The sequence below is a fragment of the Stenotrophomonas sp. genome, from assembly GCF_032061965.1.
Taxonomy (GTDB): Bacteria; Pseudomonadota; Gammaproteobacteria; order Xanthomonadales; family Xanthomonadaceae; genus Stenotrophomonas.
The window spans coordinates 13734-68081 of sequence record NZ_DAMBEF010000015.1 but is presented as its reverse complement, the minus strand read 5'-3'; the positions used below and the strand labels follow the sequence as shown (position 1 = coordinate 68081).

Here is a 54348-nt window from a genome sequence, read left to right as displayed (position 1 = left end):
TCATCAACCCGGCCATGTCCAGCAAGTACGGCATCGAGATCACCAGCTTCATCCTGGAGAACGTGTCGGTGCCGCCGGAAGTGGAGCAGGCCATCGACAAGCGTTCCAGCATGGGCGTGATCGGCAACCTCAACGACTACGTGAAATACCAGATGGGCCACGGCATGGGCGAGGGTGGCGAAGGCGCTGCTGCGGCCGCGGTGCCGGCACAGATGGCGGTGGGTTTCGGCATGGCGCAGGAAATGATGCGCAGCATGCAGACCGGTGGCGCAGCCAGCGGCGCGCCCGTGCCGCCGCCGTTGCCGGCCGCTGGTACAGAGGTCGCTGCGCTGGATGTGCTGACTCCAGAACAGGCCGCGCAGGCGCTGTCGGTTTCGGTGGAAGACGTGATGGCATCCATTGCCGCCGGTGACCTGAAGGCGCGCAAGATCGGCAACGCTACCCGCATTGCCCGCTCGGCACTGGAAGAGTTCCTGCGCGGCTGATGAACAACGCGACAGTTGGCAAACATCCCTGCCCGGAATGCGGCGGGGATCTGCAATGGAGTGCCGCCAAGCAGGCCCTGGCCTGTCCGTACTGCGGCACCATCGTGCCGCTGTCGCAGGCGGGCGAAGGTGTTGGCGATGGCAGTGCCGGCGTGATCGAGCTGGACCTGGTGCAGGCGCTGGCAAGCCTGCAGGCCACGCCGCCGCCCCTTCCCGCTGCCCAGCAGGACGGCCCGCTGGGGCTGCTGCAGAGCATGGCCAGCACGCCGGCGGCGCAACGCGGCTACGGCGCGCAACCACGCGAGGTGCAATGCCAGAGCTGCCATGCGATCTCGGTATTCGTCGATGGCAAGGTGGCCGACCGCTGCGAGTTCTGCGGCTCGCCGTCGATCATCGACCATCAATCGCTGGGCGATGCGATCACGCCGCAGAGCGTGCTGCCGTTCAAGATCAGCGATGGCCAGGTACGCGACAGCATCCGCAAGTGGTACGGCACGCGCTGGTTCGCGCCGAACAAGCTCAAGCGTGCGGCGCTGACCGACACGCTCAAGGGCATGTACCTGCCGTACTGGACCTTCGACGCGCAGGTTGCAGCGCGCTGGACCGCCGAGGCTGGCTACCACTACTACGTGACGGTGAGTTACCGCGACTCCAACGGCAATACCCAGACCCGGCAGGAGCAGCGCACGCGCTGGGAACCGGCGGCGGGGTCGCTGCAACACTTCTTCGATGACGAGCTGGTCCCCGGCACGGTAGGCGTTCACCCGGAACTGCTGGCCAAGATCGGTCAGTTCCCCACCACCAGCGATCTGAAGGTGTACACGCCCGAGTTCGTACGTGGCTGGACGGTGGAGCGCTACCAGGTCGACCTGCGCCAGGCCGCGCAGCGGGGCGAGGCACAGATGCAGGCGCAGACCCGCGCGCTGTGCGCTGATCAGGTGCCCGGCGATACCCATCGCAACCTGCAGGTACAGGCCAACTACAGCGCCCGTACCTTCAAGCACATCCTGGTGCCGGTGTGGCTGGTCAGCTACACCTATGGCGCACGCAGCTACCAGGTATTGGCCAATGGCTATACCGGCGCGCTGGCCGGCGAGCGCCCTTACAGCGCGTGGAAGATTTTCTTCGCGGTGCTGGCCGGGGTGATCGCCTTGCTGGTGTTGCTGTACGTGCTGGGTGCGGCGCAGTAAGCGTCGCATCGGCACGGACGTTCAGTTCAGTACTTGAATTCCAGGGTTTCGTCTCCATATCGGGAAGCTTGAGACGAAACAAGAGGACGGCTTATGGAAGCCAACACGACTGGAAGGGTCCAGTGCACCAAATGCAAGGCGGTCTACACACCGGTCATCAAGGTTCTGGAGCGGGTCTGCCCCGAGTGCCTGTCGATGAAAACGGTGCGACTGCAGGCAGCCCCCGCGCTGCGCGGCGACAACTGACGCCGCACCCGCAGCACATCACGCAAGGCCAGGCATCGACCTGGCCTTTTTGTTGTCCGCGATTGCGGCTTGCGCTTGCCTAGTCGCCCAGGTGCAGCACCGGCATGAAGCCGCCATAGACCAGGCGCTTGCCATCGAACGGCATCGGATGGACTGCCGGATCCATGCGCGGGTCTTCCATCATCCTGCGCATGCCGGCATCACGCGTTGCCTTGTCCGGCCACTCAATCCAGGAGAACACCACTGCCTCGTCGTCGCGGGCCTGCACGGCGCGGTGGAAGTCGGTCAGCTGGCCGCGCGGCACGTCATCGGCCCAGCACTCGGTCACCCGCAACGCGCCGTATTCGATGAACAAGGCATCGGTGAGGTGGGCATGGGCGATGAAGCTGTCCTTGTTGGCCAGCGGTACCGCGGCCAGGAATCCGTCGATGTAGCTCATGGAGGGCCTCGCAGGGGTGGGCGGTGCCAGCATTGTGCGCCGGGGGATGTTGCCGATTCGGTAAGCGGGTAGGGTCCGAGTACCCCGCGACTGGCGAGCGGGCAGCCTGCACGGCAGGTGGATATTGCTTGTCTGCTTGATCTGGATCAGGGTTGCGCGCTCGCCAAATGACGAAAATGAGCACGTCGAATCGGAGCGGGGCAAGCCAGAACCAGGACATCCTGCCGACCGGCCTGGCTGCCGGTCGGGCTGGAATATTCAATTGCGCGCCGGCCGCGCCGCTATAGCACTCGGCCTGCGCTGTCACATGCCGCATTGAATTTCGCTGTTGCCGTTGGCTGGGTCGGTTAGGGCGCCTTGAGCGCGCCTTGCCACCAGGCCGTCGCCGCAGCGCACCGTTGAACAACTTGCCGGCTTCGGCCGGCACCAGGAGAGATGTAATGCAAGGCGTAAGCTCCACTTTCTTTGCGGCGGGCCTGCTCGGGCTTTGCCTGCCGCTGGCGGCAGCAGCACAAGACGCCACCCCGGCCACCAAGGTGTCGGCGCAGATCTTCGTCAATGCCAGTCAGCTTGATCGTGATGGCGTGGTCAGCGATGACGAAGGTTTGGCCTTGGACCTCAAGCGCACCTTCATCACCGTCGACCACCGCTTCAACGAAAACTGGTCGGCGCAGGTCACCACCGATTTCCAGTGGTCGCGCAACAGCGGTCCCAGTGACCTGTGGCTGCGTCACGCCTACCTGCAGCGCAGTTTCGGCAAGGGCAACTGGTTGCGGTTCGGCAATGCCCCCTTGCCGTGGATCCAGCAGGAGTCGGTGCGTGAAGGCTACCGCTACGTTGATGGCGCGCTGATCACCCGGGCCAAGATGGGCAATGCGGCGGACTATGGCGTGCATGGTCAGTACACGTATGGCGACCTGACCTACGCGGCATCGGTGGTCACCGGTGGCGGCTACCAGAAGCCGCGCCTGGGCCGGCGTGCAGACGTGGAAGCGCGCGTGGGCTGGGTTCCGCTCAAGGGCGTGGAACTGGCCGTGGGGGGCTACCGCGGCACCCGCGCGCAGGATGCCGGCGACCGTCCGCGCGAACACACCGCACAGCGTTGGAATGCCATGGCCAGTTGGGTGGGGGAGCGTGCTCGGGTTGGCGCGCAGTACTTCCGTGCCGAAGACTGGAGCCGGGTGGTCAAACCGGGCAGCGATGACCAGCGTGGCTGGTCGGGCTGGGCGAGTTACCAGCTGAGCCCGCAGTACGCGGTGTTCACCCGCCACGAAGAGACCCGCATGAGCCTGGACATCGACCCGCGGACGCGTGAGCGATACAGCATGGTGGGCGTGGAATGGAAGCCGAACAAGCACCTGCGGCTGGCGGCGGTGGGCAAGCAGGTACGGGCCGAGACGGCGAAGTCGCGGCTGGAGAGCCACGAGGCCGGCCTGTGGGCGCAGATCGCGTTCTAAGCAGGCGGGTGGGCCGTTGCTCCTCCCCCGTTGGCGCAGCGCCAGGGGGGAGGCTGGACGCTGATGGCGTTCGCCAAGCGAACGCCAGGGCAGTGGCTTATTCCCCTTGGTACTGCTTTTCTTCCACCAATGCCGAGCCGGCAACGCGGTTGATCTCGTTCTTCACCACGATGCGCTCGCCATTGGTGCCGTAGACGCCGCGCGCCAAGGTGATGAATTCCGCGCCGAAATCCTGCGCTGCTTCCTTCTCGCGCAGGCGGTCCTGGATGTCCCACATGCGTTCGTTGATGGCCTTGAGCTGGTCCTTGAGCGCGGTCAAGGACGGGCGCGCGCGCTGTTGTTCCAGCCACAGCGGCCACAGGCCATCGAGCTCGGTGCGGACATTGGCCAGCTTGGTGGCATCACCGATGCGCTCGGCCTTGATTTCGAGGATGGTGATCTTGTCGATCAGCTCGCCAATCGATACCGGGGTGAGAAGGGTCTGCACGTTGCGGGCCATCGTTCGTTTCTGGATTGGCGGCAATGATACCGCCCCGCCGTCGGCGGCAATGGTTGCCGATGAGCCGTTGCTGGCGACAGCAACGCGCAGATGCCCACAATGGACGCCCTTCCGGACAAGGATCTGTCGATGCTGCTGCGTTCATTGACCACCGCCACGCTGTTGCTGGGCGCGCTCACGGCCCACGCCACCGATGCGCTGCAGGGCGCCTGGCAGCTGCAATCGGGTGAATCCGTCGATCCGCATGGCGCCGTGGTGGATTACACCAGCCAGAAGCTGGCCGGCAGCAAGGTGCTGGCGGATGGCCGTTTCGCCTTCACCACCACCCGTGACGGCGCGTTCTGGGCCGGCGGTTCAGGCACGTACCGCAGCGAGGCCGGGCAGTACGTGGAAACGCCGCTGATGGCGTCCTACCCGCTGGAGAAGGGCGGCAGCTACACCTTCCGCTATACGCTGGAAGGCGACCTGTGGACGCTGGAGCGCTGGCAGGGCGAGCGCCGGGTCGAGCGCGAGGTGTGGCAGCGCGTGCGCTGAGCGCGCGCTGCAGGGCAGGCTTACGCTGCCGGCTGTGGCGGGAAGCCGGCTTCATCCAGGGCCTTGGTGAAGGCCTCCGGGGCTTGGCTGGATTGGATCTGCACGGTCTTGGTCGGCAGGTCGATCTCGACCGTGGCTGCGGGGTCCACATCCTTGACCGTGGCCGTCACGCTGCGGGCGCAGCCGCCGCAGGTCATGCTCTCGATATGCAGTTTCATGGTGTTTCTCCGGTGGGATAGGGCAAGCATGCACCTTGCCACGATGGCAAGGTCAAGCGATAACGGGGCCTTGACCCTCCCATCGTTGGAAGCTTTAAGGTGCCTCGCAAGCATCGGATTGGACACCCGCCATGAGCAATAGCAGCAGTACTGAAGACCTGATGATCGAAGGCATGACCTGCGCCTCCTGCGTGGGCCGGGTGGAGCGCGCGCTGAAGGCGGTACCCGGCGTCAACCTGGCCAGCGTCAACCTGGCGACCGAACGGGCAAGCGTGCATACCGATGGCAGCGTGACGCGCGAGGCGCTGGTGCAGGCGGTGCACAAGGCCGGTTACGAGGTCACTGCGCCGGCTACGCAGGAGCTGCTGATTGAAGGCATGACCTGTGCCTCCTGTGTGGGTCGGGTAGAGCGCGCGCTGAAGGCAGTGCCCGGCGTGCAGTCGGCCAGCGTCAATCTGGCCACCGAACGCGCCAGCGTGCAGGGCAGTGCCGATACGGCGGCCTTGCTGGCGGCAATCAGCAAGGCGGGCTATTCGGCCAACGTGGTTGCAAGCGGCAGCAGCGATGACCAGCAGGCGCTGCGCCAGGCCGAGGAGCTACGCGTGCTCAAGCGCGACCTGTGGCTGGCGGCGGCGCTCAGCCTGCCGGTGTTCCTGCTGGAGATGGGCGGGCACCTGGTGCCGGCCTTCCATCACTTCATCGCGGGCAGCCTCGGCACCGGCAACAGCTGGTTGCTGCAGTTCGTGTTGACCACGCTGGTGCTGGTTTTCCCCGGCCGGCGCTTCTACCAGAAGGGCATACCGGCCTTGCTGCGTGGCGCACCGGATATGAATTCGCTGGTCGCAGTGGGCACGCTGGCGGCCTATGGCTTCTCGCTGGTCGCCACCTTCCTGCCGCGCCTGCTGCCGGCGGGCACGGTCAATGTGTATTACGAAGCCGCGGCGGTGATCGTCACCCTGATCCTGTTGGGGCGCATGCTCGAGGCCAAGGCGAAGGGACGCACCTCCGAAGCGATCAAGCGATTGCTCAAGCTGCAGGCCAAGACCGCGCGCGTACGCCGCGATGGCAACGTGGTGGAGCTTCCGTTGGCGCAGATCGCCAGCGGTGATGTGATCGAGGTGCGGCCGGGCGAACGCATCGCGGTGGATGGCGATGTGGTGGATGGGGACAGCTACGTCGACGAATCCATGATCAGCGGTGAACCGGTACCGGTGCAGAAGGCAGTCGGCAGTACCGTCATCGGCGGCACGGTCAACCAGACCGGCGCACTCGGCGTGCGCGCAACTGCCGTAGGCGGGGCAACGGTGCTGGCGCAGATCATCCGTCTGGTAGAGCAGGCGCAGAGCGCCAAACTGCCAATCCAGACCCTGGTGGACCGCATCACCCTGTGGTTCGTGCCGGCGGTGATGGGCCTGGCGCTGCTGACCTTCCTGGTGTGGTTGCTGTTCGGGCCGGAGCCGGCGCTTACCTTTGGCCTGGTCAACGCGGTGGCCGTGCTGATCATTGCCTGCCCGTGCGCGATGGGCCTGGCTACGCCGACGTCCATCATGGTCGGTACCGGGCGCGGCGCGGAACTGGGCGTGCTGTTCCGCAAGGGCGAGGCGTTGCAGCTGCTGAAGGACGCGCAGGTGGTGGCGGTGGACAAGACCGGTACCCTGACCGAGGGCCGGCCGGTGCTGACCGACCTGCAATTGGCCGACGGCTTCCAGCGCAACGAGGTGCTGGCACGGGTGGCAGCGGTGGAGGATCGCTCCGAGCACCCGATCGCACGTGCCATCGTCAGCGCCGCCCAGCACGAGGGTCTGCAGCTGCCCGCGGTGGGCAGCTTCGAATCTGTCACCGGCTATGGCGTGCGCGCGGATGTCGACGGCGTGCGGGTTGAGGTGGGTGCGGACCGCTTCATGCAGAAGCTGGGACTGGATGTGGCGGTGTTTGCCAGCCAGGCGCAGCGTTTGGGGGAAGAGGGCAAGAGCCCGCTCTACGCAGCGCTGGACGGTCGCCTGGCGGCGATCATCGCGGTGTCCGATCCGATCAAGTCCGATACCCGTGCGGCGATAGCGCGCCTGCATGCGCAGGGGTTGAAGGTGGCGATGATCACCGGCGACAACCGCCGTACCGCCGAAGCCATCGCACGCCAGCTCGGCATCGACGACGTGGTTGCCGAAGTGCTGCCTGAAGGCAAGGTGGATGCGGTGCGCCGGCTCAAGGCCGCACACGGGCGCTTGGCCTATGTAGGCGATGGCATCAATGACGCACCCGCGTTGGCCGAGGCGGACGTGGGCCTGGCGATCGGCACCGGCACCGATGTGGCGATCGAGGCGGCCGACGTCGTGCTGATGTCGGGCAGCCTGCAGGGCGTGCCCAATGCAATTGCCTTGAGCAAGGCGACCATGGGCAACATCGGCCAGAATCTGTTCTGGGCATTTGCCTACAACACGGCGTTGATCCCGGTGGCGGCCGGCGTGTTGTACCCGGTCTGGGGAATTTTGTTGTCGCCGGTGTTTGCTGCCGGGGCGATGGCGCTGTCGTCGGTGTTCGTATTGGGCAACGCGTTGCGCCTGAAACGCTTCAGCCCTGTGCAGGCCTGATCGGAGAATGAAGATGGAAGCGAGCATGAACATCGGCCAGGCGGCGAAGGCCAGTGGCATCTCCGCCAAGATGATCCGCTACTACGAGGACGTGGGCCTGATCGGGCCGGTGGCGCGTACCGATGCCGGCTACCGCGTGTACGGTCCGCGCGAAATCCACACGTTGGGTTTCATCAAGCGCTCGCGCGACATGGGTTTCAGCATCGAGCGGATCGGTGAGCTGCTGGCATTGTGGCGCGACCGCTCGCGCCACAGTGCCGATGTCAAACGCATGGCGCTTGCCCATGTGCAGGTGCTACAGCAGCGTATCGCCGAGTTGCAGGACATGGTGCAGACGGTGGAGGCGCTGGCCAATTGTTGCGCCGGCGATGATCGACCGGATTGCCCGATCCTGCGTGACCTGGAAACAGGCGTGCCGCTGCATGACGGCGCGTTGCCAACAACCTTCGACGGTCGTGGCAAGACGGAAGCCTAGCGTTGAGCATTCAGGACAACTCCTATCAATGAATAGGTACACGGTGCGCGCGCGTGCCAGAAATAGCCTGAATACAAGCCAAAAATTGCGTAATTACTGACCTGCTGGTTTCAGTTTGTGTTGTGGCGACTAACGGAAAAATTACATCCGGACGCAGACAACCATTTGTTGTCGTGCCATCAAGTCAGTAACGCAGAGGTAGTACCCATGAAGACTTCGTTGATTGCCCTGGCGCTGGTTGCCGCCCTTCCGTTCGCCGCTTCCGCTGCTGACGGTCTGTCCTACAACTACGTCGAAGGCGACTACGCCAAGACCGACGCTGCCGGTGGCGACGCCGACGGTTGGGGCCTGAAGGGTTCCTACGCTTTCCACCCGAACTTCCATGCTTTCGGCGAATACACCCGCCAGGAAACCGACCTGAACAAGGTTGACGTGGACCAGTGGCGCGTGGGTGCCGGTTTCAACAAGGAAATCGCGCCGACCACCGACTTCGTTGCCCGCGTGGCCTACGAAAAGTTCGACCCGAAGCACAATGCAGGTCTGGACTTCAACGGCTACAGCGCTGAAGCCGGCATCCGCACCGCGTTCGGCCAGCACGCCGAAGTGTATGCAATGGCTGGCTATGAAGATTTCACCAAGAAGCACGGCATCAACCCGGAAGGCGAGTTCTATGGTCGCCTGGGTGGCCAGGTGAAGTTGAACCAGAACTGGGGCATCAACGGCGACATCAAGATGAACCGTGATGGCGACAAGCAGTGGACCGTGGGTCCGCGCTTCAGCTGGTAAGACGCGCAGGGCGTTTGCGCGCCATGCAGCGAAGAAAGGCCCGGCTTATGCCGGGCCTTTTCTTTTTCTGGTTGTTCGGGCTCTGCGGCTCGGAGCCTGTCCTCACCCCAAGCACTCCCAGTGCAAGCGATTCGAGCCCCTCTCCCGCGTGCGGGAGAGGGGTTGGGGTGAGGGCAAGCCCCCGCCTTGGCGCTTGTAACCAAGTCGTAACCAAACTGCAGCAAAGTGCGCTTCAACCGGCATCGGCCGGAAGGACCTTGAGCATGAAAACCCGTCTGCTGCTTGCTGCAACCCTGCTGTCGCTTACCCCGTTGGCCTGGAGCCAGCAGCGCGACTACGTGCCGCTGGAGCAGCGCCTGAGCGCCGAGCAACTTCAGCAGGTCGGCCTGAGCGCGCAGCAGCTGCAGCTGCTCAATCGCATGCTCAGCCAAGCTGCGCCGATTGCAGCGGTTGCCGCCAGCCCCGCGCCTGCGCCGATGCATATCGGTCTGGAAGAAGGCCCGGTGCACAGTCGCGTGCAGGGCGAGGTGGCAGGCTGGGAGCCGGGTACCGTGTTCGTGCTGGAAAACGGCCAGCAGTGGAAGGTACTCAAGGGCCAGATGCGCCTGCGCAGCACCTTGCAATCACCTGAAATAGAAGTGGTGCCGGGCATTGCCGGGCGCTGGTTCCTGCAGGTGGACGAAGACCTGCCCAAGGCCCGCGTGTACCGGATCCTGTAAACCGCCCGGATTCGCCCGCTCGGACCGTTCGTCCGGGCCATGCCTTACCGGTGGCTCAGCCTGCCGGACGCACCCGCTGGGTCAGGCCCTTGAGGAAGGCACGCAGCAGCTGGTCGCCGCACTCGCGGTAGTTCTTGTGGTCGGGCTGGCGGAACAGTGCCGACAGCTCCGGCTTGGACACCGGAAAACCCGCGCTTTCGAAGATCGCATGCATGTCCACGTCCTTCAGTTCGAAGGCAACGCGCAGCTTCTTCAGCACGATGTTGTTGGTAATGCGCTTTTCCGGCGGGCGCTGCGGCTGCGATTCGTCACGGCCACGGAAGTGGTAGATCAGCCCATCGAGGAAGCGCGCAAGCACGGCATCCGGGCAGGCCTCGAACAGCGGCTCGTCGTCCTTGCGCAGGAAATCATGCACCTGTGCCTGGTCCACGTTGAACGCGGGGTCGGCCAGAAGGATGGTATCCACCACCATGCCGTCGCTGAGATCGAGCATGTAGCGGATGCTGCGCAGTACGTCGTTGTTGATCATTGCCACTCCAGGGCCACCACGGCGGAACTGCCGGATGGCCGCATAGTGTAACGCCGGGGCGGCACCAGGCCCCTACAATTGGCCGCTGATCCACCCGGAAGCCCCCCATGCGCACCCTTGCCTATGCCGCGCTGTCGGCCAGCACGCCGCTGCAACCGCTGGCCATTGACCGCCGCGCGCTGCGTGCCGACGACGTCGCCATCGAGATCCTGTATTGCGGGGTCTGCCATTCGGACCTGCACCAGGCCCGCAACGATTGGGGGTCGGCCCGCTACCCGATGGTGCCCGGTCACGAGATCATCGGCCGCGTGCAGGCGGTGGGAAGCGCCGTGACCAGCGTCAACGTCGGTGACGCGGTGGGGGTGGGATGCATGGCCGACAGCTGCCGCGATTGCGACCAATGCAACCAGGGCGAGGAGCAGTTCTGCCGGCATGGCGTGACCATGACCTACAACGGCCGTGACCGGATCAGCGGCGATATCACCCAGGGCGGCTATTCCCGCGCCATCGTGGTGCGGGACGCCTTCGTCATCGCGCTGTCGCCGCAGCTGGACCTGGCCCGCGCCGCGCCGCTGCTGTGCGCCGGCATCACCAGCTGGTCGCCGCTGCGCCAGTACGGTGCCGGCCCCGGCACCCGCCTGGGCGTGATCGGGCTGGGCGGTTTGGGCCATATGGCCGTCAAGCTGGGCGCTGCGCTCGGCTGCGAGGTCACCCTGATCACCGGCAGCGCCGGCAAGGCGGCCGACGCACGGGCGCTGGGTGCCCAGCATGTGCTGGTATCAGGTGACGCCGAGGCAATGCGCGCGGCCGCGTCCTCGCTGGACCTGATCATCGACACGGTGCCGGTCGCGCATGCGTTGGCCCCCTACGTCAAACTGCTGGATGTTGGCGGCCGAATCGTGTTGGTGGGGGCGCTTGAGGAAATGCCGCCACTGGATGCCAGCCTGCTGGTGCGGGGTCGCAAGCAGGTGTCCGGTTCATTGATCGGCGGTATCGCGCAGACCCGCGAATTGCTGGAATTCTGTGCGCAGAAGGGCATCTACCCCGAATGCGAGCAGATCCCGATGCAGGACATCAACGAGGCATTTGCGCGCATGGAACGTTCTGACGTGAAGTACCGCTTTGTGATCGACATGGCATCGCTGGATGCCCAGGGCGCATGAGCCTGCGTGCGATCCTGCACCTGTGCCTGCACATCGCCGTTCCGGCGCTGTTGGCCTGGTTGTTCTGGCGGCCGCAGTTCGCCAAGGCGTGGATGTTGCTGCTGCTGGGCTGGGTGATCGATCTGGATCACCTGCTGGCTGACCCCATTTACGCCCCCAACCGCTGCAGCGTGGGGTTCCACCCGCTGCATACCGCGCCGGCCGTGCTGGTCTATGCGGGACTCACCGTGCCCAAGCGCACGCGCGTGTTCGGCATCGGCTTGTTGCTGCACATCGTGCTGGATGCGATCGACTGCGTGTGGATGCGCGTCACTGCCTGAGTTGGCCTGGCGGCGCTTACCAGCCGCCCCACGGACCGGGGCCGTATCCATAAGGGCCGTACGGACCGACACCATCGCCCTTGCTGACATGGATGTTCACGTCGAAGCGGCGGGTAGTGCCTTCGTCGGTGGTGTAATTCTTGCCCAGGTTCAGCTCCACCGCGTTGTAGTGGCTGTTGCCGAAGGCCTTGGAATAGCCGATGCCGGTCGTGACCGCGCCGTGCACCTGCAGCTTGTCGTCGACCACGCTGTCGGTGTCCGCGGCCACGCCCTTGCGCGGCAGGCCGCGCCCGCTGTGGTCGCCGTAATAGGTTCCGGGGGCGTCCTGCTGCACGCTCGGGTCGCCCAGGTAGCGGACCGGTGCCTGCGGCACGCTCAGGTCCAGCGCAGCTGCGCTGGGGCTGCCTTCATCGGCCAGCGCCACGCAAGGTGCCAGCAACAAGGCGGTAAGCAGCAGGTGTCGAATCATCACGGGACCGCTCCAGGGTGCCAGCGCCTTATGGCGGGCAACCTGAACGCTATCAGAAATGGCTTGAATGTGGCCTGTCGCGTGCGACGTCTCAGCCCAGGCGCTGGAACGAGAACAGCGGTGCCAGTGGATGGCGGCGGCCTTCGATGGCGGCCCGCAGCAGGCCGGCGCCGATCATCGAATAGGTGATGCCGTTGCCGCCGTAAGCCATGGCGAACTGGACGCGTGGCCCCCACTGCCGGTGGGCGCCGAAAAAGGGCAGGCCATCGGCGGTCTCGGCAAAGGTGCCGGCCCAGGCAAAGGCGGGCTCCACCGGAATCCCGCCGAGCAGCTTGCTGGCCTTGCCGGCGAGCTTGCGGGCCTTGCGATCAACCTGGGCATCGCGGCGTGCCGCGATATCCACGGCGTCATCTTCGCCGCCCACCAGCAGTCGTTGGTCGGCGGTGCTGCGCAGGTAAAGATAGGGGCGGGCGGTTTCCCACAGCAGCGTGTTGCGGGCCGCACCCAGCGCCTCGGCGGACAGCGGATCGGTGACGAAGGCGTAACTGCTGCGGTTGCGGGCTACGCGCTGCCGTAGCCAATGCTGGCTGGCGTAACCGGCGGCGATGATCAGCTGCCGGCACTGGATGCGGATGCCATCGCTGGTCAAGGCAGTGACCCGGCGTGGCCCGGCATCGATGGCGGCGATGGTGGTGCGGTCGTAGACCTGGCCCCCTTGTTTGCTCAACCGGGCCAGCAGCCGATACGCCATCCGGTACGGGTCCATGCGTGCGGCATGGTGGCTGAGGATGGCGCCGGGCGCGCTGAAGCCGTATTCGGCCTGAACACCCGCGGCGTCGTACCAGTCCACCGCAAAACCATGCGCTTGGCGTAGCTCGAACTCTTCCATCAGCTCGGCCAGGTCGCCGCGCTTGCTGGCGTAATACAGGCTGCGTGCGGTCTGGAAATCCACCCCGCGCACTTGTCCAGCCAGTTCGCCCAGGTCATCGATTGCCTGCGCACAGGCGCGATAGGCCAACACCGCAGCGTCCAGCCCATATTGCCGGGCCAGGTCACGCAGCGGCGTATCGATCTCGTACTGCAGCAAGGCCGTGCTGGCGGCCGTCGAGCCCCAGCCGATATCGCGCTGCTCGACGACGGCAACTTCATGGCCATGTGCGGCCAGGTGGTCGGCGATGAGTGCGCCGGTGATGCCGCCGCCCAGCACCAGCACCTCGCACTGCAGGTCCTGCGCCAATGCAGGGTAGGCCTGCATCAGTCCATTGCGAACAGCCCAGAACGGATAGCCGCTTTTCAGGTCCATGGATGTTCAGCCTGCGGTCGGGTGGCCGGTATGGGTGGTGTGGATCAGCTGGTCCACATCAAAACCCTGCTGGCGTGCATAGGCGATGTAGTGCCGGCGGGTGGTCGCATCCATCTGTGGCAGGCGCGCCAGCAGCCACAGGTGGCGTCGGTCGGGGCTGCCGATCAGGGTGCAGCTGTAGCCGGCGTCCAACTGGATCACCCAGTAATCGCCCCGGGTGAATGGCATGAAGCGCAGGCCTTCCGCCGCGAAGGTGACTTCCAGCTTGCTGTTGCTGCCGTCTATGGGGCGCGCCTGGCCGACTGACTCCTCCAGCTTGCCGCGGAACAGGCAGCGGTTGTGCACGCGTACGCTGCCGTCGCCATTGAGCGAGTAATGGGCACTGACATCGGTGGCCGCTTCCGGTTCCCTTTCCATTGGCAATCGCTCGATCTCGTACCAGCTGCCGAGGTAGCGCTGCAGGTCCACCGATGACACGGTGGAAAGGGGCGGATGCGGACGCATTGCAGGCCTCGATCAGCGGCGACGGGTCGCGGAAAGGCAAGCTATAGGGCAAGCCGGGTGAAGGCCTCGTGGCCGCCGGCGGGTGTTCTCCGGGCAGGCTGAACCGGCACCGCAGCGCGGCCGCGGATCTTCGCGCCGGTTTCAGCCCGCTGCGCTAGGCTGTTGCCATCCGTAGACGGGAGAAATCCATGTTTGTCGTGATCCTGCTCAAGGGGCAGAACCGCTACGCGCGCGAGCGCTGGGAACAATTGCCGGAAGTGGTCGACTACGAAGGCCACGGGTTTTCACTGCGGGCCGGGCCCCGCCAGCCGTTGCCAACTACCCAGCAATGGGATCCGGTTGCGGTATACGCCCCGGACGAACTCACCGAAGAAGAGTTCCAGGAAATCTACGAGCTCAACCGCCACCACATCACCGAGCTGGGCCTCAAATACTGAGCTTTGCCCAGTGGTTCGCATGCTGCCAACGCGCGCTGCCTTATAGTTCCCGGCAGGCGCGGTGGTCCGCGCAAGCCGGTGTGTTGCCTTGTTTGCCCAACGCTTGAGATTGCCGCTGCGTGCGGCCTTGCTGGTGTTCCTGTTGTCTGCCGGCAGCGCGTTTGCCGCTGCTGAAACCACGACGGGTGCCGAGCTGAGCCCACAGGCCCGCATTGAACAGGCCTCGAAGTCGTTCGAGGCCGTGCAACGTGCGGTCACCGATGCCGATGCGCTGGAGACGCTCAAGACATTGGCCGAGCGCGCTTCGCAGGCGCAGCGCGATGCCGAGGGCGCGGTGCAGGCACTGCAGCCGGAACTGAGCCAGCTCGATGCCCGCATCGAGCAGTTGGGGCCGGCACCGGAAGGTGGCGAGGATGCCGGCATCGCCCGCCAGCGCAAGCTGCTGGGCCAGCAGCGCAGCCAGGTGGATGCGGACATCAAGCGCGGCAAGCTGCTGGCCGAGGATGCCAAGCAGGCCAGCGAGTCGATCGAGAAGATGCGCGCCCAGCAGTTCGGCGAGCAGCTCGGGCGCAAGGTGGCCTCGCCGTTGTCACCGGCCTTATGGCGCGAGTTCGCCGAGCATCTGCCGGATGACCTGGGACGTTTCCATGCGTTGTATCGGCAGGCCAGCAATGCGCTGCTGAAGGCGGCTGACAAGAAGGGCTGGGGCACGCCGTTGCTGGGGGCTGGGCTGGCGCTGCTGCTGTTGTTCCCCCTGCGCCTGTGGTTGCGCCACCTGGGCCGGCGATACGCCGCATCCGAACGTGCGCCGGCAGGGCGTCTGCGCCGTACCGGGCTGGCGGTGTGGCTGCTGCTGGTGGGTACCTTGCTGCCTGGCGTTGCTGCCATCGTGCTGGTGAGTAGCCTGCGCGAGATCGGTGCGATTGCGCCGCGGCTGGAGTCGGTGGCCGATATCTTCGTGGTTGCCACCTTTGTCGCCGCATTCATCGGTGCCCTGGCAGCCGCCCTGCTGGTGCCCAAGCGGCCATCGTGGCGCCTGCTGGACATCGATGATCTGGCCGCCGGCCGCCTGCGTCGCTTTGCCTGGGGCGCGGCTGGCCTGACCTGGCTGACCATGCTGTTGCGCGAGGTCAACCGCTCGGCACGTACCTCGCAGGTGGGCACGATCACCCTGGACGGATTGATCGCGCTGACCTACGTGGTGCTGATCATGTCCATGCTGGCTACCCTGGCCGGTCTCCATCGCCGCCGTGCAGCGGCGGCAGCGCAGGCCGAGCAGGACGCCAGCAAGGGCCATGCGCCGAAGGCCCCGCGCAGCGGCTGGCTGGTGATCGCGCGGTTGGGGGGCTACCTCACCATCTGTGCGGCGTTGGTGGCGACCTTGATGGGCTACCTCAACTTCGCCATGTTCACCGCCCAGCAGATGGTGTGGGTGACGGTGGTGGTGCTGGCGACCACCTTGCTGATGCGTTTCGCCGACGACTTCGCGTTGTGGCTGCTGGCACCGAGCAGCGCCATGGGGCGCATGCTGCGCTTGTCCACCGGCTTGCCCGACAATCGCCTGGAGCAGGGCGGGGTGCTGCTGTCAGCCGCTCTGCGCATTGGGCTGGTGCTGTTGGGCATCACCGCCGTGGTTGCGCCTTTCGGCAATGTCAGTGCGTTGTATGGCTGGCTGGAGCGCCTGGCCGCCGGCATCAAGATCGGCGACAGCCTGCTGACGCCGACCTCCATCTTCAGCGCGATACTGGTGCTGGTGCTTGGGCTGGCGTTGATGCGGGTGGTGCAGCAATGGCTGGTGGAAACCTACCTGCCCAAGACCGAGCTGGACACCGGTGCGCGCAACTCGATCAGCACCGTCGCGCACTACCTGGGCATCGTGCTGGCCGCCCTGTGGGCACTGGCGGCGTTGGGCATTGGCTTCGAGAAGGTGGCGCTGCTGGCCAGTGCACTCTCGGTGGGTATCGGTTTCGGCCTGCAGGCCATTACCCAGAACTTTGTCTCTGGCCTGATCCTGTTGGCCGAGCGCCCGGTGAAAATCGGCGATTGGGTCAAGATCGGTGACCAGGAAGGCGATATCCGGCGCATCTCGGTGCGCTCGACCGAAATCCAGGTGGGCGACCGCTCCACCTTGATCGTGCCGAACTCGGAGCTGATCACCAAGACCATCCGCAACATGACCATGTCCAATGCACTGGGGCGTATCCAGGTGCAGTTCTCGGTGCCGCTGGGTACCGACGTGGGCAAGCTGCGGACGCTGTTGCTGGATATCTACGCCGCCAACGAAACCGTGCTGGACGAGCCGGCGCCTTCGTTCTTCATCGATTCGATCAGCGGTGGCCAGATCGCGGTGAACAGCTTTGCCTACGTGTCCTCGGCGCGCAGTGTCTACGGTACGCGCAGCGACGTGCTGTTCGAGCTGCTGCAGCAGAGCGCGGCCGGCGGCATTGCCCTGGTCACCCCGACCGACATCCACTTGGTCCGTGACCCCGACGAAGGTCCGGTGGGAGCGGCGTAGGCCGCGAAGCAGGCATGCGGGCCGACAGCGGCAACCCCCTCATGACACACGAGGGGGAATGCCTTGGCGGTTACGAACGCGGATGTTCCACCGTCGTTGGTACCAGCGCGTAATCATCCACTGCCAGTTGTTCGGCATGGCTCAGCCAGGCACGGATCTCCAGGTCGTCGATTTCCCGGTCCAGACCGACCGGCATGCGGATACGGCCATCGGCGTCAGCCTGCACCCATTGCTGGGCGACCACCACCTTGCGCTTGGACGACACGGCCTCCACCCAGAACGCGCGCTGCGGGCGCTGTGCCGCGTACAACTCCAGGATGTACTGGCCCGGGCCGGTATGGCGCGGCTGCCGGCTGATCATGCGCGATTGGCGCACGTTGGGGCGTTGCCCACTGAAGGCCTGCAACGGGGCATCCACCGCGATGCCACGGCGTAGCTGCGCGTCGCGGTACATGCGCATGCCCTGTTTGTTGTCCACCAGCAGTGCACACCATTGGCCATCGGCGGATCCGTCCTCGAAGGCGGTGCAGCGGTCGACGTAGGCCAGGCGGTGATGGGGATCGGCCTCCTCGAACTTGCGCGAGGTGTTCTCCAGATACATCGATTTCAGCGCCCACTGCTCGTCGTACTCCAGCAGCACCGGTGGTTGTACCTTCTGCACGCCGACCAGCACCTGGTCGTCGTCCAGGCGCAACATGCGGGTCTGCTCGCCCAGCCACAGCGAGCGGGCGAAGGCGCGGTAGCGCGCATAGTCGCGCTGGTCACTCTGCAATGCCGCGTAGCTGGCGCTGTTGGCTGCAGGAGGGGTCAGCAATGAGCGGCCGAAGCCCATGGCATGGATCGCCGGATCGATCAGGTTCAGGGCGGTTGCGCCGGAGTCGAGCGTGGTGCCCGCGCGGGCGACGATCTGTCGCGGCTGCACGTCCTTGCCCAGGAACAGCAGCAGGTTCTCGCGGTGCTGTTTCTCCAGCACATCGCTCAGGTCGTTGGGCATGGCCAGATGATCGGAAGCGACCACGATCAATGTGTTGTCGGCGAATGCGCTGTCGCGGATGCGGTCCACCAGCCGCGAGATCAGGCGGTCGCTGCACTTGAGCGCGTTGAGCAGGCCGATGTTGCCGTACTCGCTGCGATAGCGCGTGTTCTTGCAGGACACCGGCAGGTGCCCGGCGGGATGGTGGGTGTCCATGGTCAATGCAGTGAGCATGAACGGCTGGCCTGCCTCGGACAGCTCCACGAAGCGGTCATAGGCGCGGTCCAGCAGCACATCGTCATGTACCCCCCAGACGGAGAAGTGCTTCTTGCTGATTTTTTGCTGCTGGAACCACTCCAGGTCGCGTACATCGTCGAAACCATGGCTGCGGAGGAAGTCCGCCTTGGCGGCGAACTGGCCGTTGGCACCGCCCATGTAGTGGTTGCTGTAGCCCTGCTGCTTCAGGTAGTCGCCCAGACAGAACGCCTCGGGCAGGAACTGCCCCATGCGCCCCATGCTGTTTTCGTCGCCCTGCGCGGTGGTCAGCGGCACGCCGCACATCGAGGACACCAGGCCGGCGATGGTCCAGCCGCTGCCATCGGCCGAGGCGATGTTGCGCAGATCCAGTCCCTCGCCGGCCAGACGCGCAATGTTGGGCATCAAGCCGGGAAATGCGGCCTGGTCCAGATAGGTGCGTTCCAGGCTCTCGCCGTAGATCCAGACGATGTTGGGGCGCTTGCCGAGTGGGCGCGAGGGCAGCTGGTATTCCGGTGCCACTGCGCTGTAATCCACCGGCTGCATCTGCTGGTAGACGCGGCGGGCATCGCCATACAGCGGGCTGAGCAGCACCGTGGTGACCAGTGCAGCGGCAAAACCGGCAAACACCGTGGCGCCATGTCGCGGCAAGTGCAGGCGGCGCATGCGCAGCAGTGCCACGGGCAGCACGAAGGACAGCAGCAACAAACCGATGAAGCCGGCGATATAGCCGGCGAAGTCACCTATGCCGGCACCTTCCATGTCGCTGCGCAGGTGGTAGAGCGTGGCCGAGTTGATGCCATCGCCACTGAGTTTGTCGATCAGCCACCACGCGCTGAGCAACAGCAGCATCACGGAAAGAAGAGCGGCCTTGGTACGGGCCAGGACTGGGGAGAGCAGCAGCAGCACAACGAGCGCGGCCAGGCACAGCCAGATGATCCAATGCATGCGGTCACTTGCGGTAGCGGAGGAAGTTGCAGCGGCCGCGGCCGCCGTCGCCTATCACCACGCTGTTTCAGCTACGTGACGAAGGGACGTCCGGATGGTGCCTGCGCGAAGCTGACTGAAATGTTTTTTGGTGATCCAGCGCAAAAATCGCCTATTCATCTTCCCATCACGTGGCCGCAGGCAAAGTGGCGCCCTGCGGTAAGGATGCGGGCGATGGACGCCCGGCACCGCCGCGATCGCCAACAGCCTGTCGGCTGGTACTGGCCTCGCATCCCAGGACACTCATGGACAACGTAATCCGCATGCCCGCGTTGTTTGCAGGGCACGGCACCTTTGATCAGACTTCCGCCAAGAGCGCCGCAGGGCGTGGCTGGCAGGACGTGGCTGCGCTGTTCCCGAGGCCGCGCGCGGTGGTCTGCGTGTCTGCGCAATGGCGCACGCAGGGCATCTGCATCAGCATCGCGCCCGAGCATGAAAGTCCGCACGTCCTGCAGACGGTATCGGCACGGGTCGCGCGGCGCATCAATGGCTTGCTGGATCTGCCCGGTGCGCGCCTGGACAGCAGCCATGCCTTGAACGAAGACGTAATGGCGCTGGTGCAGGCCTTGTATCCGCACGCATCGATCCCGGTCGTGCAGGTCAGCCTGGACACGGCATTGTCACCGCTGGAGCACGCGGCGCTGGGGGCGTGGCTGCGCCCCTTGCGTGAGCAGGGCATCCTGATTGTTGGCATCGGCAACCTTGCTGCGCCGATGCGCGGTGCAGGTGGCGCGCAGCTGCGCGAACTGGTCGGACACGGCAACATCGCGCAGCTGGCGGATATGCCCTCGTTGGACCAGGACGACATGGCGGCCTTCCTGCCGCTGTTGTACACGTTGGCCGTGCGTAACACCGAGGACAGCGTGCAGCTGTTCGACGATGTGCACGATGGCAGTTCGTGCACCTCGGTCTGGCTGCGACCGGACCCGTTGCCGCGCTGCTAACGGTGACTGCGTTCTTCGCGTGCGCTTGCGCGGGTGCGCCGGTCGAACAGCAGCGAACTCAGGATCAGGCCCATGCCGATCACCACGCCAAGGATGAACAGCACGATGGCGAAGGTCGGGTAGCCGAACAGCGTCCAGCGCGACGGTACCCGCATCAGCAGCGCTGATGACAACAGCAGCGCGGCGGTGATCAGGCCGGCGGCGATGCGGTTGGCGACTTTCTGGATGTTCTCCATCAGCCGCGATTCTTCCAGCCCGGTCACCTTCATCTGCAGGCGGTTCTCGGCCAGCAGGCTGAGGATGTCGGACATGCGGCGTGGGCCGGTACGCAGCAACTGCTGCAGTTCCATCGCCTCGCTGGCCAGGTTGGCCGCCGACAGGGATTTGCGGAAGTGCGCACGCATGACGTGCTGCAACTGCTTCTCGACCACGCGGCGCGTGTCCAGCTCCGGCGCCAGCACCCGGCATACGCCTTCCAGGTTGAGCAGGGCCTTGCCCAGCAGACTCAATTCCGGCGGCGTGCGCAGGTTGGCGGCGGTGGCGGTGCGCACGATCTCCAGCACCACGTGGCCTTCGGACATGGTGCCGTTGGCGGCGTAGCGGGCAATCATCTGCCCGGTTTCGCGCAGATAGCGCTCCTCGTCGTAGTCCTCCAGGCGCGTGCTGATGCCGATGATCTCGTCGGCGACTTCTTCGCCGCGGCCATCGACGGCGGCAAACAACACTTTGAGCAGTCGTTCGCGCAGGCGTGGCGGTACATGCGCGACCATGCCCAGGTCGAAGATCGCCAGCTGCCCCTGCGGGGTCACACGCAGGTTGCCCGGGTGTGGGTCGGCATGGATTTCGCCATGCACGAAGATCTGGTCCAGGTAGCCGCGCACCAAGGCCGCCGCCAGTGGTTCCATCGATTGTTCGGTGCGGCGTACCGGTGGGATCGCATCCACGCGCACGCCCTGCACCAGCTCCATGGTCAGTACCCGGCGACTGCACAGGTCCCATACCGGCTGCGGTATCCACAGCTCCGGATAGGGCTGCAGGTGCTGGCCAAAGCGCGCCAGATTGGCGGCCTCGGTCTGGTAGTCCAGCTCCATGCGCAGCGTCTTGGCAAACTCGTCCAGCCAATCGGAGAAACGCACCTTTCGGCCCACCCGTGTCAGGTGGTCGGCGGCGGTGGCAAAACTGCGCAGTACGCCGATGTCCGAGCGCAGCTGGGCGGCGATGTCCGGCTTCTGCACCTTCACCGCGACCTGGCGGCCATCATGCAGCTCGGCCTGATGCACCTGGGCGATGGATGCACAACCCAATGGCTCCGGGTCGAACCAGGCAAATACCTTGCTGACGGGGGCACCCAGCTCCTGTTCGACCACGCTGCGGATCTGCTCGACCGGGATCGGCGCAACCTGCTCCTGCATGCGTTCCAGCGCGGTCACGTACTCGGCGGGAATCATGTCAGGGCGGGTGGACAGCACCTGGCCCAGCTTCACGAAGGTGGTACCCAAGGCCTCCAGGTCAGACACGAACTGGGTGGGGTCGCCGGCGGTGGGGGCCTTGCCCAGCCGTGGGATCTCTCCGTCCAGGGAGATGCCCGAGAAAACGCCGGAGTGCCGGTAGCGCAGCAACAGCCGCACGATCTGTTGGCGGCGGCTCATGCCACCGATGGTCGAGGGACTGTCGTTGCTGGTCGGCTCGCTCACTGCATGCTCCTCGTGGCCAGACCCGCAGTGTGGCCGTTGTCAGGTCGGCAATGGGTGAATGCGCGCTCACTACGCATTGGCGCAGGAATCGGGGAGAATCGCCGTTCCCCATACCAACGGTGTCCCAATGGCTGGAGCCAGCCTGTTTGCCCTGCTCGACGATATCGCAACATTGCTGGACGACGTCTCCATCCTCACCAAGGTTGCCGCCAAGAAGACCGCCGGCGTACTGGGCGACGACCTGGCCTTGAATGCGCAGCAGGTAACGGGTGTCAGTGCCAACCGCGAGTTGCCGGTGGTGTGGGCCGTGGCCAAGGGCTCGATGCTAAACAAGGCGATCCTGGTGCCGGCTGCATTGGCGATCAGTGCCTGGCTGCCGTGGGCGATCACCCCGTTGATGATGATTGGCGGTGCCTTCCTCTGTTACGAAGGCGTGGAAAAGCTGGCGCACAAGTTCCTCCACTCCAAGGAAGAGGACGATGCCCACAAGGCCGAACTCAGCCGCGCATTGGCTGACGACAAGACCGACGTGGTGGCGTGGGAAAAGGACAAGATCAAGGGCGCGGTGCGCACCGATTTCATCCTGTCTGCGGAGATCATCGTGCTGTCGCTGGGCGTGGTATCCGACGCGCCGTTCGGGCAGCAGGTGGCCGCGCTGGTCGCCATTGCCATTGGCATGACCGTCTTCGTCTATGGCCTGGTGGCCGGCATCGTCAAGCTCGACGACGTCGGTGCCTGGCTGTTGGACAAGGGCCGCGCGATGGCCGCCTTGGGGCGCGGCATCCTGCGCGCCACGCCGTGGTTGATGCGTGCCCTGTCCGTCGCTGGTACCGCGGCGATGTTCCTGGTGGGTGGCGGCATCCTGGTGCACGCCATCCCGGCGCTGCATCACTTCGTGATCGGCCTGGCACCTGCCAACCTGGCGTGGTTGGCCAACGCGCTGGGCAGCGTGGTGGTGGGCATCGCCATCGGTATCGCGGTGCTTGCGGCGGTGACGCTGTTCCAGCGCCTGCGCGGTGGCAAGGCCGCGCACTGAGTTGTCACGGCCGCCCTGTCCCACGCGGAATGGGGCGGCCGGGTCCAACGGGTATCACGGTCACTGCAGCTTGAACGCCTGGATCTCCTGCAGCGTGCGTTGTGCGCGCAGCAACGACTGCCCGGAGAGGGTGTCCAGCCAGCGTCGTGCCCAATGTTGCGCGTCCACTTGGCGCAGGCCCCAGCGCGCCGCGGCGACGGCGCCAATCATGGCGACCACGCCAATCCCCAGGGTGGCCAGGAACCAGCGCGGCGCCGCCGCGTAAAGATCCAGCCCCAACCATTGCACGCAGGCCCACTGCAGGGCGAGCAGCCACAGGCAGAGCCAGGGCAGGCCCAGCGCCAGCTCGGTGACTGCGGTGAAGCGGCGCAGTCTTGCCAGCCGCAGCTGTTGCGTCACTACCGGCGCATCACCCCCATGCAGCTGCAAGGCCAGCAAGGCGCGGGTAATGGATACCCAGATCGCGGCGATGCCGTAGACGTGGAAGGCCAGCCCGGTCAGCAGCAGCTGCGGTACCTGCCGGTGCGCGATCCAGAAGGTCGCGGCCAGCGCGGTGACCACGATCCACGCCAGCAACCAACTCAGCTGCATGCCACTGAACCAACGCAGCCGTCGGCGGACCTCCTGCTGGCGTGGCTGCTGCCAGGCCTGCGCTACCAGGCCCTCCAGATGATCGATGCGCTGGGTCTGTTGCGCCCAGGCAGTCTTGAGTTGTTCCAGTTCCATGGGCTCAGCCTTGTCGGGTCGGGGTGTCGGCGAACTGCTCACGCAGCTGCTGTTTGATGCGATGCAGGCGGGTGGCGGCGTTGCTGGCACTGATGCCCAGCACTTCGCCGATCTGGCGGTGGCTGCAATCGTCCAGGTGCAGCAGGACCAGGGCGCGGTCCAGCGGCGGCAGGGCCTGGATGACCGCATAGAGCTGGGTGAGCTGCGCGGCGTCCTCGGTGGTGTCGGCGGCCGGCAGCGTGTCGATGTCGTGGTTGTCGGCGTGGTGGCGTTGCCGCACGCGCACCGCACGTACCCGCGTGATGGCCACATTCAAGGCAATGCGATACAGCCAGGTGCTGAACTGCGCACGCGTGGCATCGAATCCGGCGAAGCCCTGCCAGGCCTGAATGCTTATTTCCTGCAGCAGGTCGCGACGATCCTCGGCATCGCGGCAATAGCTGCGCGCCACCTTGAGCACGATGCCCTGGTGTTGCCCCAGCAGTTCGGCGAAGTGGTGGCGCTGGGCCTCGGTGGCGGTGGTCATGCGGGTGTCCATGCGCAGGTGATACGCATCAGTGGACGGAATATCACAGCCCGCAGGCGCTAGGCTCAGTCGGCGCTGCGGACCTGATCGCGCCCGGCCTGTTTGGCCGCATACAGTGCCCGGTCGGCACGCTGCAGCAACTGCTCGGTGCTCTCACCGGCCTGCCATTGCGCCACCCCGGCGCTCAAGCGCACGTGCACCCGTTGGTCGTCGTGCAGGAAGGGGCGTTGTGCCAGCGCTTCCTGCAGGCGCCGCAGCTGCGCCTCGGCCTGCGCCAGCGGCATGTCGGTGAGGATCAGCACGAACTCATCGCCGCCCAGTCGCGCGATCTGACCCGTGTTGCCAAGCCGGGCCTGGGCGGTTGCCACCAGGTGGCGCAGGGCGCGGTCTCCACCGGCATGGCCATAGCTGGCATTGGTGTGGCTGAAGTGGTCCAGGTCGAGCATGGCGATGCTCAGCGGGCCCTGTGCCGTCGCCATGGCCTGGACCAATGCAGCTTCCAGCCCGCGCCGGTTGAGTGCGCCGGTCAATGGATCGGTACGCAGCTGGCTGCCGACGTCCTCCAGTTCACGCTCAAGCTGTTGCACGCGCAGCTCGGCAGCCTTGGCTTCAGCGCGGGCGTTGGCCAGGTGGTCGCGCGCGCGCGCGGCCTGCGACTGGACGCGGGCGGTGTCCTGCAGCACTTCCTGCAACAGATGGTTGAGGTCGGCGATGCTGCGGGCCTGGCGCACGGCGATGGCATAGCTGGCGATGCGATCGTGGTACTCGCCGGTTTCGGTCGCCATGCCATCGACCTGCTGGACGAAGTCGACCATCAGGTCCTTCATCGCCTGCTTGGATTCACCGATGCCCTGGCGCAGCAGGCCTTGCCGGTAGATCACTTCGCGCAGCTCGTTGCGGGCCTGCTCCAGCGAGGCCGTATCCAACGGCCCGGCCAGGACTTCGCGCACGGTGCGTACCTGTCCATGCAGCCAGCTCTGCTCGTCCAGCAGTTCGGTGATGTTGTCCAACAACAGTGCGAACAGCTTGAGCAGCAGCTCGTGCTGTTCCTGCAGGCTGGCACTGCGCACGCCCACCTGATGGCAGAGCTCGCGCAGGTGGGTGGCGATGGGCTGCAGGGATTGGCCGCTGCGCCAGATGCGCAGCTCCTCGCTCATCTGCCCGGCCTGCTGGCCCAGTGCGGGGGCCTGTTGCAGCAGGCTGGCCAGCACCGCGTCCAACGTGTCGCGCAGCAGGTCACGCAGTTGCGTGGATTCACTGTTGCCGGCGCCCGGCGTGTCCTGCTCGATGGTGCGGATGTACTTGTCGATCAGCTGCCGCAGCAGCCGTCCGTAGCGTTGCCAGTCCTGCTCGGCGTGGGCGCTGTGCAGGCGCAAGCCCATGTCACCCAGCTCGCCGGGCAAGGTGCACAAGCCCTGGGCGAAGGCTGCGAGCAGCGGCTCGGGGGCCTCGGCGCCGATGAAAAGACGTTGCAGCATGGCCATGCCGGCGTTGCCATTGCCCAGGGTGGCCGCGGTATCGCCGGCACTGGCTGTTGCCGACCGACGGGACAGGATGCGCCCCAGCCCGCTGCCGCGGGAGTGGGAGGTATCGTCAGGGCTGTCAGCCATCGTGCCGGTTCCGCGGGGTTGGGGGTGCTGTCGCGCACCGCTGGGGTGGTTTCCAACAGCCATTATCGGCAAGGTGGTGGCCTGCTTGAATGGCAACCGGTCACGGAGGGAGATGCATGCGGGTACTTTTGGCAGGTGCGACCGGGCTGGTCGGCGCCCAGGTGTTGCAGCGGCTGCTGGCCGACCCGCGGTGTACGGCGGTGCTGGCACCGACCCGGCGTGCGCTGCTGGTGAATCATGCGCGGCTGTGCAACCCGGTGGTGGATTTCGAGCAGTTGCCCCTGCAATCGCAGGACTGGCAAGTGGACGCGGCGATCTGCGCGCTGGGATCGACCATGAAACAGGCGGGGTCGCGACAGGCCTTCCATCGCATCGATCATGATTACCCGTTGGCCATTGCCAATGCCGTGCATGCTCATGGCTGCAAGGTGTTTGCGCTCAATTCGGCAGCCGGTGCCAACCCGGATGCGTGGGTGTTCTACAGCCGGGTGAAGGGCGAGCTGGAGCGCGATCTGAGGGCCGTCGGTTTTGCATCTTTGACCCTGGTACGGCCCGGCCTGATCGGTGGCGAGCGTGCCGAACACCGCGCCGGCGAACAGTTCGCCAGCAAGGTGCTGGGCGCATTGGGGCCGGTGTTGCCGCGGGCCTGGCGGATCAACCCGGCAAGCAGCATCGCAGCCGCATTGGTCGAGGCCGCGCTGGCGCCACGGCCGGGCGTACGGGTGATCGGTCCGGCAGCGCTGGTCTGATGGCCGCTCCAGCGGCGGTCCAATGTGCGGAGTTGTCGGGAACGTGCGAAAGGAAAGGCGCGCAACCCGGGTGCGCGGTGCTTACCCGCGCCGTGTGACCACGTCGTGGCCCGGGCCCTGCGCGGCAACGGCCGCGCGCGGAGTCGGTGATGGCTGAAGCGCAGCGGGCTTCGCGGCTTACACCGCTGTTGCCGGGAGGGATTGGCCGCCATCCACGGCCAGGATCTGGCCGGTGATCCAGCGCGCCTGGGGCGAGCACAGGAACAGCGCGGCGGCGGCAACATCCTCGGCGTTGCCAAAGCCGCCAAACGGGATGCGATCACGGATCTGTGCATACAGTGCTGGCTCATCACTGCGGCGTCGGTCCCACAGGCCCCCCGGGAATTCGATCGAGCCGGGGGCGATCGCGTTGACGCGGATGCGTTCGCGCGCCAGTTCGGTGGCCAGCGATACGGTGTAGTAGTTCAACGCGGCCTTCGCGGTGGAATAGGCCGCCGCACGCGGCGTTGGCACCGAGGCATTGATCGAGCTGACGTTGAGGATGGCCGGCTGCGCGCTGTGCCGCAGATACGGCAAGGCGTCGCGATTGGTACGCACGGCGGCCATCAGGTCGACATCGAAGCCGGCCTGCCAACTGGCGTCATCGTTGCCGTTGCCGAAACCGGACGCATTGTTGATGACGATATCGATGCCGCCCAGCGCGTTTGCGGCGGCATCCACCCAGTGTGTGATCTGCGCAGGATCGGCCAGGTCGCAGGGCTGGCTGTGCACGGTTGCCGCACCCGCCTGCTGCAGCTTACGCGTAGCCTGTTGCAGGGCCTGTGCGCCGCGCGCGCAGATGCTCAGGTTTGCGCCGGTTGTCGCAAAGGCGTGGGCGATGGCAAGGCCGATGCCGCGACTGCCGCCAGCCACCAGCACGCGTGGGGCGTTGGACGAAGAGGTGGGGCGCATGCGCTGATCCTGCAGGTCACGGGCCTGCATTATCACCGCCTTGTCGCGAACGCGGTGGGCTCAGGGCAAGCCGGGCACGTTCAGGGTGGCGAACAGTTCGTTCTGCGCTTTTTTGGCCATTGAACGTGGCAGGCGGGCCAGGAATCCATTGCCGCTCAGTGCCATGTCGCCCTTGATGATGAAGCCATTGATCTGGGTATAGCTCTTGAATACATAGCGGCGACCCTCCTGGCTGACTTCAAGGAACATCGGCGAGGTAAGAATGTTGTTGCCCTTGCGGTAAACCCGCGTGCCGTTGCTGTCACTGATCCGTCGATAGCCGTGGCTGTCAGCCCAGGCATCAACCTTGGCCAGCACGTTCTGGTCAGAGGTGAAGCTGGTCAGGTCATGCGGGGAGCCGCTGTTTTTTGCGATCAGTGCCATGACGTTGATGGCGGCCAGGCCCACCAGGCCACCCGCGATCATTCCGGTAATCAATCCCATGCGGTGTCTTCCTTGAACGTGAAGCCCGCTATTGGGACATGCCGGCGTTCATTGCACCGTGAAGGGGCTATTCCCAGGTGTTGGGGGCCGGGCCCTGCCCGGGGTCACGCATGCGCACGATGCAGAAGCGATGACCGGTAGGTGCTTCCATCACCCACCAGCGTTTGACGAAACCGATACGGCGCGCACCAAGTGCTTCCAGGCGCTCGGCTTCGGCATCGATGTCGTCTGCCTCGATATCCAGGTGCACGCGCGAAGGATGGCTGACGCGCTGCACTTCCACATGCAGCCCGCCAGGGGCGTCCTGCAGTTCGCTGTACTGTGCGCCGTCATCTTCGGTGTAACCGGGCTCGGCCTTCAGGCCCAGCGCGGCGCTCCAGAAGGCGGCAGCGGTATCACTGTCGGTGTCCTGGCAATCAATGATGAAGCCGGCGAGGCGGCTGCGATGGGCCATGGCGGTACTCCGTTGCGTGCAGGACGGTTGGCTGCAGTCAGTGATTGGACAGGAACAATTCCACCTTGCCGCAGCTCGGGCAGGCGTGCAGGTCGAACTCTTCGCGGTTGACGAACAGCTCGCCCAGATTGCCAAACAGGAAGGGCATGGCCTGCGTGCCTTCGTGGAAGCGTCGCCGGCCAATGAATGTCATGCGCGTGCCGGGGCAACGCAGGCAGTTGATCAGGCGGGGTGGTTGCATCCAGGCCGGGGTATCGCTGTCCTGGCTGCCGGATGCGCGCGTGCCATCGGAAAAACTGCCGCATTTCCAGCATTGGTCGAAGCTGTCTTCGTTTGTTTCCTTGCAGTTGCTGCAGGTCCAGGTGGCCATGATGGGCTGACGGCAGGTTTGGGTGCTGCCATCCTAACGCGCCGTGGGGGGATGCTGAGGTGACAACTTGTTGAAGGTTTCGGGATGCGGGACTTGTCTTGATCCGTCATCGCTACGTATCCAGCCGTCGCATGCAACTGCAGCCGCAAAGCCGCGTTTCGATTGCGGGAGAGGGGACGAGGTGGCAGATAAAAAAAAGGCCCGCATTGCTGCGGGCCCAATGTCTTGCTGCAACTGGGATTCAAGCGTGGATCAGCTGGCCATGGCCAGATCATCGATGAGCACCCGCAGGAAGCGCGCCGCTTCGCCGCCGGTGCAGGCGCGGTGATCGAAGGTAACCGACAGCGGGATGACCTTGTGGGTTTCAATGCCGCCCATCACCGGAGTGACCTGGAAGCGGGCACGGCCGGCGGCAACGATGGCCACGCAGGGCGGCACCACCACAGGCGTGGCATAGCGGCCGGCGAACATGCCGAAGTTGGACAGGCTGATGGTGTAGCCACTCAGTTCCGACGACGCGATCGAACGGTCTTCGACCTGCTGGCGCAGGCGGTTGATGCCTTCGCGCACGGCGCGTGCATCCAGCATGTCGGCATTGCGCAGGGCCGGTACGAACAGGCCATCGTCGGTGTCCACGGCAATGCCGATGTCGACCTGGGCATGCAGGGTGCGGGTGAGGTTGTCACCGTCGAACCAGGCATTCATCGCCGGCACCGCCTGGCAGGCGCTGACGATGGCGCGGACCAGACGCGAGGTCATATCGTTGCCCGGTGCCCAGGCATGGATGTCGGCATCGTCGCTGAGCGTGGTCGGCACGACCTTGCTGTGCGCATCAGCCATCACCCGCGCCATGTTGCGGCGCACGCCCTTGAGCGGTTCCGGCTGGCCCTTGGCGATGACGCCCGGGGGCGCGGTGCGCATCGGCTTGCCGGCGGCGGACAGCGGGGTGCGGCTTGCGACTGAATCCCTTCCCCCGCTTGCGGGGGAAGGTGCCCGCAGGGCGGAAGGGGGTAGGCCCTCACCCGCCGCGCTGTGCGCGCCGACCTCTCCCGCTTGCGGGAGAGGTGAACCCACGCGCGCCGTGCCATCTGCCGCCGCCTGCTTCACATCATTCATCGTCACCGCACCTTCGGCGCCGGTGGCGCGGACGCGGGTCAGGTCAACGCCCAGCTTGCGGGCCATCGCACGCACGGCCGGCATCGCCTTGACGCCGCCGACGGCCACGGCCTGCTCGGTGTGCACGGCATTGGAGCTGACCATCGCACCAACCACGGTGCCTTCATCGGCACGCTCGGCGGCGGCTGCGGCAACCGGGGCCGGTGCAGCGGCCGGTGCCGGCGCGGCGTCGGCCGGGGCGCCGTGGTGATGGCCGGTGTCCTGGCCTTCGGCACGCTGCGGCAGGTTGGGGTCGATCTCGAAACTGGCCAGTACGTGGCCGGTGACCACGATGTCGCCGGCGGCACCGGCCAGTTTCAGCACCTTGCCGGAGACCGGCGAGGGCACTTCGACCACGGCCTTTGCGGTCTCCATCGACACCAGTGGTTCGTCGAGCTTGATCACGTCGCCTTCCTTGACGAACCACTCCACGATGGTCGCGTCCGGCAGGCCTTCGCCCAGGTCGGGCAGGTTGAAATTCTTGGTCTGGCTCATGTGCAGTTCTCTTCCAGCAATTCAAGTTCGCGTGCCGGCAACCAGCCCTGCGCGCCGTCGGCGCGTTCGGACCACCACCAGCCGCCATGTTCGTGATGCAGCTTCACCTGCTCGCCACGGTCGACGTCCAGCTCGCGTGCGCTGTAGTCGCACAGCGCTTCGGCACGGCCGTCGTCCAGTACCCGCAACCAGGCTACCGGCGCCCAGCCGGCACTGCCTGCCTCGGTTTTCACCCAGGCAAAGGCAGGCCATTCCTCGTCACGCACACCGAGCTCGACGATCTGCCCGGTGCGGAACTGCAGTGGCGTACGGTATTGGCTGCGGTAGCTGCCAATCAGGCGTGCCAGCATGTCAGCCCGCCGCGACCGCGCGCTTGGCGGCGGTCACAATCCGCTCAACGCTCGGCAGGTACTTCATCTCCAGGCGGAACAGCGGGATGTGGGTGTCATAGCCGGTGACGCGTTCGACCGGGGCCACCAGGTCGTACATCGACTCTTCGGCCAGGCGGGCGGCGATCTCGGCACCAAAGCCGGCGGTCTTGGGCGCTTCCTGCACGATCACGCAGCGGCCGGTCTTGGCCACCGATTCGGCGATGGTGGCGAAGTCCAGCGGGCGCAGCGTGGCCACGTCGATGACTTCGGCACTGATGCCTTCGCCGGCCAGCTTGTCAGCCGCTTCCAGCGCTTCCTTGACCTGCGCGCCCCAGGTGACCAGGGTGACGTCGGTACCGTCACGCAGCACGAAGCACACGTCCAGCGGCAGTGCTTCGCCATCATTGGCAACCACTTCCTTGTACTGGCGGTAGATGCGCTTGGGCTCCATGTAGATCACCGGATCCGGCTCGCGGATCGCCGCCAGCAGTAGGCCATAGGCGCGCTGCGGGCTGGACGGCAGCACCACGCGCATGCCCGGCACATTGGTGAAGATGGCCTCGTTGGCTTCGCTGTGGTGTTCCGGCGCACGGATGCCACCGCCCCACGGCACGCGCAGCACCATCGGGCAATGCAGGCGGCCACGGGTACGGTTACGCAGGCGTGCGGCGTGGCAGATCAGGTGATCGACCATCGGGTAGACGAAGCCGTCGAACTGCGCTTCGGCCACCGGCTTCATGCCCTGTGCGGCCAGGCCGACGGTGAGGCCGGCGATGGTGGTTTCGTCCAGCGGGGTGTCGAGCACGCGTTGCGGGCCGAACTGCTGCTGCAGGCCGGCGGTGGCGCGGAACACGCCACCGTTGACGCCCACGTCTTCGCCCAGCACCAGCACCGAGGGGTCGTGTTCCATTTCCCAGGCAAGGGCCTGGGTGACGGCTTCGATGAGGGTGATCGGGGTGGCGGTCATCGGGTTGTCTCCGCTGTTGCTCGCCGCGCTGTGCGCGACGCCGTGATCGTGGCTGGCCGGGGTGACAGGAACATTGCGCTTGATGTCATCCATGGCGCTGCTCCAGGGCGATGGCGGCAGCGCGCTGCGCCAGCAGGTCCGGCGGCGGATCGGCGTACAGGTAGTCGAACATCGCCTCGACCGGCTGCACCGGGCAGTTGAGGTAGGCGTTGACCTCCTCATCGACGCGGGTGCCGCACTCGGCGATCCAGTTCTTTTCTTCTTCCTCGCTCCACACGCCCTGCGCGGTGAGGTACTTGCGCAGGCGGATAAGCGGTTCCTTCAACCAGGCCGATTTCACTTCCGCATCGTCGCGGTAGCGGCGTGCGTCATCGGCGGTGGTGTGGTCGGACAGGCGGTAGGTGAGCAGCTCCAGCACCGTGCCGCCCTTGCCGGACAGGGCGCGTTCGCGCGCCTGTTCCATCGCGGCCAGGACTGCGATCAGGTCGTTGCCGTCCACCTGCAGGCAGAACAGGCCACCGGCCAGGCCCTTCTGGGCCAGGGTTTCGGCGCCGGTCTGGGCCGATCGCGGCACCGAGATGGCCCAGCCGTTGTTGACCACGCACAGGATCAGCGGCAGCTGGTAGGCGCCGGCCGAGTTCACCGCGGCATAGAAGTCGGTCTTGGAGCTGCCACCGTCGCCGCAGACGCTGACCGCGACCTGCGGCAGGTTGCGCAGCTTGAACGACAGCGCCGAGCCGGCGGCATGCAGGCACTGGGTGGAGATGGGTACGCAGATCGGGAAATCGCGCACCGCATCACTGTTGCGGTCGTAGTCGCTGCCGCGCTCGTCGCCGCCCCAATACATCAGGACGTCGCGCGGGCGCACGCCGCGCATGAACATGGCGCCGTACTCGCGGTAGCTGGGGGCGAACACGTCGCCTGTCTTCATGGCCGCGCCGATGCCGACGTGGGCCGCTTCATGGCCCAGGCAGGAGGCGAACGTACCCAGCTTGCCGGTGCGCTGCAGCGCCACGGCCTTGGTGTCGAACACCCGCGTGGCCAGCATCTGCTTGAACATCGGCAGCAGGGTCCGCGGGTCGCGTAGCGAGGCGGGAAGATCGTCACGTACCAGGTTGCCGTCGGCATCCAGGTACTGCAGGTAATCGATTTGGAACTGGGCGGAAACCGTCATTGCAGCAACACCTTGGACAGATGGTTTCAAATGATAGGAATTGCACATGGTAAGGACTCAGGCCGAAAAAGCCGTCCTGCGCCGCAGCACGATTGACCGGGTACAGGGCGGCTTTGTTCCGCCGGGCTCAACATGGGCAAGCAAACGCAACGTATTCAGTCTGTAAGCGCAGAGGTGGCACATTGTCGCGCCAGCGGGGTTTGGGCGTGTTTCGATTCCGTTTGCGCGGGAGGGCCGACCGGTAGAGCCGAGCCATGCTCGGCAGCGGAGAGGAAGGTAGTGCCGAGCCATGCTCGGCAGCGGCGTTACCGGGAAGGCCGCAGCCGAGCATGGCTCGGCTCTACCGGGGGGCGGGTGCTCGAGGCATAAGGCGACCCAGCGTGCCGGCATCGGCCTGCGTTACCCTTGCCGCCCCATCCGATGGCCAGGCCGATGACCGTAGAAAAGAACCAGCGTGAGCTCGAAGCCGGTATCCATACCGATCTGCAGGGCCGGCTCACCTACGGCGGCTACCTGCGCCTGGACCAGCTGCTGTCGGCCCAGCAGCCGCTGTCCAACCCGCCGCACCACGACGAAATGCTGTTCATCATCCAGCACCAGACCTCGGAGCTGTGGCTCAAGCTGCTGGGCCATGAGCTGCGTGCGGCGCGCGGCCACATGCAGCGTGACGAGGTCTGGCAATGCCGCAAGGTGCTGGCGCGGGCCAAGCAGGTGCTGCGCCTGTTGACCGAGCAGTGGGCGGTGCTGGAAACCCTGACGCCGTCCGAATACATGGGCTTCCGCGACGTGCTGGGCCCGTCCTCGGGCTTCCAGTCGCTGCAATATCGCTATATCGAGTTCCTGCTCGGCAACAAGAACGCCGACATGCTCAACGTGTTCGCCCATGACCCGGAAGGCCAGGCGCAGCTGCGCGAGGTATTGGAAGCGCCCAGCCTGTACGAGGAGTTCCTGGCCTACCTGGCGCGCTTCGGCCATGCCATCCCGGCGGCCTACGATGGCCACGACTGGACCCAGCCCCACGTCAGCGACCCGGCCCTGCGCCAAGTCTTCGAGAACATCTATCAGGACACCGATCGCTATTGGCGTGAGTATTCGCTGTGCGAAGACCTGGTGGACCTGGAAACCCAGTTCCAGTTGTGGCGCTTCCGGCACATGCGCACGGTGATGCGGGTGATCGGCTTCAAGCGCGGTACTGGCGGTTCCAGCGGCGTAGGCTTCCTCCGACAGGCGCTGGAGCTGACCTTCTTCCCGGAGTTGTTTGAAGTACGCACCAGCATCCGCGCCGACGCCTGAGTTCCGTCAGGGCGTCGAAACTTCAACCTATTCAGCGTGTTGCGATGAGCAAGGGGGCGTTGCAAGGCGTCCCCAGGCCGGCATTGCCCGGTGCTTTGTTGCGGCAGTATCCATTTGACGTGGTGCAGCCGCTTCGGTGATCCTCGCCCGTCGCGCCGTTTCCGGCCGGCTTTTTCGTACTTGCCCAACTATTCAGGGGACACCCGCATGAGCGCTGCCGCGCCCAATTCGACACCAACCCCGGCGCCCGTGCCGGAGTTCAAGACCACCCTCGGCCATCCGCGTCCGCTGTGGATGCTGTTCATGACCGAGTTCTGGGAACGCTTTGCGTTCTACGGCATCCGCTGGGCACTGGTGTTGTACATCGTTGCCCAGTTCTTCGGCGGCGATGCCAAGGGTGAGGAGTCGGCCAGCCATACCTACGGTGCCTACCTGGCGCTGGTGTATGCGGCGGCGATCTTTGGTGGCTATGCCGCCGACCGGATCATCGGCTACCAACGCTCGATCCTGATGGGTGCGGTGATCATGGCCGCCGGCCTTTTCATGATCGCCATCCCCAATCCGCAGATATTCAACCTGGGCCTGGCCACGATCATCGTCGGCAACGGCCTGTTCAAACCCAACATCTCCACGATGGTGGGCAAGCTGTACAAGCTGGATGACGAGCGCCGCGACTCGGGCTTCACCATCTTCTACATGGGCATCAACATGGGTGCGATGATCTCGCCGATCCTCACCCAGATCCTGGCGCAGAAGGTGTTCGGCACCGACGCCATGCCGGCCTACAAGATGGTGTTCATCGCCTCGGGCATCGGCATGCTGATCAGCCTGGTGTGGTTCCAGTTCGAGCGTCATCACCTCAAGGGCATCGGTGCGCCGCTGCCGGACAAGCCGGGCAGCGGCCCGGTGATCAAGACCGCCATTGCCTGCCTGGTCGCCATCCCGGTGATGTACGGCCTGCTCAATGCCGGTGCCAATGCACTGCAGGTGATCCTGACCGTGATGTTCATCGGTCTGGGCATCATGCTGCTGATCGAAGGCATCCGCGAAGGCAAGGTGGCACGCAACCGCGTGATCGCCATGCTGATCATCTTCACCTTCAACGTGCTGTTCTGGATGTTCTTCGAACAGGCCGGCAGCTCCTTCACCTTCCTGGCCGATCGCATCGTTGACCGCCAGTTCGGTGACTGGACCTTCCCGACCGCGTGGTTCCAGTCGGTCAACTCGATTGCCATCATCACCCTGGCGCCGGTCCTGGCCTGGTTGTGGGTGCGCCTGGGCAAGGCCAATCCGTCGATCCCGCGCAAGTTCGGCCTGGGCCTGATCTTCAACGGCCTGGCCTTCCTGCTGCTGATGTTCGCCCTGTCCAGCCTGCTTGATCCGGGCACCAACAAGATCCCGTTCTGGACCCTGTTCGCGGTCTACTGGATCCAGTCCATCGGTGAGCTGTGCCTGTCGCCGATCGGCCTGTCGATGGTGACCAAGCTGGCACCGGTACGGCTGGTCGGTTTCGCGATGGGTGGCTGGTTCCTGTCCACCGGCATCGGCAACAATCTGGCCGGTCTGTTTGCAGGCCACGTCAGCGGCGCCGGTGGCATGACCGTGCAGTCGGCCCATGCCGGTTACACGATGGGCTTCTGGATCCTGATCGGCGGCGGTGTGCTGCTGTTCCTGATCGCCCCGCTGGTGCAGAAACTGATGCACGGTGTGAAGTAAGGAGTTAGCGATGAAACAGCTGTTCGGAATGGTTCTCCTGTTGCTTACCGTGGCGCTGGCTGGCTGCAATCAACCACCGCCCGCCGCGCCGGAAAAGGTGCAGCCATTGGATACCTCCGAGCAGAAGGCGCCGGTGGCCGACACCAGCCAACCGGTTGCCTCGGGCAATACCCCCACCGCAGCGGATATTGCTGCGGTGGCCGGGCTCAACGCCCAGTTCGATCCGGCCCGTGACCCTGTCGCGGACCTGGAAACGGCCAAGGTCGAGGCCCAGCGCGGCGGCAAGCGGATCATGCTGGATGTGGGCGGCGAGTGGTGCTCCTGGTGCCATCTGCTGGACGCCTTCATGGAAGGTGATTCGGAGCTGCGCCGCTTCCGTGATGCCAATTACGTGTGGATGAAGGTCAACTTCAGCGACGAGAACGAGAACGCGGCTTTCCTGGCGCGCTTCCCCGAGATCAAGGCCTACCCGCACCTGCTGGTGCTGGATGCCGATGGCCAGTTGCTGCATTCGCAGTTCACTGGTGATCTGGAGAAGGGCAAAGGCTATGACCGCGCCAAGTTCGAAGCCTTCCTGAAGGAATGGGCGCCGCCGGCGAAGTGAGTCGGCTTGCTGATGGAACGAAGACGGCGCCAAAAGGCGCCGTTTTTTATAGCCCCCTCCCTTGCGCATCGGGCAGTGGAGGATGGGGGAGGGGTGTTTTTGATTTTGCTGTTTGCTGGCAGCAAAGCCAAAGCCAAAGCCAAAGCCAAAGCCAAAGCACCCCTCCCCAACCCTCCCGTTGGCCTTTGGCCAAAGGGAGGGGGCAAAGCCACGGTCGTAATCTTCATTTCCTCCACGTGCGGCCGCTAACGGATCATTCCTTCCGTGCGCGCCTCCCCCATGCAGCCAGCTGCCAGCATCGCTCCCGACGCCGCACCATCCGCCGAGTTGGCGCCCGCCGGCACCAGCCTCCCCACCGTGGAGGAACTGCTGGACGACGAGGCTGCAGCAGCGCAGGAAGTGGCGCCAGCGCCGCGCTATCGCCTGCCGCAGGCGGCGGTGCCACCCAACATCATGTTGCAGTCGGCGGTTACGCGGCTGGTCGAGCAGAAGGAACAGATCGACCAGATCGCACGCAATGGTCTGTTGGCCGGTTTGCTGCCGGCGGAATGGAATAGCAGCCCCGGCAATGAGCTGCGCGCCTTCGTCGCGTCGGTGGTGCCGTTCGCCTCTGACGCCGCACGCGGGGAAACCATCGCTGCGCGGGTGCCGCTGAAGTTCCTGCTGGGCCATTCGCAGCGCTGGGGCGTACAGGACGTGGCCGAGCCCCGGTCGCTGTCGGTCTTTCTATCCAGTGATGACCGCGCCAACAGCGGCACGCCCGAGCATGCCGAGGTGATGCTGCTGGCACCGTTGGGCCTGGCCTGGGCGCACAGCGGGCGCAGCCGGGTCGGCTTCCTGCGCAGCATGGGCCTGGAATCGATGGCTGCGCGTGTCACCGCTCTGCCGTACCCGTCCGCTGAGCAGCTGGCGCTCTACCAGGTCAGTTGCGAGGGCACCTCGCAGATCTGGTGCGTGTTGGACAAGCGCAAGCTGCGCGCGCTGTCAGCGCCGGCATTGACCCTGCCGCTGTTGGCCGCCTATGGGGTGGCCGTGCCGCAATCCTGGCCTTCGAACTGGCCTGATCCTGCAGACGTTGGCGCGGAGCTGGCCTTGGCACGGACCGGTAAGACCGTTGCTGAAGTCGATCTGGTCAAGCTTGTGGACAAAATCGGACGCAACCGCGCTGGCGAGTCATGGACTGGCGCCAGCCTGATGCAGCTGCACACCTGGGTGCCCCGCTGGCGATTATTCCTGGCCTCGTTCATCGGCCTGCCTGCCGGCCTGCTGCTATTGGCGGCGCTGGCCTTGCCCGGCCACGTGGAAGCGGCAGCGGTGGCCGCGGCGCTCGGCTTTGCCGGCGGTGCGATCGCGGCGCTGGCCGCGCCGTGGATCTATGCGCGGCGCAAGCACCTGAGTTGATCGGCGTTGCCGATCAACCCTCGGTCATGCGCTGCAGACCGGTGTCGGCCAGGCGCGTGATCAGGCGTTCGAGTACCTGCTCTTCTTCCTCGCTGAGCGCCGACATCAGGCGGCGTTCCATCTCGATGACCATCGGCGCGATGGTTTCGTAGACTTCAAAGCCTGCGGCCGACAAGGCCAGCACCGAGCGGCGACGGTCATCGCCGTGGGTCTCGCGTTTGATGAAGCCGCGCTCCAGCAGGCGCGCCACCGCGCGGCTGACCGCCACCTTGTCCATCGCCGTGCGCTCGGACACTTCGCTGGCCGAGGAGCCCGGATACAGCGCCAGGATGGTGATCACCCGCCACTCGGGAATGGCCAGGCCATAGCGCTCGCCGTACAGCCGGGCGATGTTGCCGCTCACCCGGTTGGACAACACGCTGATGCGGTAGGGCAGGAACTGCTCAAGATCCAGCAACACGTGCGAGGCGCGGATGCTGGTGGACTTGCTGTAATCGGAAGAGCTCATGCTGCAGTGCACCTTGATGGTGGTTTCATGTGAAACTATAACCTTCGGTCCAGACCCGCTTTTTGGGGCGGATCTTCCTGTTTTCATCGCCGGTACCCCGGCGACCGCCATGCTCCCGGAGGCCACCATGAACACCCCTACTGCATCCAACACGCCCAACCTGGGCATGCAGGTCACCACCTTTGAAAACCCGATGGGTATCGATGGTTTTGAGTTCGTCGAGTTCGCCGCACCGGCGGGGCAGGCTGCCCAGCTGCACGACTACTTCAAGAACATGGGGTTCACGGCCGTCCTCCGCCACCGGCAGCGTGCTATTACCGTCTACCGTCAAGGCGGCGTCAACTTTCTTGTGAACGAGGAGCCCGATTCGTTCGCTGCCGACTTCGCCGCCAAGCACGGCCCGAGCGCCTGTGGCTTCGCCATCCGCTTCCAGAAGCCGGCCGCCGAGGTGCTTTCCCTGGCCCTGGCCAACGGCGCCACGGAAGTGGACCTGCTGCCGGAAACCCGCGCGGTGCCGGCCCCGGTGATCAAGGGCATTGGCGACTGCATGCTGTATCTGGTGGACCGCTACGGCCAGGCCGGCAGCATCTACGACGCCGACTACGAGGCCATTGAAGGCGCCGACCAGAACCCGGTCGGCTTCGGCCTGACCTTCATCGACCACCTGACCCACAACCTGTATCTGGGCAACATGCAGCAGTGGTCGGACTATTACGAGCGCCTGTTCAACTTCCGCGAGATCCGTTACTTCGACATCAAGGGCGCCAAGACCGGCCTGGTGTCCAAGGCGATGACCGCACCGGACGGCATCGTGCGTATCCCGCTCAACGAGTCGTCCGACCCGAAGAGCCAGATCAATGAATACCTGGACGCCTACAAGGGCGAGGGCATCCAGCACATCGCCTGCTTCACCGACAACATCTACGACACGGTCGAGGCGATGCGGGCACGTGGCGTGGAGTTCCTGGATACGCCGGACGCTTATTTCGACGTGGTCGACCTGCGTATCCCGGACAACGGCGAAGACGTGCCGCGCCTGCGCAAGAACAAGATCCTGATCGACGCCGACCCGGAAACCAAGCAGCGCAAGCTGCTGCAGATCTTCACCCAGAACTGCATCGGCCCGATCTTCTTCGAGATCATTCAGCGCAAGGGCAATGAAGGCTTTGGCGAGGGTAATTTCCAGGCCTTGTTTGAAAGCATCGAGCGTGACCAGATGAAGCGTGGCGTGCTGTAAGCGCTGAAGTGCCGTAAGACATAGCCCCTCTCCCGCCGGGAGAGGGGTTGGGGTGAGGGCGAAGCTGCTAAAGATCATGAAAGGCGCAAGGAGGCCATTTCATGAGCTACAGCAGCAAGCCACCACTACCGACGGTCACCCTTGGCCGTGCACGCAGGCTTCGCCGTAACCTGACCGACGCCGAGCGCAAGCTCTGGAACAGATTGAGGAATGGCCAGCTGTGTGGGCTGAAGTTTCGCAGACAGCACCCGGTTCCACCGTACATCGCGGATTTTTATTGCGAAGCCAGGCGACTGGTGGTGGAGCTCGATGGCTCACAGCACAATGAAGACGTCGATCGCGTACGCACTCGCTTTCTTGAGCAGCAAGGTTTGACCGTATTGCGCTTCTGGGACAACGATGTGGTGCTGCAGGTGGATGCGGTGCTGGAAGCCATTTTGATGATGGCTGAAAGCCTTGCCCTCACCCCAACCCCTCTCCCGGAGGGAGAGGGGCTTTAAGCGGCAATGTTTCAGCTCTTACCCTCACCCCAACCCCTCTCCCGGAGGGAGAGGGGCTTTAAGCGGCAATGCTTCAGCTCTTACCCTCACCCCAACCCCTCTCCCGCAGGGAGAGGGGCTTCAACGTAACAACACAGGCAGGTTCGTGATGGTCAGCAACGCTTATCAATCCGGCTTCGGTAATGAATTCGCCACCGAGGCTGTGCCCGGCACCTTGCCGGTGGGTCGCAATTCGCCGCAGCAGGTGGCGCACGGGCTGTATGCCGAACAGCTGACCGGCACCGCCTTCACCGCGCCGCGTGGCAGCAACCGCCGCAGCTGGCTGTACCGCATTCGCCCGGCGGCGATGCACGGTGAGTTCACGCCGTTCGAGCAGCCGCACCTGCATAGCGATTTCAGTCATGCAGCGGCTTCGCCCAACCAGCTGCGCTGGGACCCGTTGCCGCTGCCGAGCACCCCCACCGATTTCATCGATGGCCTGTACACGATGGGCGGCAACGGCTCGGCCGAAGCCCACGCCGGTGCCGGCATCCACCTGTATGCCGCCAATGCCGACATGCGCGGGCGCTATTTCTACAACGCCGACGGCGAGCTGTTGATCGTGCCGCAGCTGGGCCGGCTGCGCCTGCGTACCGAGATGGGCCTGATCGAGATCGAGCCGCAGCAGATCGCGGTGATACCGCGCGGTGTGCGCTTTGCGGTCGAGCTTCCCGACGGGCAGGCGCGCGGCTATGTGTGCGAGAACTTCGGCGCGCTGTTGAAGCTGCCCGACCTCGGCCCGATCGGCAGCAACGGCCTGGCCAATCCGCGTGACTTTGAAACCCCGGTTGCTGCCTACGAAAACCTCGACGGGCAGTTCGAGCTGGTCGCCAAGTTCCAGGGCCGCTTGTGGCGCGCTGACATCGGCCACTCGCCGCTGGACGTGGTGGGCTGGCACGGCAACTACGCGCCGTACCGTTACGACCTGCGCAACTTCAACACCATCGGCTCGATCAGCTACGACCATCCGGATCCATCGATCTTCCTGGTGCTGCATTCGGCCAGCGACACGCCGGGCACCAGCAACCTGGATTTCGTGATCTTCCCGCCGCGTTGGCTGGTGGCGCAGAACACCTTCCGGCCGCCGTGGTTCCACCGCAACATCGCCAGCGAGTTCATGGGGCTGATCCACGGCGCCTACGATGCCAAGGCCGAGGGTTTCGTGCCGGGTGGTGCGTCGATACACAACTGCATGACCGGCCATGGCCCGGATGCGGCGACCTTCGACAAGGCCTCGCAAGCCGACCTGTCCAAGCCCGATGTGATCAAGGACACCATGGCCTTCATGTTCGAAACCCGTGGCGTGATCCGCCCGACCGAACAGGCGATGCAGGCCGCGCACCGCCAGCGTGGCTACCAGGCCTGCTGGAGCGGGCTGCGCAACAACTTCACTCCGCCCAAGGGCTGAGTCAGGCCGGCAGCGGTGCTGCTTCCAGCACCGCCGCCAGATGTGCCTCCGGCAGTACTTCCAGCAGGCGGCCACGCACGCGCTCGGTGTAGCCGGCCGAGGTCATCGCCGGCAGGTGGTTGAGCGCCAGCTTCAGTGCGTTCACGGTGTCGGCCTCCTCGCGCGCTGCCTGCAACAGTCTGTGCAGCTGGGCGGCGGTGGGGTTGCGCTGCAATGCCAGGATATCCAGCACGTAGATGCGGGCGGCGACCATCGAGCGGCGCCGCTCACTGGCGGCTGGCGTCGGCACGTCTGCTGCTGGCGGGGGCGCGTGGGTCGGTGCAGTTTCGGCCAGCAGATAGCCATCGCGCTGCAACTGCGCGATCAGTGTTGACGTGTCCTCACCCAGCATGCCGCTGATCTCGGCCAGGCTGCGCTTGCCGTCGCACAGGATCAGCGCCCGCCGTTGGCGCAGGTCCAACGCGGCGCGGTGAGATTGCAGCGCGGTGCGGCCAAGTTCGGTCTTGTGCGGTTGCATGGGCGTCGGGCGCGGACGGAGCGGGCCTCAAGCCTGTATGGGGCAGGTGAAATGATCATGACAAGGCGTCTTCGCACGGGTCGGGCGCCGATGCCGCTAGACTCGGGCGCGGACCAGTCTGGAGCCGTCGCATGAACCGAATTGCCCTGCCGTTGTCCCTGTTGGCCGTGCTGCTGGTTGCCTGCCAACGCACGCCGCCGGCGCCGACCGCGGCGCCAGCCAGCGCCGAGCCAGCCGCCCCATCCGGGAGTTCTGCTGGCGCAGCACCTGTGGCAACCGGTGATGCCGACTGGCAGGGCTATGGCCCGGCGCAGCTGGGTATCGATGTCGAGCAGCTGCGCACGGCCTGGGGCCAGGAGCTGCAGGGCGATGCTGCCGCCGACGGCGGCTGCTACTACCTGTCCCCGCCGGCGCGCACCGAGGCGGGACCGTTCTTCATGCTGGAAGGCAACCAGTTTGTGCGTTATGACGTGCGTGGCGGCGATGCACCGGCCCCCGGTGGCGGCAAGGTCGGCATGGACCTGCCCCAGTTGCAGGCGCTCTACCCGCAGGCCGAACAGCCACAGCCGCACAAGTACGTGGAGGGAGGCAAGGTAGTGAGGGTGCCGGCCAGCGATGGCAGCCAGAGCTGGCTGGTGTTCGAACTGGGCGCCGATGGCAAAGTCAGTTCCTGGCGGGTAGGCCTGCCGCCACAGGTGGATTACGTGGAAGGCTGCGGCTGATACGCTTCAGCCGCGACAGCCACGGCTGTTTGACGCTGCCATCAACGCCGGGAGAAACGAAGGATGTTCGAAGCTATCGCATGGTTTGTACTTGGGCTGGTATTGCTGGCCCTGGGCGGTGACTCCATCGTCAAGGCAGCTTCGGGCCTGGCCCAGCGCTTCGGGGCGTCGCCGTTCGTTGCCGGTCTGCTGCTGGTGGCCTTTGGTACTTCGTTGCCGGAGCTGGTGGTCAATGCGCGCGCCTTTGCCGTGGGTGCGCAGGAGTTGGCGTTGGGCAACGCGGTCGGCAGCAACATCGTCAACGTTGGTTTGACCCTGGCCCTGGCGGCGCTGGCGTTCCCCTTGGTGGTGCGTACGCGCTTGCTGTCGCCGCTGCTGGTCCTGCTGGCGGTGGCAACCTTGGCCTTGATCGTGTTTGGCCTGGATGGGGCGATCAGCCGTATCGAGGGCATCGTGTTGCTGGTGGCTTTCGTGGCGATGCTGGCCTTCGTGCTGACCCGTGCCCGACAGGAGCCGGTGGCGCTGCAGGAGGCCATTGCCGATTACGCCACTACCCGCACGGTGCTGGGGTTGAACCTGATCCGCTTGGTCATCGCCGCGGTGGTGCTGTATTACGGCGCGCGCTTTGTCGTGCAGTCGGCACCCGTGCTTGGCGCGGGTTGGGGGATGTCGCCGTTGTTGGCAGGCCTGCTGCCGGTGGCAATTGGTACCGCGCTGCCGGAGGTGGCCGCGGCCATCGCCGCAGCACGCCGTGGGCAGGGCGACATGGTGGTGGGCCACGTGATCGGCTCCAGCCTGTTCAATCTGCTGGTGGTCGTGGGCGGTATGGCGGCGCTGCGGCCCATGCCGTTGCCGGCTTCGTTCGTGCGCCTGGAGTTGCCGGCGGCGATCGTCTTCGTGTTGATGCTCTACCCGATGCTGCGGGGTGACCTGAAGATCAGCCGTGGTGAAGGCGCGATTCTGTTTGTCGCCTTCCTGGCATGGGTGGGGCTGGAGCTGGCGCTGCTGCGCTGACGCGGTAGTTGTAGCGCCGAGCCATGCTCGGCGGGGGCTTTCCCGATAAGGCTTCAGCCGAGCATGGCTCGGCACTACAGGGCATTCCTGGGCAGGCCATATGCCGAGCATGGCTCGGCACTACAGTGCTGCCGTTCTTACCGCGAGGCGTCGTCTTTCGGCGGCTCCGGCCGGCTTTCCATCATCAGTGACAATGCCGCCTTGGCCATCAGGTGCGCGCTGATGGGTGCGGTGATGAACAGGAAAACGGTGATCAGCAGCTCGCGTGGTTGCGGGTCTTCGCCCAGGAAAATGTGGTAGGCCACCGAACACACCAATACGCAGCCGACACCCAGCGTGCTGGCCTTGGTCGGTGCATGCAGGCGTTTGAAGAAGTCCGAAAAGCGCACCAGGCCCAGCGCACCGACCAGGATGAAGAAGCAGCCAAAGGCCAGCAGTGCCGACAAGGCGATCTGCAGGAAAGTGATCATTCGACGATATCCCTGCGCAGCACGAACTTGCTGAGTACCACCGTGCTGCAGAAACCCAGCATGGCGATGATCAGTGCGGCTTCAAAATAGATGGCCGAGTCCAGGTACATGCCGAACAGCATCAGCTCGGCAATGGCGGTGATCGACAAGGTATCCAGCGCGAGGATGCGATCCGGCACGGTGGGGCCGCGCAGCAGCCGCCACAGCGCCAGCAGCATGGCGATGCCGACCACGTGCATGCATACCACCAGGGTGGTTTCGAATATCTGGTAACCGTTCACGGGAAGATCTCCATCAGCGGCGCTTCGTAGCGGCTCTTGATCTCTTTGATCAGGGCGTTGGCATCCTCAAGGTGCAGTACGTGCACCAATAGATGGCGGCGATCCTCGGACAGCGCCGCCGACACCGTGCCCGGGGTCAGGGTGATGAAGCTGGTCAATGCGGCGATGCCGTGGATGTTGGCGATATCCAGTGGCACCCAGATGAAGCCTGGCTTGAGCTTCTGTTCCGGCCCCAGCACCTGCGCGGCCACGCGCAGGTTGGACACCAGGATGTCCCACAGCACGACCGCAATCAGCTTGGGTACCGGTCGCAAACTGCCCAGGCGGGCGAACTCGCGGTCGAGGCGGGCAGCGAACAGGGGGATCACCAGGCCCAGTACCAGGCCCAGCACGAACTGGCCCAGGTCGAAGCTGGAGGACATCACCATCCAGAACGCCAGCACGGTGATCGACAGCGCCGGAGATGGGAACAGCCTGCGCAACAGGGAACGACGACGACTCATGGCTGCCTCACCTGTGGCGTGGTGCCACGCACGTCGTGCAGGTATTGTTCTGGAGCCAGCAACTGGTCGGCGATGGCGTCGGTCTGTCGCATCAAGGGTGCGGCGAACACGGTCATCAGCACGGCATAGCCCAGCAGCAGGCAGGCGGCGGCGGTTTCGAAGGGGCGTGCTGGCGCTTCGGCCGGTTCCGGCTCGGGCGCCACGTCGTCATCGCCGGGCACATGCCAGAACAGGCGGATGCCGGTGCGTACCAGGCCCATGATCACCAACAGGCTGCTGCCCAGCACCACCGCCCACACCACGCCGGTGTGTGCCTGCGGTACCGCTTGCAACAGGGCGGCTTTGGCCAGGAAGCCCGCCAGCGGTGGCAGGCCGGCAACCGCCACGGCGGCGAACAGATACAGCAGCCCAGGCACGGTCTTGCCTGGCAGCACTGCCACCAGCTCGTGGTTGCGACGACGGTCGGCCTGCAGGCGCCGGCGCCGCATCAGGTCGGCGATCAGGAACAGCGCGGCGGCGACAAAGGTGCTGTGCGGCAGGTAATACAGGCCGGCCGAAATCGTGCCGGCATTGCCCAGCGCGAAGGCGATGAACAGCGTCGCCGCCGACACCACCACCAGATAGGCGACCAGCACGCTCATGCGGGTGGCCGCCAACGCGCCCAGCGCGGCCACCGCCAAGGTGGCGATGCCCGCCCACAGCAGCCAGTCGCTGCCATAGCCGCTCATCGCGCCGGCGTCGGCATCGAACCACAACGAGGTGACGCGCAGCACCGAGTAAAGCCCGACCTTGGTCATGATCACAAACAGTGCGGCCACCGCCGCCGGTGCGCGTGCATAGGATTCGGGCAGCCACAGGTACATCGGCAACAGCGCCGCCTTGGAGCAGAACACCAGCAGCAGCAGGCCCAGCGCTGCCTTGGCCAGCTTCAGGTGCGAGGGTGGCAGTTCGGCGATGCGCTGGCCGATCTCGGCCATGTTCAACGAGCCCAGGGTGGCGTAGAGCATGCCCAGCGCGATCAGGAACAGGGTCGAGGCGGTGACGTTGAACACCACGTAATGCAGGCCGATGCGCATGCGCAGGCCGCGCCCGCCGGATAGCAGCAGGCCGTAGGAGGCGATCAGCATCACCTCGAAGAACACGAACAGGTTGAAGATGTCGCCGGTCAGGAAGGCGCCGTTGAGGCCAACCAGTTGGAACTGGAACAGCGCATGGAAGTGCGGCGCGCGCCGGTCCCAGCCGGTGCAGGCGTACAACAGGCAGGCAATGGCCAGTAGCAAGGTGGTGGCCAGCATCCAGCCGGCCAGGCCATCGGCGACCAGGGCGATGCCCAACCGCGCCGGCCAGTCGCCCAGCAGGTAGGCCGAGATCTGGCCCTGGCTGGTCTGCGCGAACAGCAGGCCAACGGCGACCGCCAATGCCGCCATGCTGGCCCAGGCCACGCTGCGCTGCACTTTGGGGCCGTAGCGGCGGTGCTCGATGAAAAGGGACAGCGCCGCGCCGAGCAGCGGGATCAGGATCGGCAGGATCACCAGATGGTTCATGCGCCGGCTCCCGGCTTGGCCGCATCGTCAGCCGGCAGCTCGGGCTCGTGGGCGTCCACATGATCGCTGTGGTTGTCGCTGCGGCTGCGCATGGCCAGAACGATGCTCACCGCGGTCATCGCAAAGGCGATCACGATGGCGGTCAGCACCAGCGCCTGCGGCAGGGGGTCGGTGTAATGGGCCAGGCTGGTGGCCACGCCGTCCTTGAGCACCGGCGCCTTGCCGATCACCGGCCGGCCCGCACTGAAGATCAGCAGGTTGGTGGCGTAGGACAGGAAGGTCATGCCCAGGATCACGTCGAAGCTGCGCGCACGCAGCAACAGGTAGATGCCGATGCCGGCCAGTACGCCGATGGCGCTTGCCAGTGCCAGTTCCATCAGTGCATCTCCCCGGTGCGTGCCGAACGGCGGTGGATATCGATTTCGCCGTTGCGGGCATTGCGGGTGCGCGAGGGCTTGATGGTGCCCATCATCGACAGGATCAGCATCACCCCGCCGAACACCACCAGGTACACGCCGGTATCAAAGCCAATGGCACTGGCCAGCGGTACGGTGCCGATCAGGGGCAGCTCAAGGTCCAGGTGGCCGCTGGTCAGGAACGGCACACCGAACAGCATCGAGGCCGCGCCGCTGAGCAGGGCGATCAACAGGCCCAGGCCAATGCAGCGGATGTAATCGAAGCCGAAGCGCGATTCCACCGATTCGGTGCCCTGGATCACGTACTGGATCAGCAGCGGCACCGCCAGCACCAGGCCGGCAATGAAGCCGCCGCCGGGCGCGTTGTGGCCGCGCAGGAACAGGAAGATCGACACCGTCAGGGTCAGCGGGAACATGATCTGGGCCAGGTCGGCCGGCACCGGCAGCTTGATCGGCGGGCCGGGCATGATCTGTTCCGGCGCCATCCGCGTGCGTCGCAGCATGGCGTGCACCACCAGCGCGGCGATGCCGAACACGGTGATCTCGCCAAAGGTATCGAAACCGCGGAAGTCGACCAGGATCACGTTGACCACGTTGTGGCCATAAGCCTCGGGCAGCGAGCGCAGCAGCATTTCGCCGGCCATGGTGTTGGGCGGCAGGGTCATCAGCGAATAAGCCAGTGCGGCGATGCCGCCACCGGCGACGATGGCGATCAGCGCATCGCGGCGCTTGCGCCAGCGCGAATGCTCGGGCGGTGACTGGGCCGGCAGGTAGTTCATGCCCAGCAGCATCAGCACCAGGGTCACCATCTCCACCATCAGCTGGGTCAGCGCCAGGTCCGGGGCAGACAGGAACACGAAGGTCAGTGCCACCATCAGGCCGGTGCCGCCCATCACGATCACCGCCAGCAGGCGCTGCTGGTACAGGAACAGGCCGGCGAACGCGCAGGCCAGCATCACCAGCCACAGCGTCCAGCCCAGCAACGGCAGCGATTGCGGCGCCGGCCAGACCGGCATGGCCGGATTGGCGATATACGGGGCGGCGGCGACGATCACCGCCACCAGTACCAGCGCAAACAACATGCGCTGCAGGCTGCCATTGGCCAGTGCATTGGTGACGCTGTGGGCGAAGCCGAACAGCAGGTCCAGCCCGTGGTGGAACAGGTTTTTGCCGGTGGGGCGGTTGCGCGCGGCATACAGATCGGTGAAGCGGCGCAGGCCGAAGTACAGCGCCACGCCACCGACCACGCCCACCGCGCTCATCGCCAGCGGCAGGTTGAAACCATGCCAGACCGACAGGCTGTACTGCGGCATCGAGGCGCCGAGGATCGATGCCGCTGCCGTGTGCAGCACCGGCGCGATGGTCAGCGCCGGGGCGATGCCGACGGCCAGGCAGATCACCACCAGCACTTCCACCGGTACCTTCATCCAGCGCGGCGGTTCGTGTGGCACCACGTCGATGTCGAGCGGGCCCTTGCCGAAGAAGGTGTCATGGACGAAGCGCAGGCTGTAGGCGACACCCAGGATGCCGGCCAGCAGGGCGGCAGCGCTGATCGCCGATCGCATCCAGTCCGGGCCCTGCGTCGCCAGTGCTTCGGCGAACAGCATTTCCTTGGACAGGAAGCCGTTGAGCAGCGGGATGCCGGCCATGGCCAGCGAGGCGACGATGGCCAGCGCGCTGGTGACCGGCATCAACCGACGCAGGCCACCGAGCTTGCGCATGTCGCGGGTACCGGTCTCGTGGTCGATGATGCCGGCGGCCATGAACAACGAGGCCTTGAAGGTGGCGTGGTTGAGGATGTGGAACACGCCGGCAACCACCGCCATTGGCGTGGACAGACCAAACAGCAGGGTGATCAGGCCCAGATGCGATATCGTCGAATAGGCCAGCAGGCCTTTGAGATCGTGCTGGAAGATCGCATTCCAGGCGCCGATCAGCAGGGTGATCGCACCGATGCCGCTGACCACGTAGAAGAACAGTTCGGTGCCGGCCAGCGCCGGGTGCAGGCGCGCCAGCAGGAATACGCCGGCCTTCACCATGGTGGCCGAGTGCAGATAGGCCGACACCGGCGTGGGCGCGGCCATGGCGTGCGGCAGCCAGAAGTGGAAGGGGAACTGCGCGCTCTTGGTGAAGATGCCGGCCAGCACCAGCAGCAATGCCCACGGGTACAAGGCACTGGCGCGGATCAGCTCACCCGAGGCGAGTACCACGTCCAGGTCGAAGCTGCCGACGATGCGGCCGATCAACAGCACGCCGGCCAGCAGCGCCAGGCCGCCACCGCCGGTGACGATCAAGGCCATGCGCGCGCCCTCGCGGGCGTCCTTGCGGTGCGACCAAAAGCCGATCAGCAGGAACGAGCTGATGCTGGTCAGTTCCCAGAACACCATCAGCAGCAACAGATTGCCGGCCAGCACCATGCCCAGCATCGCGCCCATGAACAGCAGCAGATAGCTGTAGAAGCGGCGCGCGCTGTCCTTGGCTGACAGGTAGTAATGCGCGTACAGCACCACCAGTGCACCGATGCCCAGCACCAGGCCGGTGAACATCCACGCCAGCCCATCCAGGCGCAGGCTGAAATCCAGGCCGATCTGCGGCAGCCATTGCCAGCTGTTGCGGATCACCTCACCGTCGATCACCGTCGGCGTCACGCTGCCCAGCAGGGCCAGGCCCAGGACGGGGGCAGCCGCTGCCATGCATGCAGCTGCTCCGCGGGACAAGCGGCCTATCAGGGCGATGGCCGCTGCCAGCAGAAAGGGCAGCGCAAGCAGCAGCAACAGGACTGGCGTCATGTAGGGCGCGGTTCAGAAAGGGGTTTTGCAGTCTAACAGGCGCTTTTTTACGTCCGGAACCTTTTTATGAACAAGTCGTTCGGGTTGGGCGCCGCCTTGCAGGCACAGCAACGCTGCCAACCCCGGAACAACGCCGCCTGGCGATTCCGGTCCTGCGTGATCACAGGCCACGGGAGCGCAGGAAAGGCCGATCACCTGCCGCATGGGTAGCCATGGCCACAGCCAGCATCGGCCGATCAACCATTGCGGAAAGTTCGCGGCCGCCTATCCTCTGGGGATGGAGAAAGAAACAAGCGATGCCACCGGTCGGCGCCGAGCCTTGGTGTTTGGAGGGACCGGTCAGATCGGCGTCCCCTTGGTGGACTACCTGCTGGCGGCAGGATGGGATGTGCTGGCGGTATCGCGTCAGGCGCATCCGGACAGGCACGGACTGCATTGGGTGCAGGCAGATCTTTATGGCTTCTGGCGCGAAGAACAGGCGTTCGACGCGGTGATCAGCTGTGGCCCATTGGACAACTTTGCCCGCTGGTACGCCGGTTCCGTCGTGGCTACGCCGCGGATAGTGGCATTTGGTTCGACCAGTGCCGAGGTCAAGCAGGATTCGGCCGAAGCTGCGGAACGGGATGTCGCACGGCGTCTGCAGCAGGCCGAGCAGTTGCTGTTCGCCACGGCCGCCGAGCGCAGCGTTGCGGTCACCGTGCTGCGGCCCACCCTGATCTATGGAGCGGGGCGCGACAAGACCCTGACTGCGATTGCGCGGATGGCGCTGCGCACCAAGGTGTTCGCGTTGCCGACCTGTGCCAGGGGGGCGCGCCAGCCGGTGCACGTGGATGACCTGGCCATGGCGGCGATGCAGGTGCTTGGGTCAGAGCGAACCCACGGGCAGGTGTACGCGGTTGGAGGGGGCGAAGTGCTGCCCTACAGCGTAATGGTCCGGCGTGTGCTGGCCACCTTGCGGCCACGGCCGCTGTTTCTCAGGCTGCCAACGCCATTGTTCCTGTGGGCACTGCGCAAGGCCCACGCCAAAGGACGCTTGCTGGGCTTGAATGAAGCTGTGCTTGAGCGCATGCGCGATTCGCTGGCCTTCGACATCGAGCCGGCGCGCCGCGACTTTGGCTATGCGCCACGCCGATTCGTGGTGGATCAGGCCATGTTCCAAGGGGCCGGGGATGGTGATGATGTCCCGTTGATGGAAACCTGAGCGGGCCCGCAGTGCGTTAGCGCGCCTACGCTCAGTATCGCCACCCAAACTGCCGGAACAGCTTGGCCAGCACCCAGATCGGACCGATCAGCAGATAGGTCAGGTCGGTGAGGAAGCTGGGGCGGCGGCCTTCGATCTTGTGGCCGATGAACTGTGCGATCCAGGCCACCACGAATACGCCAATGGCGATGTAGAGCAGCATCTGGATGCCAAGCCGGTCTTCCAGCAGGCGGCAGATGCAGCCAAACACGAAGAAGATGATCAGCATGCCGATGCCCAACGGGCGCGACAGGCGGTTGTAATAGGACCAGGTGCCAAACATGGCCAGCGCTGCCCAGATCCCATGCTGGAACCAGGGCAGCAGCGGCGGTATGCACCACAACAGGGCGATGACCGACCACAGGATCGCGGGTACCGCGATGACATGGATGGCCTGGTTGGTGTGGTTGACGTGATCGCCGGAGTAGCTGGCGAAATAACGATCCACCGGTCGCGCAATACTCATTCCACATCCCTCCCGGGTTGACCGGCAGAGCATAGCGCGGCTTCCCTACGGATGCGCACGGTGCAAGTGCGCATCCGTGATGGATACAGCAGGATCAGTCGACGCTGATGCCGGCCAGCTTGTCCAGCGCTTCGGCGTACTTGGCGCGGGTACGCTCGATCACCTCGGCCGGCAGCGCCGGGCCGGGGGCGGTTTTGCCCCAGTCCAGCGTCTCCAGGTAGTCGCGCACGAACTGCTTGTCATAGCTCGGCGGGCTGATGCCGACCTGGTATTCGTCGGCAGGCCAGTAACGCGAGGAGTCCGGGGTCAGCATCTCGTCCATGATGTACAGACGGCCATCGGCGTCGGTGCCGAACTCGAACTTGGTATCGGCCAGCAGGATGCCGCGTTCGGCCGCGTACTCGGCGGCGAACTTGTAGATGCGCAGCGTTGCATCGCGCACCTTTTCGGCCATGTCCGCGCCCACTGCCTTGACCATCGCATCGAAATCGATGTTCTCGTCATGGTCGCCCACCGCCGCCTTGGTGGACGGGGTGAAGATCGGTTCCGGTAGCTTCTGTGCCTGTTGCAGGCCATCGGGCAGGGCAATGCCACTGATCTTGCCGGTGCGCTGGTAGTCCTTCCAGCCGCTGCCGATCAGATAGCCGCGGGCAATGGCTTCCACCGGTACCGGCTTGAGCTTCTTGGTTACCACCGCACGCTTGGCATACAGCGCCGGGTCCACGCCTTCGGGCAGCACGCTGGCCACGTCGATGCCGGTCAGGTGGTTGGGCATCAGGTGCGCGGTCTTGGCGAACCAGAAGTTGGATACCTGGCACAGCATCTCGCCCTTGCCCGGGATCGGGTCGGGCAGCACCACGTCGAACGCGGAGAGGCGATCGGTAGCGACCATCAACAGGTATTCGCCCGGGGGAGTACCGGCTGGCAGACGTTCGCGCGGGATATCAAACACATCACGCACCTTGCCGCGATGGCGCAAGGGCAGGCCGGGAAGATCGGATTGCAACAGCGTGGTCGGCACGGGCACTCCTGGGACTTGGCAATGAATGCCGCCGGCTTGGAGGACCCGGGTCTGGAGGACCCGCAGGGCCCGCGGCTGGTCGGCGGGCGGCCTAGTGTACGGCCGGATCGGGCCGCTGTGGCATAAAATGCACGTCTTGATTGTCCTCAGGCCATTCACCCACCCATGCGCTGGTACGGAAAATTGTTCGGCTTCATCGCCGGGGCCCTGCTTTTCAGGCCCAACCCCCTGTTTGGCGCGGTTATCGGCCTGTTGCTGGGCCATGCCTTCGACAGCGACTGGTTCAAGCTGGGCAAGGACCTGCCCTACCGTGAATTGGGGGTTACCCGCGACGCTACCGATGCCGAGATCGACCTGGCCTACCGTCGCCTGATGTCCCAGTACCACCCTGACAAAGTGGCCGGCGCCGCCCCCGAGTTGCGCGCCCAGGCCGAAAAGAAGGCCCGGCAGATCAACGCCGCCTATGACCGCATCAAAACCCTGCGCAAGCGCTGAAAGGCCCCCGTCATGTCCAACTGCATCATCGCCCCGTCCATTCTCTCGGCCAATTTCGCCAAGCTCGGCGAGGAGGTCGACAACGTCCTGGCAGCCGGTGCCGACTGGGTCCATTTCGACGTGATGGACAACCACTACGTGCCCAACCTGACCATCGGCCCGATGGTCTGCCAGGCCCTGCGCAAGCACGGCGTGACCGCGCCGATCGACGTGCACCTGATGGTCGAGCCGGTAGACCGCATCGTGCCGGATTTCGCCGAGGCCGGCGCCAGCATCATCAGCTTCCACCCGGAAGCCAGTCGCCACGTCCACCGCACCATCCAGCTGATCAAGTCGCACGGTTGCAAAGCCGGCCTGGTGCTGAACCCGGCCACCCCGGTCGAAGTGCTGGATTGGGTGCTGGAGGACCTTGACCTGGTGCTGCTGATGTCGGTGAACCCGGGGTTCGGTGGCCAGGCCTTCATCCCGTCGACGCTGGACAAGCTGCGCGCGGTGCGGGCGATGATCGACAAGCTTGGCAAGCCGGTGCTGCTGGAAGTGGATGGTGGCGTCAAGGCCGACAACATCGGCGAAATCGCCGCCGCCGGTGCCGATGCCTTCGTGGCCGGCTCGGCCATCTTCAACGCACCCAGTTACGCCGATGTCATCAGCAAGATGCGCGGCAATGTTGCTGCGGCGCGGAGCTGAGTGATGTGCGCGGCTGAAGTGCAGATTCGTCCGGCAGTTGCCGATGACGCAGGCCTGATCCTGCACTTCATCCGCGAACTGGCCATCTACGAGAAGGCCGAATCCTCGGTACAGACCGAAGAGGCCGGCATTCGCGCCAGCCTGTTTGGTGCCGATGCCAAGGCGCAAGCGCTGATCTGTGAGCGCGATGGCCAGGCCATCGGTTATGCGGTGTTTTTCTACAACTATTCGACCTGGCTGGGCCGCAACGGCATCTACCTGGAAGATCTGTACGTCAGCCCCGAGGCACGCGGCAGTGGTGCGGGCAAGGCCCTGCTGCAGTACATCGCACGCTTGGCGGTGGCGCAGGGGTGTGGGCGTTTTGAGTGGTCGGTGCTGGATTGGAATACCCCGGCCATCGATTTCTACAAGGCCGCCGGCGCGGTCGCCCAGGACGAATGGACCGTGTATCGCCTACAAGGTGATGCACTACAGAAATTCGCCAAAGGCGAATGAGGTAGTGCCGAGCCATGCTCGGCAGAGGCTTTCCCGGTAATGCCCGAGCCGAGCATGGCTCGGCACTACAGGGACAAAAGCCGCAATGGCAGCACGCAGTGGAGCGCTCTCGCAAATCTTCGCATTGGCAGTGCAAAAGGGCGAGGTGTCATGAGTAGTGCCGAGCCATGCTCGGCAGAGGCTTTC

At 65.2% G+C, this 54348-nt stretch carries 59 protein-coding genes (1 of these 59 cut by a window edge); 29 read left to right on the top strand and 30 right to left on the bottom strand.

Features of this window, described 5'->3' with window-relative positions; translation table 11 throughout:
* The 3 genes from RT460_RS10090 to RT460_RS10080 all read left to right on the top strand — a co-directional run.
* Positions 1–485, top strand: partial view of an SPFH domain-containing protein gene (locus RT460_RS10090; RefSeq protein ID WP_313318789.1) — the 3' portion only. Its footprint begins 592 nt before the window's first position; 485 of the gene's 1077 nt are visible here — the last part of the coding sequence; its start codon lies beyond the left edge, outside the window; its stop codon occupies positions 483–485.
* Positions 485–1675, top strand: a complete 1191-nt coding sequence (locus RT460_RS10085; protein ID WP_313318788.1) for a hypothetical protein — start codon at positions 485–487, stop codon at positions 1673–1675. Before RT460_RS10090 ends, RT460_RS10085 begins: the two co-directional genes overlap by 1 nt.
* Before the next feature lie 93 nt (positions 1676–1768).
* Positions 1769–1921, top strand: coding sequence for a hypothetical protein (locus tag RT460_RS10080; RefSeq protein WP_313318787.1), 153 nt, complete (start codon positions 1769–1771; stop codon positions 1919–1921).
* A 79-nt stretch (positions 1922–2000) separates the two neighbouring features.
* On the opposite strand, the gene RT460_RS10075 is transcribed toward RT460_RS10080, so the two are convergent.
* Positions 2001–2360 (bottom strand): DUF1428 domain-containing protein, encoded by a 360-nt coding sequence (locus tag RT460_RS10075; RefSeq protein ID WP_313318786.1) that lies wholly within the window; start codon positions 2358–2360, stop codon positions 2001–2003.
* A gap of 440 nt (positions 2361–2800) precedes the next feature.
* Here RT460_RS10075 and RT460_RS10070 point away from each other — a divergent pair, with 440 nt between their 5' ends.
* Positions 2801–3817, top strand: a complete 1017-nt coding sequence (locus RT460_RS10070; RefSeq protein WP_313318785.1) for a hypothetical protein — start codon at positions 2801–2803, stop codon at positions 3815–3817.
* 97 nt (positions 3818–3914) lie between these two features.
* Here the strand turns inward: RT460_RS10070 and RT460_RS10065 are convergent, their stop codons facing one another.
* Positions 3915–4304 (bottom strand): DUF6165 family protein, encoded by a 390-nt coding sequence (locus RT460_RS10065; protein ID WP_313318836.1) that lies wholly within the window; start codon positions 4302–4304, stop codon positions 3915–3917.
* Between the two features lie 111 nt (positions 4305–4415).
* Here RT460_RS10065 and RT460_RS10060 point away from each other — a divergent pair, with 111 nt between their 5' ends.
* Positions 4416–4850: a hypothetical protein gene (locus tag RT460_RS10060; RefSeq protein ID WP_313318784.1), complete on the top strand. Its 435-nt coding sequence runs from the start codon at positions 4416–4418 to the stop codon at positions 4848–4850.
* Positions 4851–4870: 20 nt separating this feature from the next.
* Here RT460_RS10060 and RT460_RS10055 read toward each other — a convergent pair whose 3' ends face one another.
* On the bottom strand, positions 4871–5068 hold the full coding sequence (locus RT460_RS10055) for a heavy-metal-associated domain-containing protein (RefSeq protein WP_313318782.1): 198 nt from the start codon (positions 5066–5068) through the stop codon (positions 4871–4873).
* Positions 5069–5199: 131 nt separating this feature from the next.
* Here RT460_RS10055 and RT460_RS10050 point away from each other — a divergent pair, with 131 nt between their 5' ends.
* From RT460_RS10050 to RT460_RS10035, 4 genes are all read left to right on the top strand, one after another.
* Positions 5200–7656: a heavy metal translocating P-type ATPase gene (locus RT460_RS10050; RefSeq protein ID WP_313318781.1), complete on the top strand. Its 2457-nt coding sequence runs from the start codon at positions 5200–5202 to the stop codon at positions 7654–7656.
* 7 nt (positions 7657–7663) lie between these two features.
* Positions 7664–8131, top strand: coding sequence for a Cu(I)-responsive transcriptional regulator (gene cueR / locus RT460_RS10045; RefSeq protein WP_313318780.1), 468 nt, complete (start codon positions 7664–7666; stop codon positions 8129–8131).
* A gap of 207 nt (positions 8132–8338) precedes the next feature.
* Positions 8339–8917, top strand: a complete 579-nt coding sequence (locus RT460_RS10040; RefSeq protein ID WP_313318779.1) for an Ax21 family protein — start codon at positions 8339–8341, stop codon at positions 8915–8917.
* A 263-nt stretch (positions 8918–9180) separates the two neighbouring features.
* Positions 9181–9636, top strand: a complete 456-nt coding sequence (locus RT460_RS10035) for a hypothetical protein (RefSeq protein ID WP_313318778.1) — start codon at positions 9181–9183, stop codon at positions 9634–9636.
* Between the two features lie 55 nt (positions 9637–9691).
* On the opposite strand, the gene RT460_RS10030 is transcribed toward RT460_RS10035, so the two are convergent.
* A complete protein-coding gene (locus RT460_RS10030; RefSeq protein WP_313318777.1) occupies positions 9692–10165 on the bottom strand; it encodes a DUF1456 family protein in 474 nt (157 codons plus the stop codon).
* Positions 10166–10272: 107 nt separating this feature from the next.
* Between RT460_RS10030 and RT460_RS10025 the strand changes: the two genes are divergently transcribed.
* Both RT460_RS10025 and RT460_RS10020 read left to right on the top strand, forming a co-directional pair.
* Positions 10273–11328: an NAD(P)-dependent alcohol dehydrogenase gene (locus RT460_RS10025; protein ID WP_313318776.1), complete on the top strand. Its 1056-nt coding sequence runs from the start codon at positions 10273–10275 to the stop codon at positions 11326–11328.
* Positions 11325–11648, top strand: a complete 324-nt coding sequence (locus RT460_RS10020; protein WP_313318774.1) for a DUF6122 family protein — start codon at positions 11325–11327, stop codon at positions 11646–11648. Before RT460_RS10025 ends, RT460_RS10020 begins: the two co-directional genes overlap by 4 nt.
* A 16-nt stretch (positions 11649–11664) precedes the next feature.
* Here the strand turns inward: RT460_RS10020 and RT460_RS10015 are convergent, their stop codons facing one another.
* The 3 genes from RT460_RS10015 to RT460_RS10005 all read right to left on the bottom strand — a co-directional run bounded on the left by RT460_RS10015 (position 11665) and on the right by RT460_RS10005 (position 13924).
* Positions 11665–12117, bottom strand: a complete 453-nt coding sequence (locus tag RT460_RS10015; protein WP_313318773.1) for a hypothetical protein — start codon at positions 12115–12117, stop codon at positions 11665–11667.
* Positions 12118–12208: 91 nt separating this feature from the next.
* Positions 12209–13420: an FAD-dependent oxidoreductase gene (locus RT460_RS10010; RefSeq protein WP_313318772.1), complete on the bottom strand. Its 1212-nt coding sequence runs from the start codon at positions 13418–13420 to the stop codon at positions 12209–12211.
* Between the two features lie 6 nt (positions 13421–13426).
* Positions 13427–13924 (bottom strand): lipocalin family protein, encoded by a 498-nt coding sequence (locus tag RT460_RS10005; protein WP_313318770.1) that lies wholly within the window; start codon positions 13922–13924, stop codon positions 13427–13429.
* Between the two features lie 188 nt (positions 13925–14112).
* Between RT460_RS10005 and RT460_RS10000 the strand changes: the two genes are divergently transcribed.
* Positions 14113–14361 (top strand): hypothetical protein, encoded by a 249-nt coding sequence (locus RT460_RS10000; protein ID WP_313318768.1) that lies wholly within the window; start codon positions 14113–14115, stop codon positions 14359–14361.
* Positions 14362–14449: 88 nt separating this feature from the next.
* Positions 14450–16876 (top strand): DUF3772 domain-containing protein, encoded by a 2427-nt coding sequence (locus RT460_RS09995; RefSeq protein ID WP_313318766.1) that lies wholly within the window; start codon positions 14450–14452, stop codon positions 16874–16876.
* 70 nt (positions 16877–16946) lie between these two features.
* Here RT460_RS09995 and RT460_RS09990 read toward each other — a convergent pair whose 3' ends face one another.
* The gene (locus RT460_RS09990) at positions 16947–19052 is read right to left on the bottom strand and encodes a phosphoglycerol transferase I (RefSeq protein ID WP_313318763.1); all 2106 of its coding nucleotides are present in this window, start codon (positions 19050–19052) and stop codon (positions 16947–16949) included.
* A 284-nt stretch (positions 19053–19336) separates the two neighbouring features.
* Here RT460_RS09990 and RT460_RS09985 point away from each other — a divergent pair, with 284 nt between their 5' ends.
* Positions 19337–20035, top strand: coding sequence for a class III extradiol ring-cleavage dioxygenase (locus RT460_RS09985; protein ID WP_313318762.1), 699 nt, complete (start codon positions 19337–19339; stop codon positions 20033–20035).
* Here the strand turns inward: RT460_RS09985 and RT460_RS09980 are convergent.
* Entirely contained in the window at positions 20032–21684 is a 1653-nt protein-coding gene (locus tag RT460_RS09980; RefSeq protein WP_313318834.1) for an AarF/UbiB family protein, read from the bottom strand. The genes RT460_RS09985 and RT460_RS09980 overlap by 4 nt on opposite strands.
* A gap of 172 nt (positions 21685–21856) precedes the next feature.
* Here RT460_RS09980 and RT460_RS09975 point away from each other — a divergent pair, with 172 nt between their 5' ends.
* Positions 21857–22765, top strand: coding sequence for a DUF808 domain-containing protein (locus tag RT460_RS09975; RefSeq protein ID WP_313318760.1), 909 nt, complete (start codon positions 21857–21859; stop codon positions 22763–22765).
* Between the two features lie 60 nt (positions 22766–22825).
* Here the strand turns inward: RT460_RS09975 and RT460_RS09970 are convergent, their stop codons facing one another.
* From RT460_RS09970 to RT460_RS09960, 3 genes are all read right to left on the bottom strand, one after another.
* A complete protein-coding gene (locus tag RT460_RS09970; protein ID WP_313318758.1) occupies positions 22826–23491 on the bottom strand; it encodes a hypothetical protein in 666 nt (221 codons plus the stop codon).
* Positions 23492–23495: 4 nt separating this feature from the next.
* Positions 23496–24017, bottom strand: a complete 522-nt coding sequence (locus tag RT460_RS09965) for a sigma-70 family RNA polymerase sigma factor (protein ID WP_313318755.1) — start codon at positions 24015–24017, stop codon at positions 23496–23498.
* Between the two features lie 65 nt (positions 24018–24082).
* A complete protein-coding gene (locus RT460_RS09960; RefSeq protein ID WP_313318753.1) occupies positions 24083–25627 on the bottom strand; it encodes a GGDEF domain-containing protein in 1545 nt (514 codons plus the stop codon).
* A gap of 116 nt (positions 25628–25743) precedes the next feature.
* Here RT460_RS09960 and RT460_RS09955 point away from each other — a divergent pair, with 116 nt between their 5' ends.
* Positions 25744–26376, top strand: coding sequence for an NAD-dependent epimerase/dehydratase family protein (locus tag RT460_RS09955; protein ID WP_313318751.1), 633 nt, complete (start codon positions 25744–25746; stop codon positions 26374–26376).
* Between the two features lie 177 nt (positions 26377–26553).
* Here RT460_RS09955 and RT460_RS09950 read toward each other — a convergent pair whose 3' ends face one another.
* From RT460_RS09950 to pdhA, 8 genes are all read right to left on the bottom strand, one after another.
* Complete coding sequence (locus RT460_RS09950; protein ID WP_313318833.1) at positions 26554–27327, bottom strand: SDR family oxidoreductase; 774 nt, start codon at positions 27325–27327, stop codon at positions 26554–26556.
* 60 nt (positions 27328–27387) lie between these two features.
* Entirely contained in the window at positions 27388–27810 is a 423-nt protein-coding gene (locus RT460_RS09945) for a hypothetical protein (RefSeq protein WP_313318749.1), read from the bottom strand.
* Positions 27811–27877: 67 nt separating this feature from the next.
* Positions 27878–28264: a VOC family protein gene (locus RT460_RS09940; protein WP_313318747.1), complete on the bottom strand. Its 387-nt coding sequence runs from the start codon at positions 28262–28264 to the stop codon at positions 27878–27880.
* A gap of 37 nt (positions 28265–28301) precedes the next feature.
* A complete protein-coding gene (locus tag RT460_RS09935) occupies positions 28302–28634 on the bottom strand; it encodes a hypothetical protein (protein ID WP_313318746.1) in 333 nt (110 codons plus the stop codon).
* 252 nt (positions 28635–28886) lie between these two features.
* Positions 28887–30284 (bottom strand): dihydrolipoamide acetyltransferase family protein, encoded by a 1398-nt coding sequence (locus RT460_RS09930; protein WP_313318744.1) that lies wholly within the window; start codon positions 30282–30284, stop codon positions 28887–28889.
* The gene (locus tag RT460_RS09925; RefSeq protein ID WP_313318743.1) at positions 30281–30634 is read right to left on the bottom strand and encodes an SH3 domain-containing protein; all 354 of its coding nucleotides are present in this window, start codon (positions 30632–30634) and stop codon (positions 30281–30283) included. The genes RT460_RS09930 and RT460_RS09925 overlap by 4 nt, the downstream gene beginning before the upstream one ends.
* A 1-nt stretch (position 30635) precedes the next feature.
* A complete protein-coding gene (locus RT460_RS09920) occupies positions 30636–31715 on the bottom strand; it encodes an alpha-ketoacid dehydrogenase subunit beta (protein ID WP_313318741.1) in 1080 nt (359 codons plus the stop codon).
* Entirely contained in the window at positions 31708–32796 is a 1089-nt protein-coding gene (gene pdhA / locus RT460_RS09915; protein WP_313318740.1) for a pyruvate dehydrogenase (acetyl-transferring) E1 component subunit alpha, read from the bottom strand. The genes RT460_RS09920 and pdhA overlap by 8 nt, the downstream gene beginning before the upstream one ends.
* Positions 32797–33228: 432 nt before the next feature.
* On the opposite strand from pdhA, the gene RT460_RS09910 reads away from it, so the two are divergent.
* The 4 genes from RT460_RS09910 to RT460_RS09895 all read left to right on the top strand — a co-directional run bounded on the left by RT460_RS09910 (position 33229) and on the right by RT460_RS09895 (position 37810).
* A complete protein-coding gene (locus tag RT460_RS09910) occupies positions 33229–34089 on the top strand; it encodes a tryptophan 2,3-dioxygenase family protein (RefSeq protein WP_313318738.1) in 861 nt (286 codons plus the stop codon).
* 207 nt (positions 34090–34296) lie between these two features.
* Positions 34297–35805, top strand: a complete 1509-nt coding sequence (locus RT460_RS09905; RefSeq protein WP_313318737.1) for an oligopeptide:H+ symporter — start codon at positions 34297–34299, stop codon at positions 35803–35805.
* Positions 35806–35833: 28 nt separating this feature from the next.
* Positions 35834–36409 carry a thioredoxin family protein gene (locus tag RT460_RS09900; protein WP_313318831.1) on the top strand — a complete coding sequence of 192 codons (576 nt, stop codon included), beginning with the start codon at positions 35834–35836 and terminating at the stop codon, positions 36407–36409.
* Between the two features lie 264 nt (positions 36410–36673).
* A complete protein-coding gene (locus RT460_RS09895) occupies positions 36674–37810 on the top strand; it encodes a hypothetical protein (RefSeq protein ID WP_313318735.1) in 1137 nt (378 codons plus the stop codon).
* A gap of 13 nt (positions 37811–37823) precedes the next feature.
* Here RT460_RS09895 and RT460_RS09890 read toward each other — a convergent pair whose 3' ends face one another.
* Positions 37824–38318: a MarR family transcriptional regulator gene (locus tag RT460_RS09890; protein WP_313318733.1), complete on the bottom strand. Its 495-nt coding sequence runs from the start codon at positions 38316–38318 to the stop codon at positions 37824–37826.
* A gap of 127 nt (positions 38319–38445) precedes the next feature.
* On the opposite strand from RT460_RS09890, the gene hppD reads away from it, so the two are divergent.
* From hppD to hmgA, 3 genes are all read left to right on the top strand, one after another.
* The gene (gene hppD / locus RT460_RS09885) at positions 38446–39555 is read left to right on the top strand and encodes a 4-hydroxyphenylpyruvate dioxygenase (RefSeq protein ID WP_313318731.1); all 1110 of its coding nucleotides are present in this window, start codon (positions 38446–38448) and stop codon (positions 39553–39555) included.
* Positions 39556–39656: 101 nt separating this feature from the next.
* Complete coding sequence (locus tag RT460_RS09880; RefSeq protein ID WP_313318729.1) at positions 39657–40055, top strand: DUF559 domain-containing protein; 399 nt, start codon at positions 39657–39659, stop codon at positions 40053–40055.
* A gap of 148 nt (positions 40056–40203) precedes the next feature.
* Positions 40204–41502 carry a homogentisate 1,2-dioxygenase gene (gene hmgA, locus RT460_RS09875; RefSeq protein ID WP_313318727.1) on the top strand — a complete coding sequence of 433 codons (1299 nt, stop codon included), beginning with the start codon at positions 40204–40206 and terminating at the stop codon, positions 41500–41502.
* Between the two features lies 1 nt (position 41503).
* Here hmgA and RT460_RS09870 read toward each other — a convergent pair whose 3' ends face one another.
* Positions 41504–42019 carry a hypothetical protein gene (locus tag RT460_RS09870; RefSeq protein ID WP_313318726.1) on the bottom strand — a complete coding sequence of 172 codons (516 nt, stop codon included), beginning with the start codon at positions 42017–42019 and terminating at the stop codon, positions 41504–41506.
* A gap of 152 nt (positions 42020–42171) precedes the next feature.
* Between RT460_RS09870 and RT460_RS09865 the strand changes: the two genes are divergently transcribed.
* Together RT460_RS09865 and RT460_RS09860 are read left to right on the top strand one after the other, a co-directional pair.
* Positions 42172–42741, top strand: a complete 570-nt coding sequence (locus RT460_RS09865; RefSeq protein ID WP_313318830.1) for a lectin — start codon at positions 42172–42174, stop codon at positions 42739–42741.
* A gap of 63 nt (positions 42742–42804) precedes the next feature.
* On the top strand, positions 42805–43755 hold the full coding sequence (locus RT460_RS09860) for a calcium/sodium antiporter (RefSeq protein WP_313318724.1): 951 nt from the start codon (positions 42805–42807) through the stop codon (positions 43753–43755).
* Positions 43756–43892: 137 nt separating this feature from the next.
* Here RT460_RS09860 and RT460_RS09855 read toward each other — a convergent pair whose 3' ends face one another.
* Genes RT460_RS09855 through RT460_RS09830 form a run of 6 tightly spaced genes read right to left on the bottom strand, consistent with a single transcriptional unit; the run spans position 43893 to position 49758 of the window.
* Complete coding sequence (locus RT460_RS09855) at positions 43893–44225, bottom strand: Na+/H+ antiporter subunit G (RefSeq protein WP_313318721.1); 333 nt, start codon at positions 44223–44225, stop codon at positions 43893–43895.
* Complete coding sequence (locus RT460_RS09850) at positions 44222–44464, bottom strand: K+/H+ antiporter subunit F (RefSeq protein WP_313318829.1); 243 nt, start codon at positions 44462–44464, stop codon at positions 44222–44224. The genes RT460_RS09855 and RT460_RS09850 overlap by 4 nt, the downstream gene beginning before the upstream one ends.
* 38 nt (positions 44465–44502) lie before the next feature.
* Entirely contained in the window at positions 44503–45009 is a 507-nt protein-coding gene (locus RT460_RS09845; RefSeq protein WP_313318719.1) for a Na+/H+ antiporter subunit E, read from the bottom strand.
* Complete coding sequence (locus RT460_RS09840; RefSeq protein ID WP_313318718.1) at positions 45006–46553, bottom strand: monovalent cation/H+ antiporter subunit D; 1548 nt, start codon at positions 46551–46553, stop codon at positions 45006–45008. The genes RT460_RS09845 and RT460_RS09840 overlap by 4 nt, the downstream gene beginning before the upstream one ends.
* The gene (locus tag RT460_RS09835; RefSeq protein WP_313318717.1) at positions 46550–46930 is read right to left on the bottom strand and encodes a Na+/H+ antiporter subunit C; all 381 of its coding nucleotides are present in this window, start codon (positions 46928–46930) and stop codon (positions 46550–46552) included. Before RT460_RS09835 ends, RT460_RS09840 begins: the two co-directional genes overlap by 4 nt.
* Entirely contained in the window at positions 46930–49758 is a 2829-nt protein-coding gene (locus tag RT460_RS09830) for a monovalent cation/H+ antiporter subunit A (RefSeq protein WP_313318716.1), read from the bottom strand. Before RT460_RS09830 ends, RT460_RS09835 begins: the two co-directional genes overlap by 1 nt.
* Before the next feature lie 277 nt (positions 49759–50035).
* On the opposite strand from RT460_RS09830, the gene RT460_RS09825 reads away from it, so the two are divergent.
* On the top strand, positions 50036–50959 hold the full coding sequence (locus tag RT460_RS09825; RefSeq protein WP_313318715.1) for an NAD-dependent epimerase/dehydratase family protein: 924 nt from the start codon (positions 50036–50038) through the stop codon (positions 50957–50959).
* A 31-nt stretch (positions 50960–50990) separates the two neighbouring features.
* Here RT460_RS09825 and RT460_RS09820 read toward each other — a convergent pair whose 3' ends face one another.
* Positions 50991–51464: an Mpo1-like protein gene (locus tag RT460_RS09820; protein ID WP_313318713.1), complete on the bottom strand. Its 474-nt coding sequence runs from the start codon at positions 51462–51464 to the stop codon at positions 50991–50993.
* Positions 51465–51558: 94 nt separating this feature from the next.
* A complete protein-coding gene (locus tag RT460_RS09815) occupies positions 51559–52485 on the bottom strand; it encodes a phosphoribosylaminoimidazolesuccinocarboxamide synthase (protein WP_313318711.1) in 927 nt (308 codons plus the stop codon).
* Positions 52486–52650: 165 nt separating this feature from the next.
* Between RT460_RS09815 and RT460_RS09810 the strand changes: the two genes are divergently transcribed.
* The 3 genes from RT460_RS09810 to RT460_RS09800 are packed head-to-tail and all read left to right on the top strand — an operon-like array spanning position 52651 to position 54162.
* Positions 52651–52980, top strand: a complete 330-nt coding sequence (locus tag RT460_RS09810) for a DnaJ domain-containing protein (protein ID WP_313318709.1) — start codon at positions 52651–52653, stop codon at positions 52978–52980.
* 12 nt (positions 52981–52992) lie between these two features.
* Complete coding sequence (gene rpe / locus RT460_RS09805) at positions 52993–53667, top strand: ribulose-phosphate 3-epimerase (protein ID WP_313318708.1); 675 nt, start codon at positions 52993–52995, stop codon at positions 53665–53667.
* Between the two features lie 3 nt (positions 53668–53670).
* Positions 53671–54162: a GNAT family N-acetyltransferase gene (locus RT460_RS09800; RefSeq protein WP_313318706.1), complete on the top strand. Its 492-nt coding sequence runs from the start codon at positions 53671–53673 to the stop codon at positions 54160–54162.
* The last annotated feature ends 186 nt before the right edge of the window (positions 54163–54348 follow it).

Excerpts from the sequence above, each read along its gene's own strand:
- RT460_RS10085 (WP_313318788.1), top strand. The coding sequence starts at position 485 with ATGAACAACGCGACAGTTGGCAAACATCCCTGCCCGGAATGCGGCGGG.
- RT460_RS09925 (WP_313318743.1), bottom strand. The coding sequence starts at position 30,634 with ATGCTGGCACGCCTGATTGGCAGCTACCGCAGCCAATACCGTACGCCA.
- RT460_RS10070 (WP_313318785.1), top strand. The coding sequence starts at position 2,801 with ATGCAAGGCGTAAGCTCCACTTTCTTTGCGGCGGGCCTGCTCGGGCTT.
- RT460_RS09985 (WP_313318762.1), top strand. The coding sequence starts at position 19,337 with ATGGACAACGTAATCCGCATGCCCGCGTTGTTTGCAGGGCACGGCACC.
- RT460_RS10025 (WP_313318776.1), top strand. The coding sequence starts at position 10,273 with ATGCGCACCCTTGCCTATGCCGCGCTGTCGGCCAGCACGCCGCTGCAA.
- RT460_RS09800 (WP_313318706.1), top strand. The coding sequence starts at position 53,671 with ATGTGCGCGGCTGAAGTGCAGATTCGTCCGGCAGTTGCCGATGACGCA.
- RT460_RS09965 (WP_313318755.1), bottom strand. The coding sequence starts at position 24,017 with ATGACCACCGCCACCGAGGCCCAGCGCCACCACTTCGCCGAACTGCTG.
- RT460_RS09840 (WP_313318718.1), bottom strand. The coding sequence starts at position 46,553 with ATGAACCATCTGGTGATCCTGCCGATCCTGATCCCGCTGCTCGGCGCG.
- RT460_RS09950 (WP_313318833.1), bottom strand. The coding sequence starts at position 27,327 with ATGCGCCCCACCTCTTCGTCCAACGCCCCACGCGTGCTGGTGGCTGGC.
- RT460_RS10020 (WP_313318774.1), top strand. The coding sequence starts at position 11,325 with ATGAGCCTGCGTGCGATCCTGCACCTGTGCCTGCACATCGCCGTTCCG.
- rpe (WP_313318708.1), top strand. The coding sequence starts at position 52,993 with ATGTCCAACTGCATCATCGCCCCGTCCATTCTCTCGGCCAATTTCGCC.
- RT460_RS10040 (WP_313318779.1), top strand. The coding sequence starts at position 8,339 with ATGAAGACTTCGTTGATTGCCCTGGCGCTGGTTGCCGCCCTTCCGTTC.
- RT460_RS09860 (WP_313318724.1), top strand. The coding sequence starts at position 42,805 with ATGTTCGAAGCTATCGCATGGTTTGTACTTGGGCTGGTATTGCTGGCC.
- RT460_RS10000 (WP_313318768.1), top strand. The coding sequence starts at position 14,113 with ATGTTTGTCGTGATCCTGCTCAAGGGGCAGAACCGCTACGCGCGCGAG.
- RT460_RS09905 (WP_313318737.1), top strand. The coding sequence starts at position 34,297 with ATGAGCGCTGCCGCGCCCAATTCGACACCAACCCCGGCGCCCGTGCCG.
- RT460_RS10005 (WP_313318770.1), bottom strand. The coding sequence starts at position 13,924 with ATGCGTCCGCATCCGCCCCTTTCCACCGTGTCATCGGTGGACCTGCAG.
- pdhA (WP_313318740.1), bottom strand. The coding sequence starts at position 32,796 with ATGACGGTTTCCGCCCAGTTCCAAATCGATTACCTGCAGTACCTGGAT.
- RT460_RS09870 (WP_313318726.1), bottom strand. The coding sequence starts at position 42,019 with ATGCAACCGCACAAGACCGAACTTGGCCGCACCGCGCTGCAATCTCAC.
- RT460_RS09975 (WP_313318760.1), top strand. The coding sequence starts at position 21,857 with ATGGCTGGAGCCAGCCTGTTTGCCCTGCTCGACGATATCGCAACATTG.
- RT460_RS10060 (WP_313318784.1), top strand. The coding sequence starts at position 4,416 with ATGGACGCCCTTCCGGACAAGGATCTGTCGATGCTGCTGCGTTCATTG.
- RT460_RS09990 (WP_313318763.1), bottom strand. The coding sequence starts at position 19,052 with ATGCATTGGATCATCTGGCTGTGCCTGGCCGCGCTCGTTGTGCTGCTG.
- RT460_RS09940 (WP_313318747.1), bottom strand. The coding sequence starts at position 28,264 with ATGGCCCATCGCAGCCGCCTCGCCGGCTTCATCATTGATTGCCAGGAC.
- RT460_RS09810 (WP_313318709.1), top strand. The coding sequence starts at position 52,651 with ATGCGCTGGTACGGAAAATTGTTCGGCTTCATCGCCGGGGCCCTGCTT.
- cueR (WP_313318780.1), top strand. The coding sequence starts at position 7,664 with ATGAAGATGGAAGCGAGCATGAACATCGGCCAGGCGGCGAAGGCCAGT.
- RT460_RS09920 (WP_313318741.1), bottom strand. The coding sequence starts at position 31,715 with ATGGATGACATCAAGCGCAATGTTCCTGTCACCCCGGCCAGCCACGAT.
- RT460_RS09900 (WP_313318831.1), top strand. The coding sequence starts at position 35,834 with ATGGTTCTCCTGTTGCTTACCGTGGCGCTGGCTGGCTGCAATCAACCA.
- RT460_RS09835 (WP_313318717.1), bottom strand. The coding sequence starts at position 46,930 with ATGGAACTGGCACTGGCAAGCGCCATCGGCGTACTGGCCGGCATCGGC.
- RT460_RS09825 (WP_313318715.1), top strand. The coding sequence starts at position 50,036 with ATGGAGAAAGAAACAAGCGATGCCACCGGTCGGCGCCGAGCCTTGGTG.
- RT460_RS09970 (WP_313318758.1), bottom strand. The coding sequence starts at position 23,491 with ATGGAACTGGAACAACTCAAGACTGCCTGGGCGCAACAGACCCAGCGC.
- RT460_RS10010 (WP_313318772.1), bottom strand. The coding sequence starts at position 13,420 with ATGGACCTGAAAAGCGGCTATCCGTTCTGGGCTGTTCGCAATGGACTG.
- RT460_RS10075 (WP_313318786.1), bottom strand. The coding sequence starts at position 2,360 with ATGAGCTACATCGACGGATTCCTGGCCGCGGTACCGCTGGCCAACAAG.
- RT460_RS10080 (WP_313318787.1), top strand. The coding sequence starts at position 1,769 with ATGGAAGCCAACACGACTGGAAGGGTCCAGTGCACCAAATGCAAGGCG.
- RT460_RS09935 (WP_313318746.1), bottom strand. The coding sequence starts at position 28,634 with ATGGCCACCTGGACCTGCAGCAACTGCAAGGAAACAAACGAAGACAGC.
- RT460_RS09910 (WP_313318738.1), top strand. The coding sequence starts at position 33,229 with ATGACCGTAGAAAAGAACCAGCGTGAGCTCGAAGCCGGTATCCATACC.
- RT460_RS09855 (WP_313318721.1), bottom strand. The coding sequence starts at position 44,225 with ATGATCACTTTCCTGCAGATCGCCTTGTCGGCACTGCTGGCCTTTGGC.
- RT460_RS09960 (WP_313318753.1), bottom strand. The coding sequence starts at position 25,627 with ATGGCTGACAGCCCTGACGATACCTCCCACTCCCGCGGCAGCGGGCTG.
- RT460_RS09930 (WP_313318744.1), bottom strand. The coding sequence starts at position 30,284 with ATGAGCCAGACCAAGAATTTCAACCTGCCCGACCTGGGCGAAGGCCTG.
- RT460_RS09850 (WP_313318829.1), bottom strand. The coding sequence starts at position 44,464 with ATGCACGTGGTCGGCATCGCCATGCTGCTGGCGCTGTGGCGGCTGCTG.
- RT460_RS10050 (WP_313318781.1), top strand. The coding sequence starts at position 5,200 with ATGAGCAATAGCAGCAGTACTGAAGACCTGATGATCGAAGGCATGACC.
- RT460_RS10055 (WP_313318782.1), bottom strand. The coding sequence starts at position 5,068 with ATGAAACTGCATATCGAGAGCATGACCTGCGGCGGCTGCGCCCGCAGC.
- hmgA (WP_313318727.1), top strand. The coding sequence starts at position 40,204 with ATGGTCAGCAACGCTTATCAATCCGGCTTCGGTAATGAATTCGCCACC.
- RT460_RS09830 (WP_313318716.1), bottom strand. The coding sequence starts at position 49,758 with ATGACGCCAGTCCTGTTGCTGCTGCTTGCGCTGCCCTTTCTGCTGGCA.
- RT460_RS10030 (WP_313318777.1), bottom strand. The coding sequence starts at position 10,165 with ATGATCAACAACGACGTACTGCGCAGCATCCGCTACATGCTCGATCTC.
- RT460_RS09890 (WP_313318733.1), bottom strand. The coding sequence starts at position 38,318 with ATGAGCTCTTCCGATTACAGCAAGTCCACCAGCATCCGCGCCTCGCAC.
- RT460_RS09845 (WP_313318719.1), bottom strand. The coding sequence starts at position 45,009 with ATGAGTCGTCGTCGTTCCCTGTTGCGCAGGCTGTTCCCATCTCCGGCG.
- hppD (WP_313318731.1), top strand. The coding sequence starts at position 38,446 with ATGAACACCCCTACTGCATCCAACACGCCCAACCTGGGCATGCAGGTC.
- RT460_RS10015 (WP_313318773.1), bottom strand. The coding sequence starts at position 12,117 with ATGATTCGACACCTGCTGCTTACCGCCTTGTTGCTGGCACCTTGCGTG.
- RT460_RS09945 (WP_313318749.1), bottom strand. The coding sequence starts at position 27,810 with ATGGGATTGATTACCGGAATGATCGCGGGTGGCCTGGTGGGCCTGGCC.
- RT460_RS09980 (WP_313318834.1), bottom strand. The coding sequence starts at position 21,684 with ATGAGCCGCCGCCAACAGATCGTGCGGCTGTTGCTGCGCTACCGGCAC.
- RT460_RS09955 (WP_313318751.1), top strand. The coding sequence starts at position 25,744 with ATGCGGGTACTTTTGGCAGGTGCGACCGGGCTGGTCGGCGCCCAGGTG.
- RT460_RS09820 (WP_313318713.1), bottom strand. The coding sequence starts at position 51,464 with ATGAGTATTGCGCGACCGGTGGATCGTTATTTCGCCAGCTACTCCGGC.
- RT460_RS10035 (WP_313318778.1), top strand. The coding sequence starts at position 9,181 with ATGAAAACCCGTCTGCTGCTTGCTGCAACCCTGCTGTCGCTTACCCCG.
- RT460_RS09880 (WP_313318729.1), top strand. The coding sequence starts at position 39,657 with ATGAGCTACAGCAGCAAGCCACCACTACCGACGGTCACCCTTGGCCGT.